This is a genomic window from Lacrimispora sp., from assembly GCF_046972725.1.
Taxonomy (GTDB): domain Bacteria; phylum Bacillota; class Clostridia; order Lachnospirales; family Lachnospiraceae; genus Lacrimispora.
This window is the reverse complement of record NZ_JBKVXF010000002.1, coordinates 747617-805287: the sequence shown is the minus strand read 5'-3', so window position 1 is coordinate 805287 and position 57671 is coordinate 747617. Positions and strand designations below refer to the sequence as shown.

At 45.2% G+C, this 57671-nt stretch carries 58 protein-coding genes (2 of these 58 running past the window's edge); 3 read left to right on the top strand and 55 right to left on the bottom strand.

Features of this window, described 5'->3' with window-relative positions; genetic code table 11:
- The 28 genes from ACLTWA_RS12060 to ACLTWA_RS11925 form a co-directional block, all read right to left on the bottom strand.
- Window positions 1-340: the 5' end (the start) of an adenosylcobinamide-GDP ribazoletransferase gene (locus ACLTWA_RS12060; protein ID WP_412328001.1), read on the bottom strand. Its footprint begins 458 nt before the window's first position; 340 of the gene's 798 nt are visible here — the first part of the coding sequence; its start codon is at window positions 338-340; the stop codon falls past the left edge of the window.
- A gap of 169 nt (window positions 341-509) precedes the next feature.
- A complete protein-coding gene (hydF, locus tag ACLTWA_RS12055) occupies window positions 510-1706 on the bottom strand; it encodes a [FeFe] hydrogenase H-cluster maturation GTPase HydF (protein WP_412328000.1) in 1197 nt (398 codons plus the stop codon).
- 30 nt (window positions 1707-1736) lie between these two features.
- Window positions 1737-3152 carry a [FeFe] hydrogenase H-cluster radical SAM maturase HydG gene (gene hydG / locus ACLTWA_RS12050; RefSeq protein WP_412327998.1) on the bottom strand — a complete coding sequence of 472 codons (1416 nt, stop codon included), beginning with the start codon at window positions 3150-3152 and terminating at the stop codon, window positions 1737-1739.
- A gap of 101 nt (window positions 3153-3253) precedes the next feature.
- Window positions 3254-3505: a TM1266 family iron-only hydrogenase system putative regulator gene (locus tag ACLTWA_RS12045; RefSeq protein ID WP_412327997.1), complete on the bottom strand. Its 252-nt coding sequence runs from the start codon at window positions 3503-3505 to the stop codon at window positions 3254-3256.
- A 172-nt stretch (window positions 3506-3677) separates the two neighbouring features.
- Window positions 3678-4226, bottom strand: a complete 549-nt coding sequence (locus tag ACLTWA_RS12040) for a bifunctional adenosylcobinamide kinase/adenosylcobinamide-phosphate guanylyltransferase (RefSeq protein ID WP_412327996.1) — start codon at window positions 4224-4226, stop codon at window positions 3678-3680.
- The gene (gene cobT, locus ACLTWA_RS12035; RefSeq protein ID WP_412327995.1) at window positions 4226-5305 is read right to left on the bottom strand and encodes a nicotinate-nucleotide--dimethylbenzimidazole phosphoribosyltransferase; all 1080 of its coding nucleotides are present in this window, start codon (window positions 5303-5305) and stop codon (window positions 4226-4228) included. The genes ACLTWA_RS12040 and cobT overlap by 1 nt, the downstream gene beginning before the upstream one ends.
- Window positions 5298-5852: a GNAT family N-acetyltransferase gene (locus ACLTWA_RS12030; protein ID WP_412327994.1), complete on the bottom strand. Its 555-nt coding sequence runs from the start codon at window positions 5850-5852 to the stop codon at window positions 5298-5300. Before ACLTWA_RS12030 ends, cobT begins: the two co-directional genes overlap by 8 nt.
- Window positions 5845-7257 (bottom strand): cobyrinate a,c-diamide synthase, encoded by a 1413-nt coding sequence (locus ACLTWA_RS12025; RefSeq protein ID WP_412327993.1) that lies wholly within the window; start codon window positions 7255-7257, stop codon window positions 5845-5847. The genes ACLTWA_RS12030 and ACLTWA_RS12025 overlap by 8 nt, the downstream gene beginning before the upstream one ends.
- Complete coding sequence (gene cbiT / locus ACLTWA_RS12020; protein WP_412327992.1) at window positions 7250-7822, bottom strand: precorrin-6Y C5,15-methyltransferase (decarboxylating) subunit CbiT; 573 nt, start codon at window positions 7820-7822, stop codon at window positions 7250-7252. Before cbiT ends, ACLTWA_RS12025 begins: the two co-directional genes overlap by 8 nt.
- Window positions 7823-7825: 3 nt before the next feature.
- Window positions 7826-9283 (bottom strand): precorrin-6A reductase, encoded by a 1458-nt coding sequence (cobK, locus tag ACLTWA_RS12015; RefSeq protein WP_412327991.1) that lies wholly within the window; start codon window positions 9281-9283, stop codon window positions 7826-7828.
- Window positions 9276-10010, bottom strand: a complete 735-nt coding sequence (gene cobJ / locus ACLTWA_RS12010; RefSeq protein ID WP_412327989.1) for a precorrin-3B C(17)-methyltransferase — start codon at window positions 10008-10010, stop codon at window positions 9276-9278. Before cobJ ends, cobK begins: the two co-directional genes overlap by 8 nt.
- Window positions 10007-11044 (bottom strand): cobalt-precorrin 5A hydrolase, encoded by a 1038-nt coding sequence (locus ACLTWA_RS12005; protein ID WP_412327988.1) that lies wholly within the window; start codon window positions 11042-11044, stop codon window positions 10007-10009. The genes cobJ and ACLTWA_RS12005 overlap by 4 nt, the downstream gene beginning before the upstream one ends.
- Entirely contained in the window at window positions 11041-11808 is a 768-nt protein-coding gene (cobM, locus tag ACLTWA_RS12000; protein ID WP_412327987.1) for a precorrin-4 C(11)-methyltransferase, read from the bottom strand. The genes ACLTWA_RS12005 and cobM overlap by 4 nt, the downstream gene beginning before the upstream one ends.
- A 2-nt stretch (window positions 11809-11810) precedes the next feature.
- Window positions 11811-12488 carry a precorrin-2 C(20)-methyltransferase gene (gene cobI / locus ACLTWA_RS11995; protein ID WP_412327986.1) on the bottom strand — a complete coding sequence of 226 codons (678 nt, stop codon included), beginning with the start codon at window positions 12486-12488 and terminating at the stop codon, window positions 11811-11813.
- A gap of 3 nt (window positions 12489-12491) precedes the next feature.
- Window positions 12492-13685: a cobalt-precorrin-5B (C(1))-methyltransferase CbiD gene (gene cbiD / locus ACLTWA_RS11990; RefSeq protein WP_412327984.1), complete on the bottom strand. Its 1194-nt coding sequence runs from the start codon at window positions 13683-13685 to the stop codon at window positions 12492-12494.
- A 69-nt stretch (window positions 13686-13754) separates the two neighbouring features.
- The gene (locus ACLTWA_RS11985) at window positions 13755-13994 is read right to left on the bottom strand and encodes a small, acid-soluble spore protein, alpha/beta type (protein WP_412328131.1); all 240 of its coding nucleotides are present in this window, start codon (window positions 13992-13994) and stop codon (window positions 13755-13757) included.
- 200 nt (window positions 13995-14194) lie between these two features.
- Window positions 14195-14383 carry a PspC domain-containing protein gene (locus ACLTWA_RS11980; protein WP_412327983.1) on the bottom strand — a complete coding sequence of 63 codons (189 nt, stop codon included), beginning with the start codon at window positions 14381-14383 and terminating at the stop codon, window positions 14195-14197.
- 23 nt (window positions 14384-14406) lie between these two features.
- Window positions 14407-15303: a hypothetical protein gene (locus ACLTWA_RS11975; protein ID WP_412327982.1), complete on the bottom strand. Its 897-nt coding sequence runs from the start codon at window positions 15301-15303 to the stop codon at window positions 14407-14409.
- A complete protein-coding gene (locus ACLTWA_RS11970) occupies window positions 15300-16022 on the bottom strand; it encodes a DUF1700 domain-containing protein (RefSeq protein WP_412327981.1) in 723 nt (240 codons plus the stop codon). The genes ACLTWA_RS11975 and ACLTWA_RS11970 overlap by 4 nt, the downstream gene beginning before the upstream one ends.
- Entirely contained in the window at window positions 16019-16339 is a 321-nt protein-coding gene (locus ACLTWA_RS11965) for a PadR family transcriptional regulator (protein ID WP_412327979.1), read from the bottom strand. Before ACLTWA_RS11965 ends, ACLTWA_RS11970 begins: the two co-directional genes overlap by 4 nt.
- Window positions 16340-16380: 41 nt before the next feature.
- Entirely contained in the window at window positions 16381-16620 is a 240-nt protein-coding gene (locus ACLTWA_RS11960) for a PspC domain-containing protein (protein WP_412327978.1), read from the bottom strand.
- A 250-nt stretch (window positions 16621-16870) separates the two neighbouring features.
- Window positions 16871-17911 (bottom strand): TRAP transporter substrate-binding protein, encoded by a 1041-nt coding sequence (locus ACLTWA_RS11955; RefSeq protein ID WP_412327976.1) that lies wholly within the window; start codon window positions 17909-17911, stop codon window positions 16871-16873.
- Window positions 17912-17971: 60 nt separating this feature from the next.
- A complete protein-coding gene (locus ACLTWA_RS11950) occupies window positions 17972-19057 on the bottom strand; it encodes an ABC transporter substrate-binding protein (RefSeq protein WP_412327975.1) in 1086 nt (361 codons plus the stop codon).
- Window positions 19058-19092: 35 nt separating this feature from the next.
- Window positions 19093-20142 carry an ABC transporter permease gene (locus tag ACLTWA_RS11945; RefSeq protein ID WP_412327974.1) on the bottom strand — a complete coding sequence of 350 codons (1050 nt, stop codon included), beginning with the start codon at window positions 20140-20142 and terminating at the stop codon, window positions 19093-19095.
- A 2-nt stretch (window positions 20143-20144) separates the two neighbouring features.
- Window positions 20145-21689, bottom strand: a complete 1545-nt coding sequence (locus ACLTWA_RS11940; protein ID WP_412327973.1) for a sugar ABC transporter ATP-binding protein — start codon at window positions 21687-21689, stop codon at window positions 20145-20147.
- A gap of 180 nt (window positions 21690-21869) precedes the next feature.
- Window positions 21870-22670, bottom strand: coding sequence for a response regulator transcription factor (locus ACLTWA_RS11935; RefSeq protein WP_412327972.1), 801 nt, complete (start codon window positions 22668-22670; stop codon window positions 21870-21872).
- Between the two features lie 7 nt (window positions 22671-22677).
- Entirely contained in the window at window positions 22678-24159 is a 1482-nt protein-coding gene (locus ACLTWA_RS11930) for a sensor histidine kinase (protein WP_412327971.1), read from the bottom strand.
- Between the two features lie 149 nt (window positions 24160-24308).
- Window positions 24309-25553 (bottom strand): D-alanyl-D-alanine carboxypeptidase family protein, encoded by a 1245-nt coding sequence (locus tag ACLTWA_RS11925; RefSeq protein ID WP_412327970.1) that lies wholly within the window; start codon window positions 25551-25553, stop codon window positions 24309-24311.
- Window positions 25554-25741: 188 nt separating this feature from the next.
- On the opposite strand from ACLTWA_RS11925, the gene ACLTWA_RS11920 reads away from it, so the two are divergent.
- Window positions 25742-27127 carry a polysaccharide deacetylase gene (locus ACLTWA_RS11920; protein ID WP_412327969.1) on the top strand — a complete coding sequence of 462 codons (1386 nt, stop codon included), beginning with the start codon at window positions 25742-25744 and terminating at the stop codon, window positions 27125-27127.
- Window positions 27128-27257: 130 nt separating this feature from the next.
- Here the strand turns inward: ACLTWA_RS11920 and ACLTWA_RS11915 are convergent, their stop codons facing one another.
- The 5 genes from ACLTWA_RS11915 to ACLTWA_RS11895 form a co-directional block, all read right to left on the bottom strand.
- The gene (locus ACLTWA_RS11915) at window positions 27258-28211 is read right to left on the bottom strand and encodes a GTP-binding protein (protein ID WP_412327968.1); all 954 of its coding nucleotides are present in this window, start codon (window positions 28209-28211) and stop codon (window positions 27258-27260) included.
- Window positions 28212-28228: 17 nt separating this feature from the next.
- Entirely contained in the window at window positions 28229-29383 is a 1155-nt protein-coding gene (locus ACLTWA_RS11910) for a CobW family GTP-binding protein (protein ID WP_412327966.1), read from the bottom strand.
- A 231-nt stretch (window positions 29384-29614) separates the two neighbouring features.
- The gene (locus ACLTWA_RS11905) at window positions 29615-29803 is read right to left on the bottom strand and encodes a FeoB-associated Cys-rich membrane protein (RefSeq protein ID WP_412327964.1); all 189 of its coding nucleotides are present in this window, start codon (window positions 29801-29803) and stop codon (window positions 29615-29617) included.
- Between the two features lie 83 nt (window positions 29804-29886).
- A complete protein-coding gene (locus ACLTWA_RS11900; RefSeq protein WP_412327963.1) occupies window positions 29887-30906 on the bottom strand; it encodes an LCP family protein in 1020 nt (339 codons plus the stop codon).
- 61 nt (window positions 30907-30967) lie between these two features.
- On the bottom strand, window positions 30968-31621 hold the full coding sequence (locus tag ACLTWA_RS11895; RefSeq protein ID WP_412327961.1) for an HAD family hydrolase: 654 nt from the start codon (window positions 31619-31621) through the stop codon (window positions 30968-30970).
- 145 nt (window positions 31622-31766) lie between these two features.
- Here ACLTWA_RS11895 and ACLTWA_RS11890 point away from each other — a divergent pair, with 145 nt between their 5' ends.
- Window positions 31767-32489 carry a DUF305 domain-containing protein gene (locus ACLTWA_RS11890; protein ID WP_412327959.1) on the top strand — a complete coding sequence of 241 codons (723 nt, stop codon included), beginning with the start codon at window positions 31767-31769 and terminating at the stop codon, window positions 32487-32489.
- A gap of 61 nt (window positions 32490-32550) precedes the next feature.
- Here the strand turns inward: ACLTWA_RS11890 and ACLTWA_RS11885 are convergent, their stop codons facing one another.
- The 6 genes from ACLTWA_RS11885 to ACLTWA_RS11860 form a co-directional block, all read right to left on the bottom strand.
- The gene (locus ACLTWA_RS11885) at window positions 32551-34449 is read right to left on the bottom strand and encodes a fructose-specific PTS transporter subunit EIIC (RefSeq protein ID WP_412327957.1); all 1899 of its coding nucleotides are present in this window, start codon (window positions 34447-34449) and stop codon (window positions 32551-32553) included.
- Window positions 34449-35366 carry a 1-phosphofructokinase gene (pfkB, locus tag ACLTWA_RS11880; RefSeq protein ID WP_412327955.1) on the bottom strand — a complete coding sequence of 306 codons (918 nt, stop codon included), beginning with the start codon at window positions 35364-35366 and terminating at the stop codon, window positions 34449-34451. The genes ACLTWA_RS11885 and pfkB overlap by 1 nt, the downstream gene beginning before the upstream one ends.
- A gap of 282 nt (window positions 35367-35648) precedes the next feature.
- Window positions 35649-36503 carry a MurR/RpiR family transcriptional regulator gene (locus ACLTWA_RS11875; RefSeq protein ID WP_412327954.1) on the bottom strand — a complete coding sequence of 285 codons (855 nt, stop codon included), beginning with the start codon at window positions 36501-36503 and terminating at the stop codon, window positions 35649-35651.
- A gap of 68 nt (window positions 36504-36571) precedes the next feature.
- Window positions 36572-37477 (bottom strand): DMT family transporter, encoded by a 906-nt coding sequence (locus ACLTWA_RS11870; RefSeq protein ID WP_412327953.1) that lies wholly within the window; start codon window positions 37475-37477, stop codon window positions 36572-36574.
- A 393-nt stretch (window positions 37478-37870) separates the two neighbouring features.
- Window positions 37871-38770: an SDR family oxidoreductase gene (locus ACLTWA_RS11865; protein ID WP_412327951.1), complete on the bottom strand. Its 900-nt coding sequence runs from the start codon at window positions 38768-38770 to the stop codon at window positions 37871-37873.
- Window positions 38771-39053: 283 nt separating this feature from the next.
- The gene (locus ACLTWA_RS11860) at window positions 39054-40223 is read right to left on the bottom strand and encodes a class I SAM-dependent methyltransferase (protein ID WP_412327950.1); all 1170 of its coding nucleotides are present in this window, start codon (window positions 40221-40223) and stop codon (window positions 39054-39056) included.
- A 135-nt stretch (window positions 40224-40358) separates the two neighbouring features.
- Between ACLTWA_RS11860 and ACLTWA_RS11855 the strand changes: the two genes are divergently transcribed.
- Entirely contained in the window at window positions 40359-41264 is a 906-nt protein-coding gene (locus ACLTWA_RS11855) for a DMT family transporter (protein WP_412327948.1), read from the top strand.
- On the opposite strand, the gene ACLTWA_RS11850 is transcribed toward ACLTWA_RS11855, so the two are convergent.
- The 16 genes from ACLTWA_RS11850 to ACLTWA_RS11775 all read right to left on the bottom strand — a co-directional run.
- On the bottom strand, window positions 41236-41826 hold the full coding sequence (locus ACLTWA_RS11850; RefSeq protein ID WP_412327946.1) for a 4'-phosphopantetheinyl transferase family protein: 591 nt from the start codon (window positions 41824-41826) through the stop codon (window positions 41236-41238). The genes ACLTWA_RS11855 and ACLTWA_RS11850 overlap by 29 nt on opposite strands.
- Window positions 41827-41892: 66 nt before the next feature.
- A complete protein-coding gene (locus tag ACLTWA_RS11845; RefSeq protein WP_412327945.1) occupies window positions 41893-42954 on the bottom strand; it encodes a GNAT family N-acetyltransferase in 1062 nt (353 codons plus the stop codon).
- 168 nt (window positions 42955-43122) lie between these two features.
- A complete protein-coding gene (eno, locus tag ACLTWA_RS11840) occupies window positions 43123-44421 on the bottom strand; it encodes a phosphopyruvate hydratase (protein WP_412328130.1) in 1299 nt (432 codons plus the stop codon).
- 18 nt (window positions 44422-44439) lie between these two features.
- Window positions 44440-46077 (bottom strand): FAD-dependent oxidoreductase, encoded by a 1638-nt coding sequence (locus ACLTWA_RS11835; RefSeq protein WP_412327943.1) that lies wholly within the window; start codon window positions 46075-46077, stop codon window positions 44440-44442.
- A 12-nt stretch (window positions 46078-46089) separates the two neighbouring features.
- Complete coding sequence (gene ahpC / locus ACLTWA_RS11830; RefSeq protein WP_412327941.1) at window positions 46090-46653, bottom strand: alkyl hydroperoxide reductase subunit C; 564 nt, start codon at window positions 46651-46653, stop codon at window positions 46090-46092.
- A gap of 221 nt (window positions 46654-46874) precedes the next feature.
- Window positions 46875-47117: a hypothetical protein gene (locus ACLTWA_RS11825; RefSeq protein ID WP_412327940.1), complete on the bottom strand. Its 243-nt coding sequence runs from the start codon at window positions 47115-47117 to the stop codon at window positions 46875-46877.
- Between the two features lie 8 nt (window positions 47118-47125).
- Entirely contained in the window at window positions 47126-48217 is a 1092-nt protein-coding gene (trpS, locus tag ACLTWA_RS11820) for a tryptophan--tRNA ligase (protein ID WP_412327939.1), read from the bottom strand.
- Between the two features lie 68 nt (window positions 48218-48285).
- Window positions 48286-50721: a homocysteine S-methyltransferase family protein gene (locus ACLTWA_RS11815; RefSeq protein WP_412327938.1), complete on the bottom strand. Its 2436-nt coding sequence runs from the start codon at window positions 50719-50721 to the stop codon at window positions 48286-48288.
- A 27-nt stretch (window positions 50722-50748) separates the two neighbouring features.
- The gene (locus ACLTWA_RS11810) at window positions 50749-51393 is read right to left on the bottom strand and encodes a vitamin B12 dependent-methionine synthase activation domain-containing protein (RefSeq protein ID WP_412327937.1); all 645 of its coding nucleotides are present in this window, start codon (window positions 51391-51393) and stop codon (window positions 50749-50751) included.
- Between the two features lie 124 nt (window positions 51394-51517).
- Window positions 51518-52375 (bottom strand): methylenetetrahydrofolate reductase [NAD(P)H], encoded by an 858-nt coding sequence (gene metF / locus ACLTWA_RS11805; RefSeq protein ID WP_412327935.1) that lies wholly within the window; start codon window positions 52373-52375, stop codon window positions 51518-51520.
- A 72-nt stretch (window positions 52376-52447) separates the two neighbouring features.
- Window positions 52448-53320, bottom strand: coding sequence for a protease modulator HflC (gene hflC, locus ACLTWA_RS11800; protein ID WP_412327933.1), 873 nt, complete (start codon window positions 53318-53320; stop codon window positions 52448-52450).
- Window positions 53317-54306 (bottom strand): FtsH protease activity modulator HflK, encoded by a 990-nt coding sequence (hflK, locus tag ACLTWA_RS11795; protein ID WP_412327932.1) that lies wholly within the window; start codon window positions 54304-54306, stop codon window positions 53317-53319. Before hflK ends, hflC begins: the two co-directional genes overlap by 4 nt.
- 270 nt (window positions 54307-54576) lie before the next feature.
- Window positions 54577-55638, bottom strand: coding sequence for a hypothetical protein (locus ACLTWA_RS11790; RefSeq protein WP_412327931.1), 1062 nt, complete (start codon window positions 55636-55638; stop codon window positions 54577-54579).
- 13 nt (window positions 55639-55651) lie between these two features.
- Window positions 55652-55978 carry a hypothetical protein gene (locus ACLTWA_RS11785; RefSeq protein ID WP_412327929.1) on the bottom strand — a complete coding sequence of 109 codons (327 nt, stop codon included), beginning with the start codon at window positions 55976-55978 and terminating at the stop codon, window positions 55652-55654.
- A 65-nt stretch (window positions 55979-56043) separates the two neighbouring features.
- Window positions 56044-57354, bottom strand: a complete 1311-nt coding sequence (gene ftsZ, locus ACLTWA_RS11780; protein WP_412327928.1) for a cell division protein FtsZ — start codon at window positions 57352-57354, stop codon at window positions 56044-56046.
- Window positions 57355-57472: 118 nt separating this feature from the next.
- On the bottom strand, window positions 57473-57671 hold the end of the coding sequence (locus tag ACLTWA_RS11775; RefSeq protein ID WP_412327926.1) for a cell division protein FtsQ/DivIB. Its footprint extends 530 nt past the window's final position; 199 of the gene's 729 nt are visible here — the last part of the coding sequence; the start codon falls outside the window, past its right edge; it ends in the stop codon at window positions 57473-57475.

Below are 57671 nucleotides of genomic sequence, written 5' to 3'. Positions count from 1 at the left end.
TCTCCAGCTTCTTTTTTGTGTCCATATGGGAAGCTCTTGCATCGATCACATCCAAAAGTCCATCCATATGAATTCCTCCCGTAATAAGAACAGGAAGCACCACCGGAAAAAGCTGCCCAAAAAACGGAAACCCCAAAGCATCACTGAGCAAACGGACAGCCATCTGCAATAAGCCAATCACGGCTCCGATCAGGGGAAAAAAGCAAAGGGCATACTTCATCCGTTCCTTTGTCCATTCCACCTGCGGCATGGGGATGCGGGAATACATGGAGAATGCAATTACAAAGCTTCCCGGCAAATTTCTTTTTCCTGTTGATCCATCATGGTTTGAATCTTTCATTATCTCCTCCCGGAACTTTCCCTGACATACGAAAGTACTTTTAAAATATCATACCACATTTGTCAGAAAATGTCATTTCCATTCCAAAAACAAAGACCCGCATCCTGATTACGGATGCCGGCCTTGTTTTTCTGCATAACAGGAAGACATTCCTGCTTAAATGGTAAGGTTATGGTATCATACTGCTTAAATCCGGAAGCACCATAAGGCTTCTTTTTAAAATCCCCTTCATAAAGGCAATGGCAGTCCCATAATTCGTAAATGGGATTCCTGCATCTGCCGCACATTTTCTGCGGTATTCCATCTCTCTTTCATTGAGCATACAGCCGCCGCAGTGGATAATCAGACGGTAAGAGGAAAGTTCATCCGGAAATTCCCTTCCGGAGGTGGTTTCCACCACAAGATCTTTCTTTGTATACTCCTTCAGCCATCTGGGAAGCTTCACCGTTCCAATATCGTCACATTGCCTGTGATGGGTACAGCCTTCGGAAATCAAAATCTTATCTCCGTCTTCCAGTTTGGAGATGGCAGCTACCCCTTTGACAGCATCCTCTAAAAATCCTTTGTATCTGGCCATAAGTATGGAAAAGGAGGTAAGAAGAATGTCCTCGGGAGTATCTTTGTTCACTTGTTCAAACGCCTGGCTGTCCGTAATGACTAGTGCAGGTTTCGTACCAAGCCGTGCCAGAGTATCCTTTAATTCCGTATCCCGGACGGAGATCGCTACCGCACCGGCTTCAAGGATGTCACGAATGGTCTGCTGCTGGGGCAGTATGAGCCGTCCCTTTGGAGCGGCCTTATCAATGGGAATGACAAGCACGACCAGATCCAGGGGCTTTAATAAATCTCCTGCGATTCTCAGCTTTGTGTCACCGGTATTTACAAGTTTTCCGATCCGTTCCTTTAGTTCATGAATGAATAATCCTTCTTCCGCACTGACCGAAAGTCCATCCGGATAATCCTGCCTGCCGGTCAAATCACATTTGTTATAAGCGACTACATAAGGAATCTTCTTTTCTTTAAAGAGACGGATCAGTTCTTCATCTGCTTCTGTTTTTCCGGCAGTTCCGTCAACAACCAGGACCGCACAGTCCGCCCTGTTTAAAATCTGCTTTGTCTTTCTTACTCTCATTTCCCCTAAAGTGCCTTCATCGTCAAAGCCGGGGGTGTCAATGATCACGACAGGACCCATGGGAAGCAATTCCATGGACTTGTAGACCGGATCAGTGGTAGTTCCTTTTACATCTGATACAACGGAAAGCTCCTGGCCTGTCACTGCATTGACCACACTGGATTTTCCTGCATTTCGCCGGCCGAAAAAGCCGATGTGTACCCGTTCGGAGGATGGTGTTTCATTAAGTCCCATGCATATTACCTCATTTCATCAGTATAAGTGTCAGAATCGGAAATCCCGGATTCCTTCTTCGATCTTCTTTAAATGATCTTCACAGATCAGACGCACTTTTTCCTTCGGAATTCGGTCCAGTTCTGCTTCAATCAGGGCTTCTCCGACTTTAGCCGTCTCCTCAGAAGCATAATCCATCAAATATTCTTTCAGCGTCATAAGCGCATTTGGCTGACAGCAGTTATGGATCTGACCGCTCTTTAAAAGGCTCATGAAACGGTCTCCGGTCCTTCCTTCCCTGTAGCATGCCGTACAAAATGACGGGATATAACCAAGGTCCATGAGCCAGCGTACCACTTCATCAAGAGAGCGCTGATCGGATACGTCAAACTGCTCGGTATCTGTAGGACGTTCTTCTTCCTGATAGCCGCCTACGCTTGTCCTTGATGCACCGCTGACCTGGGATACTCCAAGACGAATTACCTTTTCTCTTACCTTCTGGCTCTCCCGGGTGGACACAATCATGCCGGTATAGGGAACCGAAACCCGGATCAGGGCACATAGTTTTGCAAATATCTCATCATCGATTCCGTTGGCAAATGCAGAAGGATCGATGTCATCAGCAGCCTTAATGCGGGGAACGCTGATGGTATGAGGACCTACACCATGAACTGCTTCCAGATGCTCCGCATGCATCAAAAGGCCTGCAAATTCATACCGATAACGCTCCAGGCCGAACAATACGCCCAGACCCACATCATCAACGCCGCCTTCCATGGCACGGTCCATGGCCTCGGTATGGTATGCGTAATCATGTTTGGGTCCGGTTGGATGAAGCTTCTCGTAGCTTTCCTTATGATACGTCTCCTGAAACAGTATGTAGGTTCCGATTCCGGCTTCTTTCAGTTTTCTGTAGTTTTCAACTGTAGTTGCCGCAATATTTACGTTTACTCTTCGGATCTCTCCGTTTTTATGCTTAATGGAATATATGGTATTGATGCATTCCAAAATGTATTCAATGGGATTATTGACAGGGTCTTCTCCTGCTTCAATCGCCAGACGCTTATGTCCCATATCCTGGAGGGCAATGACCTCTCTTTTGACTTCCTCCTGGGTAAGCTTCTTTCTTGCAATGTGCTTGTTCTTCATATGGTAAGGACAGTACGTACAGCCATTGACACAGTAATTGGACAGATAAAGGGGCGCAAACATAACGATTCTGTTACCGTAAAAATCTTTCTTGATCTGTTCTGCCAGATCATAAATCTGCTGAATCTTTTCGGGATTATCACAGGCAAGGAGCACGGAAGCCTCCCTGTGGGTCAGGCCCTTTAAAGTTCTTGCCTTTTCAATGAGCTGGTCAATGAGCTTTTCATCATTTTTGTTCTTTTCCGCATATTCCAGTGTTTCAAGAATTTCCTCGTGTGAAATAAATTCTTCCGCCTTCAGCGACTTTGGATCATACATAGTATTACTTCCTTTCTTTTGGGTCAGCAGCTGCTTCTCCGTCAGTGGTATATTATTTCATAAGACCTGCGCCTTTTGAAACATCTGTTTGATACATCACCTCATACATTGACTCCCTGGTATGCTGTCTTGGAACTGATTCCTTTCAGTTTCCCAATTTTTCCTGTCAGTGCAGAAATCGTAGTCTGGGGCGCATCTACCGCAATGCTTATGATGCACACACCTTTCTTTGGGTATGGAATTCCCATTCGTCCGATGATCGCGTGACGGTAATCATGAAGAATGTCATTGAGCAGCTCTACCGACTCCTCTTTCTCCACCACAATACCGATGACTGCAATTCTCGTCTCCATGCCTGTTCCTCCATTTCCTCTGTTATAACTGTGATCGTATGCAAAAGAAAAACCGCACCAAAAAAGGTACGGCAAATAAACTCATTCTTCAAATGCCGAACCTTCTGCCTCAAACATGGTTTTTGGTGTCAGGATACTGCTGGTTTAAGAATAGCACATTTGAGGATTTTTTTCAATTAATTCCTTTGATGAATATTGGGATTCCCGCAATTACTTCAACCACTTCATCCGCCAGGGAGGCAAGCTGCAGGTTGATCTGCCCAAGGACTTGCCGGTACTGATTGGTCTGACGGCTGTAGCTGTCTCCGTCAGAGAAAACCTCATTGGTGACGATTGTAACATTTTCTGCCTGATCCTTAAGCCTAATGACTCCAGCCATCACCTCATTCACGGTCTGTTCTGGAGAAAGAAGGTTCTCTCCCTTCTCCCCAAGGCCAAAAAGTTCATTGGACACCAGATTGGACATGCATTCCAAAAGAATCTCACATACTGCTCCATGCCCTTTGAAATCCAGATGTTTTAAATCCCGGTAACACTCCACCGTGTCAAATCTTTTACCCGCTCTCATCTGCTTATGCCGCAGAATCCGCTTTTCACATTCTTCATCCCAGGGTTTCATGGTTGCAATATAGAGCCGTTTTCCTTCTTTGCGGCTCATGATCCGGCCTTCCGCATATTCTGATTTTCCGCTCCCGCTTCCGCCGATTACCAGTGTAACCATTATCCGCCTCCCATCGGTTTATACTTTTCAATCTTTATATCCTCGAAGGAACTCATCTTCTGATAGATATCGGCTGCCATATCAAGAAGAGGAACCGCCGCTACGGCACCGCTTCCTTCTCCAAGGCAAAGGCCGGCCTGTATCAGAGGGGAAAGCCCCAGTTCATCAAGAAGCAGCCGTCCAGCCGGCTCTGCAGAGACATGGGACGCCAGCATAAATTGCCTGCAGCCCGGATAAATCCGTTCTGCGGTCAAAGCGGCAGCGGCAGAAATAAAGCCATCCACCAGTATGGGAATCCGGTAGACCGCACCGCCTAAGAAGATTCCCGTAAGTCCTGCTATGTCGAAGCCGCCTACCTTAGAAAGGATATCCACCCCATCCCGGCACAAGGGTTCATAGGTTTTCACAGCTTCCTTAATGACCTTTAATTTTCGTTTTAACCCTTCGTCGCTTAATCCAGCTCCCCTTCCTGTCAGAAGCTCCGGAGCCTTTTTCAGGAGCATGGAAGTAACGGCACTGCTGGTAGTCGTATTGCCGATTCCCATTTCTCCGGTGGCAATAAGGCTATACCCCTCTGATGCAAGCCGCTCCACAATTAAAATTCCTGTTTCTATTCCACAGATGGCCTCTTCTCTTGTCATGGCAGGTTCTCTGTAGAAATTTCTTGTTCCGTAAGCGATCTTTTTTCTAAGAAGAGGATAGCGGTCACCGGAGCTTAACTCTCTGGCAACACCGATATCCACCGGAAATACGTCCACTCCGGCTCTCTCAGCCATCATGCAGACGCTGCTGTTTCCATGGGTCATATTTTCAGTTACAACAGCTGTCACTTCCATTCCAGTCTGTGTGACTCCTTCTTCCACCACCCCGTTATCACCGCACATAATGACAAGGGCCCGTTTTCCAATCTCCACATTTGATGTCTTGTATATCCCTGCCATCTTTACTATGTCTTCTTCCAATGCTCCCAGACTGTTTAAGGGCTTTGCAACATTGCTCCAGCATACACGGGACATTTCCATCGCGTGCTCATCCAATGGGCGAATCTGCAGGAAGTATTTTTCCAGTTCTTTAATCATGGGGGTAATCCTTTCCGGAAAGGGACTTTTCATAAAGTTTAAACAAGGGAAGGCCGTATTCACCTAATCCCAGATCTGCATCCCCAACATACTCATAGCCCATCCGTTCATAAAGGCGGATGGCGGGTTCATTCTTTTCATAAACATCCAGACGAATCACCTTTTTTCCTTCTTCAATCGCCTTTTCTTCTGAAAATTCCAATAAACGTCTGCCAATGCCATACTTTGTATAATCCGGATGAACCATAAAAGTATGGATCACAGCCACTTCTTTTGGGTCTGCTTCAATCCTCCACGGAACGGAATCATATGCCTCTTCCTGTTTTTCATTGACAATGACTGAGCCTGCAATTGTCTTATTTATAAGGGCGGCATAAAGAGTCCCTTCTTTTATCCCCAGTTGGGCATCGGCACGGGTTGGATATACGCCCTTTTTCCAGCCCGGATAATTAACATGGCTTTCTGCATATTCTGCCACATGGTCATACAAAGCAGATATTTCATCAATATCCAAATCAGTTCCAGGTACTATTTTGAAATCATTCATCCCTCTGCTTCCTCCTTTTTTCCATTTGACACCTTTTACAAGCTTCTGTAAATCTTTCCGGCAATAAAGGATTGGAAGGATAATAAAAATGAGGAAATCCTGCAAACAGATTGTTCTCCCCGTGGACACATTCCCAGCTCTTTTGCCGTCCGGGCTTTACCGCCGCTAAGCAGTCACCGTTATTTTCACTGTCCCAATAATGAAATTCATGGCCTTTTATGGATTCTCCTTTTTTTAGTAAGAAATTATCTTCTTTGGAAAATGCCTCTATGTAGCCAAACCTTGACAGACGATTTGTGGGAAATGTCTTTCCTTTTATCACTCCAGCCATGGGATAAATCATGTGACCGTCTGTCTCCAATTCTTCATGAAGGTACATAAATCCTCCGCACTCTGCCAGGATGGGAACGGAATTTTGATGAGCATTCTGAATATCCAAAAGCATGGAGGTGTTTTCAGAAAGTTCCCTCCCGTACAGTTCCGGATACCCTCCGCCGAAAATCAGTCCGGACACTCCTTTTGGCAGTTTTTTATCATGCAGGGGAGAAAAAGGAACCAGCCTTGCGCCCATTTTCTCCAGAAGCTTTAGATTCTCCTGATAGTAAAAGCAAAAGGCTTCATCCTTTGCAATACCAATAAATACCTGTTCCTCTCCGTTTTCAGCTGTCATGTGCTGAAATTGGGATTGGTTGGCATTGACCCTTTCCAGGGGAGTTGACTGTTTTGCAAGAGCAAGAAGTCCGTCAATATCAATGGTTTTTTCCATGGTCTGAGCCAATCGGGAAAGCTGTTCCTTCAGCCCCTCTAACTCCCCCGGAAGCACCAGTCCCAGGTGGCGGCTGTCAAGCCGGCCTTCTTCGCATTCCGGTAAGTATCCGTAAACCCGTACCCCCAGTGCTTCCATCTCCGGTTCCAGACGCTTTGCCATGACTTCAGAGGTGCGGTTTAGTATCACTCCGGCTATGCGGCTGTGCTCCTTAAACTCCAAAAATCCTTTTACCACTGCCGCAAGGGAAAGACTGGCTCCTTTGCAATCCAGAATCAGGATTACGGGAGCATCAACGGCACCGGCCACATCATAGGAACTTGCCTCAGTGGTATTTCCTCCCACTCCGTCATAATATCCCATGACGCCCTCTATAATGGAAACCTCCGCTTCCCCGGCCAGTTCCATAAACTGGTCCTTTACCCTTTCTTTTCCCAGAAAGTAAGTATCCAGATTCCCTCCGTCAATGCCAAGAACGTGTTTGTGGAACATGGGATCAATAAAATCAGGACCGCATTTAAAGGAGCGGCAGGTGATTTTCCGGGTCACCAATGCGGTCAGCAGTCCGCAGGTGATCATGGTCTTCCCGCTTCCGCTTCTAGGAGCCGCCAGCAAAAGCCTGTGATAAGAATTACTCAAGATACTTTCCTCCTTTTCCCCCAAAGGAAATGACATACACCGGATTTTGTCCCATCATCAGATGGTAACTGCCGGCTGCCTTTCCTTTCGAGATCTGGACCTGAACGATCTCAGCAGGAATGGAATGTTTTTTCAGCCAGTGCAGGACTTCTGATATGGATTCCAGCGCAAGCACATTAATGACCACCCGGACAGCCGGATTTTTCTCTAAAACCAGATCCAGCACTTCTTCCATGGCTCCGGAGGTTCCTCCAAGAAACACATGGGTAGGTGCCTCCAATTGTGCAAGGGCCTCTGGGGCTGTTCCTTCCACCACGATCAGACGATCTGCAGAAAATTTTTCTTTATTGGCCTGAATTAATTCTATGGCTTCCGGCTTTTTTTCTATGGCATATACCCGGCCGGAAGGGACCATAAAGGACGCTTCCACAGAGACAGAACCGGTTCCCGCTCCCACATCATATAAAACGGAGCCGGGACTTAGTTCCAGCTTTGAAATGGAAACTGCACGCACCTCACTTTTGGTCATGGGCACCGTTCCTCTGATAAACCATTCATCTCTCATACACTACCTCTCAATCAGTACAGCCGATAAAACATCAAAGACCTGATCTTTCAAAGCCCCCGGAGTCCCAGTGGTGATCCGCTCATCCCAATAGGACAGCCGTTCCCCTACAGATAATCTTGCAGCCTCGAATCCGGATTCCATCAAACGGCTGCATAGATAACTCACCGTATGAGTCCCATCAAGCAATGCAAAGACCCTATGATATTGCTTAAGCTCCTCTGCTATGTCTCCTTCTCTTCCATGAAGACTTACCAGATGAACATCCTCCCAGCCAGTCTTCAATCTGGAACATAAATAGGATACGGAAGAAATTCCGGGAAGCACTTCGGTTTCATACATTTGTCCGTAGGGTTCTTTTAAAAAGGACCCGATCATCTTTTTGGCTCCGCTGTAAAAACCCGTGTCGCCGGAATACAAAATTCCTATGTGTTTATACTCCTTGTGTTCCTCCAGCCAGGGAAGGATATCTCTGCTTAGATACCAGGGAAGCTTCTTTTTATCGGTAAGCATATCTCCAGCATTTTGAAGCATACGCTCTGCGCCAAAGACTACATCACAGGATTTTAAGGCCTGAAGCGCCTGTCCTGTCATCTGTCCGGGGCCTCCCATTCCTGTTCCGATGAGGGTGACTTTCCGCTTTTGTGACTGTTCAGAGACAGAACGGTTATTCTCAGGTTCCATAATATCCGGTTTGTATTCCTCCAGAACCTTTTTTGCCTCTTCCGGTGTCATTCCCGTCTCATGGGCCGGACGTCCGACCACCACCGCTGTGATCCCGCATTCCGCAGCCGCACTCATCTTTTCTAAGAACCCTCCGGCATTGCCGGATTCTTTTGTTACCAGGTATCGGACTTCAAACTGCCGGATCATCGCTTCATTCATTTCCGCAGAAAACGGTCCCTGCATGCCGATGAGATGCTTTCCTTTGATTCCGGTTTCCTCACAGGCAGAGATTACGGATACCGAAGGCAGTACCCTGGCATAGACCCGCTCTTCAAAAGAATCCAGAGCAGTGAATTTGCTCAGTTCCTTGCTTCCCGTTGTCACAAGGATATTTCCTGATTTTCCGTACAGATACTGAACCGCTTCCTCCACCGATTCCACCCATACGGTATGTCCGTCCTCACTTACGGCTTCTTTATTTGTCAAAGACTCCCTTACCACCCGGATGCGTCTGACCCCTGTATGTTCACAGGCGTCTGCAATGTTCTTGCTGACCAAAGCAGCGTATGGATGGGTCGCATCAAAAACAAGAGTGATGTCATGATTCCGGATAAATTCCTTCATTTGTCCCTCATCCATGGGGGTCTCATGGATAAAAAGATAGGGGCTTTCCGGAAGGACCATCTTTCCGTATCCGGTAGCAACGCTGACCCACACAGGCTTTTTCTTATCGTGACAGTACTGCGCCAGAAGGCGTCCCTCTGTGGTCCCTCCAAAAATCAGAATCCTACTCATGTCTGTATCCTCTCGGTGTCACCATTCTTCCGCCGATTGTTCTGGTCATGGAGTTTCCGATATAAACCGTGGTGAACATATCTACAGAAGTATTCTTTAAAGTTTCCAGGGTCATGACCGCCATATCTTCCTCAGCCCGTCCAACATTTCTCGCAAGACCGCATACCGTTTCAGGAGCTTTGTATTCCAGCATTATTTCGCAGGCCCTTTTTAGATAATCGGCTCTTTTTTTGCTGGATGGATTGTAAAGACAGATCACCATGTCCGCTTTTGCAGACATGCTCAGTCTTTCTTCGATTAATTCCATGGGAGTGAGCAGATCACTTAAGCTGATAACTGCAAAATCATGGCCAAGGGGCGCTCCAAGAAGCGCTCCTCCGCTCAGCGCGGCAGTAACACCTGGAATGATCTCAATATCCACGTCTATATCTGCCAGTTCAAGAATCAGGCCGCTCATACCGTATACTCCAGAATCACCACTGCATACCATGGAAACCGTCTTTCCCTTTCCGGCCTCCAAAAGCGCCATCTGACACCGTTCCTGTTCTTTTCTCATAGGTGTCGTAAGCATCTCCTTATCCGGGAAATGCTCTCTTATCAAATCTATGTACACGGTATACCCTACAATAAGTTCACTGTCTTTGAGCGCATTGATGGCTCTTATAGTCATGTCTTCGTAAGAACCGGGACCGATTCCTACCACATATAGTTTACCTGTTTTATTCATACCATTACCTTCCAATCCCGGACAGCCACAGCCACTGTGACACCGTTTATTGCCTGCTTTTTTACCAGAAGCGTACCGCCGCCTAATTCTTTTACGCAGACAGTGGCTGCCCGTTCGCATACGTTATCAACACCTGTAATCTGCTTTACAAAAGAGGAAGCAGAAAATTCACCTTTTGCTGCACAAAGGACATCCGCCGGATAGGTCACAAAGGGGATCCCATTAATGGCTGCAAATTTACAGATTCCTGCTTCTTCTTTCTTTATATCAATGCTGGCGCATACCGCCAGACTTTCTTTGCTTATGTTCCATTGGTCTAATACCTGGTCTACGGCAGCTGAAATTGTGGGTTCATCAACTCCCTTTCTGCAGCCAATCCCTAAAACCACGATACGCGGAACCAGCCTTAAACTGTGTTTTCTTTCTTCCTCCGGTTTATCCTTGATCGTGATATAGAGGTCAGCCGTACCAGGCTGGTTTATTAACAGTTCTTCCGGCAAGTTTCCTTCTATAGGATAATCACTGTAAAATCCCACTGTCCCTCCATGCAAAACAGCAGAAGAGATGTCTTTGATCTTATGGATTTGGGTGATAAAGAGTCCGTGTTCTTTGGCAAAAAGATCTACTGCAAATTTCCCGTGGTTATCGGTAGCCGTGGTAATGACTGGCTGGGCCCCTGTAATTTTTGCGGCACGGTTTGCCAGCTCATTAGCCCCTCCTAAATGGCCGGATAACAGGGAGATAGAAAAACGTCCCATATCATCAAGAACCACCACCGCCGGATCCTTTTCTTTTCCCTTCAAAAAGGGAGCGATTGCACGGACCGCAATCCCTGCTGCTCCGATAAAAAAGATGCCTTCCTTCTTATAAAACTGTTCTTTTGTCCATTCTCTCAAGGAAGTCTGTACCGGAAAAAGGCCCTTATTATCAGGCCCAAATCCTTCACATTCATCCCCGGCTTTCGTCAGCCCGGCCATAAGCGTTCGGCAAAGTCCGGCTCCGGCTTCCGTAAAACAGATTATGGAGATCTTCATGACAGTTCACCAGTTCCTTTTCGGTACTCTGTGGTAAAATCCGGATCATAAAGCCTGGACCGTTCGTACGCATTCTGCGACACGGCATTGCCCACGATGATCAATGCCGTCTTTTTGATGTTATAACGCTCAGCACTTTCATTTAAAGTTTCCACCGTACAGACAACCGTCTTTTCTTCTTCCCAGGTCGCTTTATAAACAATTGCTGCCGGAGTTTCAGGAACATAACCGCCTTTGATCAATTCTTCTGACAGAGACTTTAACATGCCGGTGCTTAAGAAAATCACCATAGTCGCCCCATGGGAAGCAAAGGATGCGATGGATTCTTTCTCCGGCACCGGCGTTCTGCCTGCCATACGGGTTATGACAACACTCTGGCTTACATCAGGAAGGGTATATTCCATCTTAAGTGCAGATGCCGCTCCGCAAAAAGAGCTGACTCCCGGGCAAACCTCATAGGAAATCCCTCTTTCATCAAGCTGGTCCATCTGCTCCCTGATGGCACCGTAAAGACAGGGATCACCGGTATGAAGCCTGACTGTCATCTTTTGATTTGCTTCTGCCTTTTCTATTACAGAAATCACTTCTTCCAAGGTCATACGGGCACTGTCATAGACCAGACAGCCGTCCTTTTTATAATCCAGCAGCAGCGGATTGACCAGTGAACCGGCATAGATAATGACATCCGCCTTTGATAACAGTTCTTTACCTCTCATTGTAATTAAGTCCGGTGCTCCCGGACCGGCTCCTACGATATGTACCATTTCTACCTCACAATCAATAATGAATAATAGCCCGCAGTATCCGGAATCTCTTCTAAAGAATGGTAAATCCTCTCCTCGGGCATTCCGCAGTTTTCTACCATCACCGCCTGCAGCCCAAAGTTCCGGATCTCTTCCTTTACCGCCTTCATCTGACGGCCTGCCTTCATCAGTACTTTTACACCGGACAGCTTTAATGCATCGGATATCTGATAAGATGCAGGAATGATATGCAGTTCCTCCGCTCCGGTTACCAAAGGAATATTAAGTCTGGCTGCTACCGCACAAAAGGATGGGATTCCGCTTTCCAATCTGGTCTCATAGCCTTCCTTTTCCACCCGTTCTGCCAAATAGGCAAAGGTGGAATAAATGCTCACATCTCCAAGGGTGATAAAGCCCACGTCTTCCCCTCCTGCCAAATATTCCATTACGGTCTTTGCCGCTTCGTCATGGCTTTTATTTAAGACCTCCTGGTCTTTTACCATGGGCATATGTAAATAAAGACATTTTTTTTCTTCTATCTCAGGCACTGCCTGAACGGCAATCTGATATGCCGTACATAACGCTTTCTCTTTATGAGGAATGGCAATCACGTTCAATTCCCTGATTCTCCTGACTGCTTTTAACGTCATAAACTCCGGATCACCGGGTCCGACTCCGATTCCATACATGATCCCTGCCATGTCTTATCCTCCTGTAATTTCCCTGTGGGTGGCTCCCTTTGCAAAAAGACGGATCAGCTCCTCTGCTCCTTCGCTCATTCCAAGTATCCCATTTGCAGTGGAAAAAGTAACCACTTCCACACGTTTTCCGCCGCTCCATTGAGCCGTATAGTTCTGAATCCGATGGACCGCCTCTTCCATGACAGGCTCCAATATGCCCTGTTCCTTTAATATTCCGGCAGCTTCCTCCATGGTATTGGCATTTAAAATGGTAAGCTTTAACTCTTCCCGGTCTTTTCTCACTGCAGTAACACAATCCCATAGAATCTCCATGCGCCGGTCTCCGTATTTGGAATGCGTGTTATAAACACCGCCTGCAACCTTAATTAGCTTCCCGATATGCCCTGCAAACAGAATCTTGTCAAAGCCTTCTGCTCCGGCCATACCAAAAGCGTCTCCGATAAAATTGCTGCAGGTGACTCCTTCCTTCATGGAAAGGGAAAGTGTCTCTTTAATAAATGCTTCCCCATAATTGCCGGGGGTTAAAATAACCCGTTTATCCCCCGCTACCGCCTTCATATGAAGTTCCAGGCGTATGGTGGCAGTAAGTGCCTCTTCGCTCATTGGTTTCACGATTCCCGTCGTTCCAAGAACCGACAGTCCCCCTTCAATTCCAAGCTTTGAATTAAAGGTTTTTTCTGCCAGCTTTTTTCCCTCAGGCATGGAGATGGAGATTCTTAAGGGGCCTTCATACCCGGCTTCTCTCCGCGCCTCTTCGACACTCTGAAATATCATAATCCTTGGCACCGGGTTAATGGCCGGCATTCCTACCGGACAGGACAGCCCCGGCCTAGTCACCCAGCCAATTCCTTCCCCGGCAGTTAAGAACAGGGGGCTGCTCCCGCCCTCTCCGTCATAGCGGTAACAAGTCTTTAATGCTTCTGCCTCATCGCCGTCAAAATACTGGACAGCGGCAAAAACCAGGGCCTTGTCCGTTACATCAGGGTCATCTCCTGCGTCTTTTTGTACGGCACATGAGGCTTCCTGTTTTTTTATGACAACATGAAAAAGGGGCAGATCGGCTTCCGTCCCTTTTGGTGTCACAAGCTTCATATGTTTTAAATGATTTCCGGCAAGGAGCATGGCTGTTGCTGCCTTAGCCGCAGCCGCAGCACATGTCCCCGTGGTAAATCCGCTTCTTAATTGGTATTTTTCCATAATTTATCCTCTACGATGTACATTATAAAAGATTTTGGCTTATGGCGCAAGGACATTCCTGCTTTTTGCCTAGACCTCTTCTTTTTCCAACGCTTCTTTTTTCAGTTCTCTTTTTCTTTTTGTAATCAGGCCGCCGATCCGGCCGCTCTCTTTTGCAGTAAGGCTCCGCCAGCCGCCGCTTATCACTTTATCACCAAGTCCCAGCTCTGTAGCTATCTCAAATTTAAGTACTTCCTCCGGTTTCATATTGCGTGGGTCGAAGGGTTCATTCTTTTTTCCTTTTGGCATCTTTTCCATCTCCTTTCTCAAACTGGGGTGTATTTGAAGACCGCTTGTTTTAAGAAGCGGGTCACAGGTTACAGATAACCGCAATGAATTTTCATACACGCCCTGGTGAAAGTATAACCGCTGAAAATAGAATTAAACGTCAAAAGGGGTATGGAATTTCAAAAAGCAGGGTATCATGAATTTCAATTCCATGACACCCTGCTTTTCTTTCAATACTCTGTTTATCTTCTTGGAATGATTACCGCTGCGATGATATATGCTAAAATCCCAGGGCCTGAACAGGTAAGAAGCACCCACAGAAGACGGATGATCGTTGCATCTACATTAAAGTATTCTGCAATTCCGCCGCATACCCCGCAAAGCATTTTGTCTGTTTCGGAACGGTATAACCGTTTCTGATTGTTATCCATTTGTATTTCTCCTTTCTGCTATGTTATTCCTGATGAATAAACCCTACTTCAATGGCTCCCACTTCACAGTCCAGGTCCATGGTTTTGCCTGATCCGTTATCGATCTTTTTTCCGTTTCCGAACACAGCAATATCTTCATCTCCCACTTCAATGGCTCCCAGTTTACAGCGCACCTCATAATCATAATCTTCCTTTTTTCCGTCAATCTGCAGTTCGATGGCCCCCGCCTGGCATTTGGCTGTAATATCGCCTGAGGCAGCCCCTGAAAATTCTACGGCTCCGGCTTCCGCTTCTGCATTAAGCTCTCCTGTATTTCCCCGGTTGATTTTTATAAGTCCGGCCTTTGCTTCCAGCTTCATCTCATCGGCCAAAAGAGCATCGGCAACCAGGATAACGTCTGAATCCTGTCTTCCAACCAGCTTTTTTGAACGTTTCAAACGGATATCCACACTGGAAAACCGGTAATCCTTAGGAACATGAATGGTAAGAAGAAGATCTGTATCGCTTTCCGTATCTCCCGGATAACTGTATAGCTTTAATTCTCCATCATCTTCCTCAATATTATAAAAGGAGCCGTCCTTGTTGCAAAACACGGTAATTTCTTCTCCGGGTAAATCATCTTCCCGAATAACCACTTTTCCGGCTGTGATAAAGCCACTCAGTTCTTTAATTCCTGAAGCAGCAAAAACCTGTTCTCCCTGATCTAAAAAATCACCGGGGTCATAGTCATACAAAAACATGTTTTTACTCCAGAGTTCATTCAAAGTGACATGACTGAGTTCCTCTTTCCAACGGGCCACCTCTTTTGGCAGAACATCATAGAAACTCCCTCCCAATGATGCCGAAACTGCCGTTATGCCTCCGCCTATAAAAATACAGGCCACTCCGGCTATGATGCAGCCTTTTATAAATTTACTCATAAACGGCTCCTCCTTCCATACAACAACTTCTGAATGAAATTTACACTGCTCTGGAACAGGTAAGGAAGAAACTTACCATAGAATGCTCCGCTGACAGCCAGACCAAGACTTCCAAGTCCAAGAACCATGACCCCTGTCCCGATGACGAGAGTTCCTGCCAAAGGGTGAATGGGCATGGAAACAAATCCAGCCACAATGAGAGCGGCTCCTGCCACCAGAAAAGCGAACGTAACTGCACCGACCACGATGACTGCAGCAGCAAAGAGCCCGAAAAGCCCTCCAATCAATCCTATGATTCCGCCTCCGATGCCTAACAGCAAAGGCGATGCTGCAACGATAAGAATGATCCAGATAATCAGCTTCGCGGTTCGGTTGGTATCCTGCGTTTCTCTCTCTTTTTTTGCTCTTTTGCCGTATTCCTCTGTTGTCTCAGGAAGATCATAACGCTTTGCCATCTGGTAATTTGGGTCTTTAAACCTCTCATCCTGATAGCCTTTTTCCGTAAATTCTCCCCCGTCTTCCAGATTACCGGAAATCTCCGTACGAATGATGGCTGCAATGCGTTCCGGACTGCCGAAATCTTTAATTACCTGTTCCTCATTCTCCCATCCTGCCTCTTCCAGATAATCCCTGTAATATCCGATGGCATCTGACTTTTCCTCGTCTGGAATATCCGACAGTAAATACTCCAGCCTTCTCATAAACTCTTCCCTGCTCATATATGTGCCTCCTCAAAAATCCGGGATATCTTCTGGGAATACGCTTCCCACTCACCTCTATAAAGATTCAACTGAACCCTTCCCTTTTCCGTAATTTTATAATATCTTCGGTTTCTTCCGTCAAATGCCAGATCATACACTTCCAGACATTCTTCCTTCTGCAGTCTTCGCAAGACCGGATACAGGGTCGATTCCGATATTTCTATAACATTTCTCACATCCTGGGTAATTTTGTAACCATAGGTGCCTTCCTGATCCATCGACACTACCGCCAGGACAATGGCGTCCAATAACGCTGCTCCTGTGTTAAAAACCATGTGTCCCTCCTATCTCTGCTGCCGGAACTGATTAAATGTGCTCAAATCTCCGGTGCCTTGGGTATGATTACCGCTGCAATAATATAAAGAACCAGACTTCCTCCTACCAGGGAAAATCCCATAAGGGATTCAAATAAGTACCGCCATGTCTGAAATACCATGAGAAATATCCATATTAACCTTATAATTACCGGATCCACGGAAAAGTACTCTCCGATCCCTCCACAAACACCGCATAAGACCTTGTTCTTTGACGAACGATACAAACGTTTTGGTTCCACTGTTTCCGCCTTCCTTTCCTCTTCTTTAATTAATAACGATATATAATATTATTTTACTTTTTATATTATATTCTATATAGTATATATTATATGTGGTATAATATTGTTTGTCAACACTTATTATATTAATTCTTAAGGCTGCTTAAAATCCCTACATATGATTGTTCAGAAACTCAAAGAGAAACCGGATTCAGGCATTTTCCCTGAATCCGGTTTCTTTTTGCAAAAGCCCTCGTCTTTCCTTCATTCCTCACTGCTGCTGGGCAATCCGGTTGACTACATCAATATAATCCCTGCAATAGGTCTGGTATACACTCATAACTGCCGCACGAAACCTTACCTGTTCCGAAGGGCTTAACTCTGTTACCACACAGCCTGCCTTTTTCAGCCGCTCCATAACACTTTCTTCCCTGATCTTCCACAGCTTCCTTTCATAAAGAGCCGATTCTTCTCCGCAGGCCCGTATGATTTTTCTGTCTTCCCCGCTTAACCGGTCCCAGGTAGACTGGGAGGCCAGCTGCATCTCCGGGATTCTGCTGTGGGCATCTAAGGTGATGTATTTTGCCACCTCATAATGGTTCATAGTCTCGTAGGAAGGCCAGTTATTTTCCGCTCCGTCAATGGAACTGGTTTCCAGTGCCGCATACACTTCTGAATAAGCCATCGGCACCGCCTTTGCACCAAGCGCCTCCACCATAGCTGCCATCATATCAGACTTGGCCACCCGGATGCGCATCTTTCTTAAATCTTCCATCCGTTCCACCGGGCGGGAGGAGTTGTAAAAATTCCTGGCACCTGCGTCAAACCAGGACAAGGCAACCATTCCGCTGCCGTTTAACTCTTCCTTAAATTCCTCTCCGATCTTACCGTCTAAAACCTTCCACATATGGGTCTCGTCCCGATAGACATAGGGGAGCTGAAGCACATTGAACTTTGGCCTGATATCCGTCAGCATCATGACCGACACTCTGGCAAAATCCACGCCTCCATATTGAAGCTGCTCTGCGATCTGATTTTCGTCTCCCATTTTTTCTCCGGAAAATACATTGATTTTGATTCTTCCATCGGTCCGTTCAAAAACCAGTTCTGCAAATTTTACGGCCCCCTGTGTGGTGGGATAATCATCGGGCTGGTTATCCGCATAAGTAAAAACAAATTCCGGTGCCGTCTTTCTTCCTGAAAACAGTGCCGGTTCCTCCCTATGCATGGCGTACCAGGAACCGGCAAGTCCCCCTGCTGCAGCCATTAAGAAAAAGGCACAGACTCCTGCTTTTACGGTCCGTTTGTCCATTCATTCACCCCCAAAACGCCTCCCCTGGGCACAGAGGAAGCGTTTGAACTATAGTTTTTATTACGGATTGATGATAGCCTGAACTTCCGGATCATCCACATTGGTTTTATCTACCAGAATTACACCTGTATCTATGGTCTTTTCTTTTACGGTACCGCCATCAGACATCTCAAGGGCTGTCCTGACACCGTCATATCCCATATAGAACTGACGCTGTACAACAGATGCGACATCGTACTGACCGCTGCGGATCATGGTTTCGATCTCAGCGGAGAAATCGAATCCTACCATGGAAATATCGGTGCGGTTGGATTCCGTAATACCGGTTACGAAACCAACGGTGGAACCGTTATTAGGGCCAAATACTGCTTTTAAGTTTGGATAGGTCGTAATAAAATCCTGGCAGAATCCTACTGCCTTACTGATATCACCGTCATTTACCTTGATATCGTTATTTAAAACCTTCCAGCTCTGCGGTGCATTGGCATCCCAGTACTCGTTAAAGCCTTTTACACGGTCATTGATGGTCTGTGAACCAGTGGAACCAACCTGAATGGCAATCTGAGCCTCTTCGGTCTCTGCAATTCCTCTGTCCTTCAATCTGCGGATCAGTTCCTCTGCAGCTGTTTTTCCCGCTTCCACATTGTTGGTAAGAAGAGCGGCGCCGTAATTGTCACTTTTAATTACCGTATCCACAAGCACTACAGGAATACCGGAATTATTAGCCTCTGTAATGGGTGCATCAAGAGATACACTGTCAAGAGGTGCAATTACGATTCCATCTGCCTGCGCAGATACTGCGTTCTGCAAAAGGGTAAGCTGGCCTTCAATGTCAGATTCCAAAGCGGTTCCTACTACAACCACGTTGCAGCCCAATTCCCGTCCAGCCTGCTCTGCTCCTGCCTGAAGAACGCTCCAGTACTGGTTTCCCAGCACCTTAACGATTACATAAATCGTTTTTTCTCCATCTTTCTTCTCTGCCTTTGCATCTGTTTTTGCAGCTTCAGACTTTTCCGGCGCTGTTTCCTTGCCGGTGCTCTCTGCCGCAGCGGTTGCTGCCGCACCGCCTGACGATTGGCTGGAACAGCCAGCCAGACCGGTAACTACCATGGCTGCTGCCAGCAAAACTGCTGTTACTTTTCTCATGGTTCTTTCCTCCTGAATATTAAATGACATAATTTTTATTTTACCAAGCCGAAAAAACGCTTGATTGCCCCTAAATCACCGCTCTTTTTTGCGGTCTGAGATGCAACTGCAATCAACAGGATTACACCTACAATTACCTGCTGCCAGAAAGAATTGACCCCATTTAAGTTCAATCCGTTCCGGATTACACCCATCATCAACGCTCCGATTACCGTATTTAAGATGGTCCCTTCTCCGCCTAAGATAGAGATTCCGCCCAATACGGAAGCTGCAATCGCTTCCATTTCATAACCGTTTCCTGCCGTCGGCTGTGCGCTGGAAAGACGGGAAGCTACCAAAATCCCACAGATTGCTGCCGATAAGCCAGAGATACAATAAGCAAACATACGGGTTTTTACCGCATTGATTCCGGAAAGCTTTGCTGCCTCCAGGTTAGAACCACAGGCATAGATCTGACGTCCGATACGCATTTTTGCAAGTACAACTCCAAGAATCAGTGCATATACCAGAGTAATGATTACACTGTATGGAAGCCCGTTTCCTCCGATTCTCCCTCCGCCGAGTACATAAAACTGTTTCTGGACCTCCTGAGAAGGAATATTGGTTGTATAAAGCGGTGCACCGTTTACCAAAACGTTAGCCATCCCCCGGTAGACCCATTGGGTCGCCAGAGTTGCGACGAAAGGCACCACCCCAAGAATCTCAATAAAAAATCCGTTCATAACACCGGTAAGTATTCCCATGATCAGGCACAGTACGATACAGACCATAAGCGGAAGCCCCTGCATCAGAAGCGCCACCATTATAATACCTGACAGTGCCATGGAAGCACCAGCCGATAAGTCATTCCCCCCGCATACAAGGCAAAATGTCAGTCCGCAGCCAATGATGGTATAAGTTACGATCTGCTGCAAAAGATTCTGTAAATTGGCCGGAGCAAGAAATTTCGCCGGCTGAAGAACCGAAAACAGCACAAACAGTCCGATCAGGATTCCCAATGAATAAATTGCACGCCGGGTAGCTGCATCCAGCCTGCCAAACGAGGCTCCTTTCTTTTCCTGTCCCTTTGCTTTTAAGTTTGCCATCCTTACTCTCCCTTTCTATTTCCTACACCCGATAACGTGGGCGCCGGCTTTCCTTCCAGTTTGTTATAACCTGCCGCCAGATATAAAATCTCTTCCTGTGTGGCAGTTTTCGCGTCCAGTTCCCCATTGATCTCTCCCTGATGAATAACCAGAATCCGGTCACTCATACCCAAAATCTCCGGCAATTCAGAGGAAATCATGATGATTGATACTCCTTGATCACTGAGCTGGTTAAACAGCTCATATACTTCATACTTGGCACCTACATCGATGCCTCTGGTAGGTTCATCAACGATCAGCACCTTTACGTCATTGCACAGCCATTTTGCCAGAACCACCTTCTGCTGGTTTCCTCCCGATAAATTCCTGCAGAGCTGATGGACACTTGGTGTTTTCGTCCGCATGCGCTTTACATACTTTTCCGCATTTTCAAGTCCTGCCTTATCATTGATAAATCCAAAACGGGTAATGCTTGGAAGATGGGCCATATTGGTGTTATATTTTATATCCAGCCCCAGAGCCAGGCCATCCCTTTTCCGGTCCTCTGTTGCATATCCTATTCCATGTCTGATGGCCTGAATCACCGAATTGACCTTAATGGGTTTCCCTTCCATGTACAGTTCCATGGAATCCGGCTGATCCGCACCGAAGATGCACCGCATAAGCTCTGTCCTGCCTGCTCCCACAAGACCGGAAATCCCAAGAATTTCTCCCTTTCTCACATACAGGTAATCCGCATTGACCTTTGTCCCTCTCCGTACATTCCTGGCTTCCAATACGATATCTCCAATGGTCCGTTTATGTTTGGGATACTTATCTTCCAGAGAACGGCCGACGATCATATTCACCAGTTCATCCATGGTGATCTCATTCAGCCTTCTGGTGCCTATGTACTGGCCATCACGTATAATCGTCACTCGCTGGCAGATCTGATTTAACTCGGCCATACGGTGGGAAATATAAACCATTCCCACGCCCTTTTCCTTTAACCGCCTGATGATTCCAAAAAGCTGCTCGATTTCTTTTTCCGTCAGCGTAGCCGTCGGTTCGTCTAGAACCAGTATTTTTGAATGAAAACTGATTGCTTTGGCAATTTCCACCATCTGCTGCTGAGCAATGCTTAAACTTCCCACCTGTACATAAGTATTGATATCAATTCCCAGATCATCTAAGATTTTCTTAGCTTCCTCATGCATCTTGCTGTCATCAATAAAAATCCCTTTTTTATGAGCCCTGCCAATAAAGATATTATCTGCAACGCTTAAATGCCCGCACATATTCAGCTCCTGCATAATAATACTGACTCCAAGCTCATGTGCTTTGGCAACTGAGTCAATCACCACTTTGTTTCCTTCAATAAAAATCTCTCCTTCATCTGCCTGATACACTCCCGAGAGAATCTTCATCAATGTAGATTTTCCGGCTCCGTTCTCTCCTACAAGTCCTAAAACCTCTCCTTTATAGACCGACAGTTTTACTTTATCGAGAGCCTTGACCCCGGGAAAGCTTTTGCTGATTCCTTCCATTCGAAACAATTCCTGTTCCATCCCTCATCCTCCTCTCTGCTTGTTACACAACGCCTCTGTGTTTGAGTTAATTATACCGGTATGCAACTCCGGATTCTATCGTAACATTTTATCATCCCTAGTAAAATTTTATCTTTTTTAGTGAATGGCCACAAAAAAAACGTCTGTCGTGCTACAATAACAGACGTTTTTACAATCAATTCAAGATTGAAGTTCTTTAAGTCTGGTCATTCTGTACTCAGAGGGATTCACCCCTTCCAGACGCTTGAAGACCTTTGTAAAGTAATTGGAATCCGTGTAACCGACTCTGGCTCCTACCTCCTTTACGATTACATTCGGCTGTTCTAAAAACTTTTTTGCCTCATTGACTCTGTATTCCATCAGATAGGAAGTAAAGCTTTGTCCAAACTGCTGCTTGAATATCTTACAGAAATAAGGTTCAGAGTATCCGATGGCGCGGGCAATTTCATTCATGGAAATTTCCTGCATAAAATGAGACCGGATATATTCCTCCACCATGGATGTCATCACAGACAGCCGGCTGCCGCTGTAGTCCGGTTCTTCCTCCCCGGCAGGTATGTATCTGTCCGCCTGGATTTCTTTAGGCGCAACGGGCGGCTGACTCCGTTCACCGGTAATCCGCAGGGCTTCTTCCACAACGTTTAGAATCTCCTTCTGGGAGTAAGGTTTCAGTAAATACTCCATGGCCTTGATGGAAATGGCTTTCCTTGCATAGTCAAACCGGTCGTAAGCAGTTAAAAATATCAGACAGCAATGCATATCTTCCTTTCGCATGATTTCTGCCGCCTGAATTCCATTAAGCCCCGGCATACCTATATCTAAAATCACCACCTGGATTTTTTCGCGCCGGAAAATATCTACCGCTTCCTTTCCATTCTGTGCCTCAAAAACATGGCAGCTTTCTCCGAATTTCTTTTGTACCATCTTTTTAAGCACGATGCGTTCAATCATTTCATCTTCCACAATCATCAACCGATACATTCCCGTATTACACCTTCTTCCGGCCAAATTCGATTTCTACCACTGTCCCTGCGTTTTCTATGCTGTCAATGGTTACCCTGCCATATTCGTAATAAGCAGAAATTCTCCTGTATATATTTCCAAGACCGATCCCAAGTCCTGTCCCTTTTGTTTCCATGGCATTGCGTATGCTTTCCAGCTTTACCGGATCCATTCCCTTTCCCGTATCAGATACCGATATCCACAAAAACTCCCCTGGTTTTTTAATGCTCACATGGATGCTGCCTCCATTTTCCTTTTCTGATATGCCGTGAATGACTGCATTCTCCACCAGCGGCTGCAGCATAAAAACAGGTATTTCCTCCTGATATAAGTCCTTGTCACAGGTGATTTCGCAATGAAAACGGTCTCCAAAGCGCATCTGCTGAATGTACATATAATCGCGTACCACCTTAAGCTCCTGCTCAAGGGGTTCAAAGGTGTTGGAGGTACGAAGGCTGTAACGAAGAAGGTTCCCAACAGCTACCAGCATTTCCTCTGTCACCGGCGCTTCCTCCATCTGAGCCATCCGTGTCATCATATTCAGAGTATTGAACAAAAAATGCGGATTCAGCTGACTTTTGATCAGCTGCAGCTGTGCCATGGAAAAACGCTTTTCCAGATCCGCCCGTTCCAGTTCGTGACGGTACAGTTTTTCTTCCATCTGTCTTTTCTCTTCTGCCGCCAGCACATAATTCTCCGTGGAGCGTTTCATTTTGTTAAAGGCTTTTACCAGCTGTCCGATCTCGTCCGTCCCATCCCAGCGCACATCAGGAGCAGAAAAATCATTTTTTTCAATTCTTCCGGAAACCGTTGCCAGCTGCACCATGGTCTTTACAATGCTGCCTGTAATAAAGCGAAGAAGAATCACCAGGACCAGAAAAGCCGTAAGGCTGATTGCAACCAGAAGATAGGGCATCCGCTTCAGTGCAGAGATCTGAATTTCATAGTAAGCGTTACCATCCATTAAAACGATCTTCGTCAGCCGGGTGGCATAAATGTCCAGATATTTCTGCATGCTGTAGGTCTTATATAGCTCCTTTATATAATCCTTCTCTTTGGAACTCATGGATATGACTTTTTCCCGCTGCTTTTCATAGGTTTCATATCCATTGATAATGTTCCAGGTGACTCCAAACCGCTCCTCTCCAATCTGATTATAATCATAAGGAAGTCCGTTTAAATGTCCTCTGGTCTCCCGGCAGGCAAACTGGTATGCCGTCCGGTTTTCTGCTGTATCGCCAGCCATAAGGCGGGCAAACATTTCACTTTCTTTTTGCATGGACTCCTGGAATTTATAGCACGACAGATTGTCATCCATAATGTTCCTTGCTCTATCAATAAATACATATACCACTCTTAAGTTGATAAAGATAGACGCACCCATGATCATTCCCACACTTCCGATAATCACATACAGCTTCTTTTTCAAGGTCATTCCATACCAAAGAGCCAACAGCCCATTCCCCACCTGCTATCCTCCCATTTATCGTTCCTGTATTTTGTGCAATATTTATATTTAATCTTATACTTTCTCGAACTTTTTGTCAATATTTTTGCATAAGGAAAGAAGCGCCATACCAGAACCATCGTTCTGACGGGGCGCTTCCTGTTATCAACTTAAAGATTAAAGGCTCTCAAAAGCCGTTTCAGATAATCAAGGAATTTTGCTTCCCTTACGGCCCCGGCTGTATAAACCGGAACCTCACCGATCTTCTTACCACTCAGAGTATACACAAGATTACCGGCAGGCTGACCCTCTTCCACCGGTGCCGGAAGGGAAGGAACCAGATCCAGTGTTTTTTCGATGGCAGTAAAATCTTCCCCCTTAAGACTTAAATAAGAGAAGGAGCCTCCGTATTTTAAGGGAACCACTTCCTCTACACCGTTATCCACCACCATATCCGGAAGCGGAAGCATTTCTTTATCCTCATAGAGCTTGCAATTGGCGTATCCATAATTTAAAAGGGTCTGGGCATCGGCAAATCTGGCTTTGTAGTCCGGCGCCGCCATAATGGAGGCAATCAGACGGACCCCATCCTTTTCTGCTGTGGCTGACAGGCAGTATTTTGCAATGGAAGTGGATCCGGTCTTTAATCCGGTTACCTTGAAATTGGTAGCCATTTTTAAAAGTTTATTGGTATTGGAAAGGCCAAATTCCTTTGTCCCCTGTTTTGTTACATGGGTGATGTTCTCCATCCAGATGGTGGAGTAATTATGAATCTGAGGATACTTATTAATCAGCTCTCTTGACATAATGGCAATGTCTCTGGCTGTGGTTACATGGGTCGGTGATTCCGTCAGACCGCAGCAGTCTTCAAAATTGGTGTTGGTCATTCCCAGAGCCGCCGCCCGCTCATTCATCATTTTTACAAATTCATCTTCTGTACCTGCTATGTACTCTGCCATGGCCACAGATGCGTCATTTCCTGATGCAACAACAATACACTTGATCAGGGTCTCCACCGTCTGTATCTCTCCCTCTTCCAAAAAGACCTGAGAGCCGCCCATGGACTTTGCATGTGCGCTGGTCACAACCTCATCAGTAAGCTTGATTTTACCGGAATCCAGCGCATCAAAAATAAGTATCAGTGTCATGATCTTTGTAATACTGGCCGGACTTTTCTTTTCATCCGCATTTTTCTCAAAGATGACCTGCCCGGTAGATGCCTCCATCAAAACAGCACTTGGCGCCTGGATACCCGGGCCGGACTCTGCAGACTCTGCATTTGCTTCCCTGGCCTGTTCTGCCTGTACAATCATGTCCGAGGCTACTGCTATATCCGGCTCCTGCCCTGCTGCCGGAACGCATAAACTGAAAAACAGCAGGAAACAGCTTAAAACAAATGCCGTAACTTTCCTCATGCGATATACCATCCCCTGAAAATTCCTTTGTACCATTGTATGGGAGCATTTCACATCCATATGCCATTTTTTCCAAAAAAATTTGCCCGCTTTCCATTTCATCTTCAAATAAAGTATGTTATACTTGTACAGGAAATGCTGCAATCATTTGGTAGCAACCTAATATAACAAGATTAAGGGGCTAAACTATGAAACTAAACAATTTCCGTGAACGGCACTTTGCCAGAGGCCGAAACCGCACACTTCACCTGATAATCATTGCATTCTTTATTATGTTAATTCTCGCAATACTGGTTTTATGCAGCATTGCGGTCAATAAAAGGTTTGGAAACAAAGTCATACCTGCCGATTCCTCTGTAGCAGGTCCTTCCTCAGAAAATCAGGATGCACCCAGGGAGCCTTCCGAAGAGGATCCTGTACTCGCTTTACTTTCTAAAGCGGAAGCACTTGCCTCCCAATACGATTATGACGGAGCCATCAGTCTTTTAAAATCCGATGCAAGTGTTGCTGCAAGAGATGAGATCACATCAGCCATTGCCGGCTATGAAACAGCAAAAGCCGCTCTGGTGCGCATCAATCCCCAGGATGTGACCCATGTTTTTTTCCATTCTCTGATTATGGATAATTCCAAAGCCTTTGACGGAGATAAGAAACAGGCCGGCTACAACCAGATGATGACAACAAAGTCTGAATTTTTAAAGATCATGCAGTCCATGTATGACCGTGGATATGTTTTGGTAAAGCTTCATGACCTGGCCTACGAGACCACAGATGAAAACGGCAATCCTAAATTTACATACGGGGATATTATGCTTCCTGAAGGAAAAAAAGCCTTCGTTCTTTCCCAGGATGACGTATGCTATTACGAGTACATGAAAGGGGACGGCTTTGCCTCCCGCATCATCATAGGAGAGGACGGCTATCCCACCTGCGAGATGGAGATGGATGACGGCAGTGTTGCAGTCGGAGATTACGACCTGGTTCCCATTCTTGAATCTTTCATTAAAACTCATCCCGGTTTTTCTTATAAGGGTGCAAGAGGAATCCTGGCCCTCACCGGCTATAACGGCATCTTTGGATACCGGACCGATGAAGCATACAAAGACACCAATCCAAACTATGAAGAGGACCGCAGGCAGGCAGCCGCAGTTGCCCAGGCATTAAAAGATCACGGCTGGGAACTGGCTTCCCACAGCTGGGGGCACCGGAATATGGGTGCTATCTCCATGGAACATTTTAAAACCGATTGTGACAAGTGGGCGCGAAACGTAGGAACTTTAATCGGTCCCACAGATATCATTCTTTTCCCCTTTGGAAGCGATATCGGAAGCTGGACGCCTTATACCGATGACAACGAACGCTTTACTTATTTAAAATCTCTGGGCTTCCGCTATTTCTGTAATGTGGATGCCAGTAAGACTACCTGGATGCAGATGGGCACCGACTACTTCCGGCAGGCCAGAAGGAATCTTGACGGATACCGGATGTATTATTATCCCGACAGCTTAAAAGACCTTATGAATGTCCCCGACGTCTTTGACCCGGAAAGACCAACGCCGGTTCCTCCGATGTAGTTTTTCAGCCAGATTAAGGACCTGCAACAACAGTCTGTACAATTAACCTAGAAAGAACAAAAATACGTCTTGATTCAAGCCTTTGCAGCCTGAATCAAGACGTATTTTTATATCCATGATTTCTGTTTAATTAGAATTGGACAAACCCTTTGACAGGCTGGGCAGGTTCCACGGAATCTGCATAGAGCACCGGGCCTTCTCCTTCATAATCCTTCCAGAATTCATATGCAATTCTGGCTTTGACCTTTACCCACTGTTTCGTCTCAAGATCTTTCGCTTCCCGGGATTTCGTAACAAACCCTAAAAAAGTCATATCATCTTCACAGCAGGTCATTGCCATTCGGCCGGGCACAAAGTAATTCTTAGGGAAATCCGGAGTCTTTAAGACCATTGCCGTAAACTCTACGGTCTTACCTTCGTAACGGTCCTTTCTTTCCATACAGTCAATATACCAGATCCCATAGGCCTGGGGAGAAATCTTCACCACCTCTTCATTAAGATCGTAAGGCAGATCTTCCTCTGCAATCTCATTGACTTCTCCCTCAGAATCCTCAAATACGATTTCTCCCCTTGGACACATGGCCTTGAGTGTACGGCGGTAGCCGGACAAATCCTCAATACCATCGCAGCGGTTGCAGATAATCATCTCTGAATTGCGGACCATGGAATAAAGCAGCGGCTTCATATTGGCAGAATACAGATCAAAGGTTGTCATATCAATCAGCGTGATCTGCTGATAGATCTTCCAGTCATCCGGCAGTTTTAAGTCATCCAGATTCCACATACCGTTCCATTCGATCAAAACCCGTTCCGGATTATGAAGAAGCTCCAGCTCCACCAGCCTGTCCGGAGTCATCTCCTCCATGCTGTCAATTAATACGGTTTCCGTATGGTTGCGTTTAAGAAGCTCTGAATCATATTCGTTTTCGCCCTCTTCACAGACGATCAGCAGCGTCTTCCCTTCTGCTTTAAAATAGTCCTGCTCCATGGTAAACTGGAGAAACTGGGTCTTTCCGGACTCCAAAAATCCATTGATCAGGAATACCGGCAAAAAATCGTCTTCCATTGTATCGGTGTTACTCATTATTTCCTCCATTCTGCTTATCGTTTAAAGGCTTTTACCAGTTCCTCTTCCTTTAAATCAGCTCCGATCACGCAGACCTTCCCCGTATATTCCGGTGATCCGCTGCGGATCTCATACTGTTCCGGCACCAGATCAAAGTAAAGCCATTCCCCTTTTTCTTCTCCAGGAACCATGCCTTTGGCACGTAATACATCTCCAAAGCTGTCTCCATATGCCAGCTCATCAAGGATATTATCCAGGTCTTCCCTTTTCATTGGATTCACATGTTCAAGACCCCAGCTGGTAAATACTTCCTCCGCATGATGATCATGGTCATGATCCCCGCCGCAGCTGCAGCTTCCGTCATGGTGATGGTGATGCTCGTGGTGGCCGTCTTCCCCATGGTCGTGATGGTGATGCTCATGGTGGCCGTCTTCCTCATGGTCGTGATGATGGTGATGGTCGTGGTCATGATGATGATGACCGCCGCAGCCGCATTCTTCCTCTTCGTGATCATGGTGATGGTGGCAGCCACAGCCTTCTTCATGATCGTGGTGATGGGCCTTCACCTCTTTTAAAAGATCTTCGACCATTGTATCGGGTTTCTCAATGATCTCCAAAAGCTGCTTTCCGCTCAGCTGCTCACAAGGAGTTGTTATAACAGAAGCATTTGGATTCAATTCCCTTATAATTTCAACAGCCAGGTCTACTTTATCCGCCGGAGCAATATCTGTACGGCTTAAGACTACGGTTCCCGCATTCTCGATCTGGTTGTTAAAAAACTCACCAAAATTCTTGCGGTACATCTTACACTTCTGGGCATCTACGATGGTAACTGCACTGTTTAAAACCACCTCCAGCTCTGAAGCCACATCAACAACAGCCTTCATAACATCAGATAATTTTCCTACCCCTGATGGTTCAATAATCACCCGGTCCGGATGATATTTTGTAAGAACTTCCTCCAGAGACTTTCCAAAATCGCCTACAAGAGAACAGCAGATACAACCGGAATTCATCTCCCGTATCTCAATACCGGCATCTTTTAAAAAACCGCCGTCAATACCGATTTCGCCAAATTCATTCTCAATCAGGACAACCTGCTCACCGGCAATGGCTTCCTGTAATAACTTCTTAATAAAAGTTGTCTTTCCGGCTCCAAGGAAGCCGGAGATAATATCAATCTTCGTCATACCAACACATACCTCATTTCTTTCCAGAGATTAACAAGAAACTACAACTACTTATTGTGTCACAAACTGAAGCATAAGTCAAGCAAAGCCCCTATAGTTTCCTTACACATAATACCCAAAAATTATCAGCTTAATAAATACCCGGAAAATATCCAGGCAAAAACAGGATTCCGCCTTTTGATACAGCAAAATATCCGAAGCTTCATACGTCTCCGGATATTCATGTTTTCCCTATTCCTTTTTATTTTCTGACTGCTCCGGTACGTTTTTAAAATAACAATTATCACAGCCGCAGCCGCAATGACCGCACCCGCAGTTTCCTTTTCTTTTCCTTATCTTCCTTCCGGCTAAAACCACCAGAATGATAAGAATGAGTGTAATGATAATCGTCGCCCCATTGGCAGAAAGCCACAATAGCATGGAATTGCCTCCTTAATGTCAAGTATTATTTCTCATTGATAGGATATTCCGCAATCCGCTCATTGTAGTTAAAAAATATATTTTTATTTCCCTGACTTTATTTTAATCTGTCTGCCTATCTCCCGTACCGCCTCAGACGGCTGGTAATCTTCTTCATCGAATAAGAACTGATGAAGACGCTTAACATTTGCTTCCATATCAACAGGAACCACACAGTCCTTTTTTCCAATCATAACATCTTTTAATTTAGAGGGAAATCCTTCCGTCCCGGTCAAATGAAACCGTTTTACATTCTTAATAAGAGGAAACATGTCTTTCATTCCAATGCTGGTGGATATCTGAGGCAGCACTGCAGTGACCAGTCTGTTTAATGTTCCCAAATCAGCCTCTTTTGCCTTTTTAAGCACCAGATCGGCAACTTCTCTCTGCCGTTCTGTCCGCTTGAAATCCGTATCCATCTTTCTAAGCCTTGCATAGGCAACAGCCTGAACTCCATCCAGATGATTTAATCCTTCTTTTTTCAAATGATGGGAACCTATTCCCGTGGATTCTACCGTCTCCGTAATAAAGCCATTGATCACCCGGAATTCTTCCCGGCTGATATCCACATCAATTCCACCCAGAATATTTATGGCGTCTGCAACCGCTTTCCAGCTAAAGGCCGCGTAATCATCAATACTTAAGTCCAGATTCTCTGTCAGAGCCTCAACCGCCTGCGCCGGACCTCCAAGGAAATATGCATCATTGATCTTACCATATCGCCCCTTTTGATTCAGCTTTAAATAAGTATCGCGGTAAACGGATACGATCCTGATCTCTCCGGTCCCCAGATTTATATTAAAGACCATCTGCATATCAGATCTGGTATCCTTTTCAAGAGTGCCTTCTCTGGAATCCACCCCAAAAACTGCTACCGTCCAATAGCCTTCCATCTTCTCCTGGGTTTCTATGCTTATATTGGTGTTCTGGACCGGTGGTGTCGGCACTTCCGGCAGCCGCTCAGGCATATGGGAAATGTTCCAGGCATATCCTACCATCGTTCCAATTAACGCGGCCCAAATGGCTGCAATCATAATAAATCCCCATTTTAAGTAATTAGCCATGGTTCCTCCGATATCATCTGCTCATTCTTATCTCTCCTTAATTTTCCTCTAATTTAAAATTTTATTCAAAAACATGTTTTATCTTTTCCGGATGGTCAATCACGTACTTAGGATTAAATGTTTCCAGTTCTTCCCGGTCTCTGAATCCCCAGGTTACAGCAACCGTATCCATTCCTGCATTGATTCCGGTTCGCATATCCGTGTTAGTATCTCCGAAGTAAAGGCATTGGGAAGGCGAAACATGAAAATAACCGGCCGTGTATAGCGCACCGGACGGGTCTGGTTTACAGGCGATCAAATCTCCTTCTCCTGTGATCAGATCAAAGAATCCCTTACCAAAACTGGTTTCCACACACTCTACGGCCCGTTCATGGCCTTTGTTGGTCAGCACTGCAATCCTTATTCCCTTGTCTTTTAAGAAACATAAGAACTCCGGTATTCCCTCATAAGGTCTTACTTTATAGAGGCAGTTTTTCTCAAATACCTTTTCATATACGGCCAGGGCTTCTTCATAATGAACCAGATTTTCATCTCCGGAAAACAAAAGTGCCCTCTCTACCAGCTTTTTAAAACCATCTCCTACAAACTGTTTGGTATGAGCCTCATCCACAGTTTTATAACCAAAATGTTCCATCGTCAGACTAATGCTGTGCGATATGGACTCAATGGTATTTAATATAGTTCCATCTAAATCAAAAATACAACATTTATACATGATTTTCTCCCCTCTGTTTGCACACATTCTGTTTTACATTATAAAACAAACAGCCAGAAACATCCAGTATACCCCTTTTTTGCATAACACCCACAATTATGACCATAATAAAAATGTCCGGTTGTTGCGGATACGGGAGAATATTATGAACGATAAAAGAAGATATTGGGTTATATTAATCATCATTGGAGTTGCCATACTCCTGATTGCTTCATTAACCACAGCCAACTGGTATCATAACCAGAAGACCATAAAAGAACAGACCTCTGCAGAACGTATGCCCGATTCCCTGTCTGTGGAATCAAACAGAAACTTAGACAATGTTTCAGCAGAAGATAATGTAAACCGGTTTTTAGCAAAACAAAGGGAGATCATGAAGGAACTGCTACAGACTTTAAAGAAAATGGAACGAACCGGCAATGGTTCTCTTGACTATTTGATGGGAATGATTTCTTTGAATGAATCTGCAGCAACAATATCCGAATCCTATCTCTCTCATGGCGGAAGCGACCGGCAATTCACGGCCATTTCTAAAAATATAATCTCAGGCCATGAAGATGAGATTGCCAAAATAAACGGGCTTATCAATCAGTACCGTTTGGACGAACATAAAGATGAAGATAAGGAAAGTGCTTATCTGGAAGATTTCACCTGCCTGCTAAGTAAGTATGAGAAAATGGATAAACCAGCATCTGACAGCCTGGAGCATGCTTACGCAGCCGCCATGATCCGCCATCATCAGATGGCAGTGGATATGGCCAGATCCATACTGGAATATACGGATTACAGTGAAATCAAATCCATGGCTCATAACACCATAAACACCCGGGAACAACTGATCAGTGACTTAAAAAAGCTGGCTCCCTGACCTTCCTTTTTCTCTTAAGCAGATAAGCGCCGCAGCCAGAATGCTGCGGCACTTGTACTGTTTATTTTGCTTCCAGGTCCTTTTTCAGTACTGCCAGTACCGCGCAGCCTGCAACCGAACCGATAACGACCGCCGCCAGATATCCAAACGGGTTTCCGATCGTAGGCAGAACAAAGATTCCTCCATGAGGTGCTCTTAAGGTACAGTTGAATGCCATGGACAGGCCTCCGGCTATGGCAGAGCCAGCCATGCAGGATGGAATGACACGGATAGGGTCAGAGGCTGCAAAAGGAATTGCTCCTTCTGAAATAAAAGAAAGTCCCATAATATAATTGACCAGACCGGATTGATGTTCCCTTTCTGTAAATTTCTTTTTAAAGAACGTGGTACAGAGGGCAATCGCAAGGGGAGGAACCATACCGCCGGCCATAACTGCTGCCATAATGTCAAAATTCCCTTCCGCAAGCTGTGCGGTGCCGAATACATAAGCTGCTTTGTTCACAGGCCCGCCCATATCCACAGACATCATTCCACCGACCACTGCGCCCAGAACGATCTTGCTGGTGCCGCCCATGTTGTTTAATAAACTGGTCAGTCCGTCATTGATCGCGCCCACAAAAGGGTTGATAAAGGTAGTCACAGCCGCTGTCAGAAGAATACCGATCAACGGATATAAAAGCACAGGCTTGATTCCCTCTAAGGATTTTGGAAGCCTGCGGAAGGATTTTTTAAGCATCAGCACAATATATCCACCGATAAAACCGGCTAAAAGTGCTCCGAGAAAGCCGGAGTTCACACTTCCTCCGGCAGGGTTTGCAAAGGTTGCTCCCATTTTTGCAACAAGCCCGCCTACAAAGCCTACCGCAAGACCGGGCCTGTCAGCAATGCTCATGGCAATGTACCCTGCCAAAACCGGAAGCATCATACCGAAAGCCTGTTCCCCTATGGTCTTTAGATAAGCCGCAAGAGGAGTGTTCTTACCAAAATTAGAGGGGTCAATGGAATAGTCATCAAATAAAAATGCCAGTGCAATCAGGATTCCTCCGCCGATTACAAAAGGAAGCATATGGGATACCCCATTCATCAGATGCTTATAGATGGAATGTCCCATTCCATCCCGGTCACCGCTTTCTGCTGAAACAGTTCCTGAATGATGGTAGACCGGAGTTTCACTGCTGAGTGCTCTTTGAATCAGCTCCTCTCCCTTTTGGATTCCTTCTGAGACCGTGGCCATAACCACCCGCTTTCCGTCAAATCTGGCCATATCCACATTTTTATCTGCTGCGATGATGATTCCGTCCGCAGCTTCAATTTCTTCTTTTGTCAGAACATTACCGGTTCCTTCGGCCCCATTGGTCTCTGCTTTCAACGGAATTCCCATTCGCTTTCCGTTCTGTTCCAGGTTCTCAGCTGCCATAAAGGTGTGAGCTATTCCCGTGGGGCATGCAGTTACTGCCAGCACCCGGTATCTCTTAGATTCTGATGGCACTTTCTTTTTATACTTCTGGGACTCTTTATCATCAATCAGCTGCAAAAACTCTTCTTCCGACTCTGCATGTATCAGATCCTCTTTAAAATCCGGATCCATAAGAAGAGTGGAAAGTCTCGACAGCGCTTCCAGATGAAGATCAGCGCCTCCTTCCGGTGCTGCAATCATAAAGATCAGATTGGCATCCGATCCGTCAAACGCCCCATAATCCACTCCGTCAGGCACGACGATAACTGCCAGCCCTGCTTCCTTTACCGCTGCGGTCTTTGCATGAGGAATGGCAATTCCCTCACCCACTGCGGTGCTGGAATGGGCCTCCCTTTTTAATATTTCTTCTTTGTAGACGGTCCTGTCCTTTAACCTGCCGCCCCGGTCCATCAAAGACACCAGCTTATCGATTGCCGCTTCCTTATCCGGAACCTTTACCCCCAGTTCAATGCTTTCCCTTTTCAGTAACTCTGTAATCTTCATCAAAACCCCTCCTTTGATAGTTCTTCATACAGTTTCATGATCTCATCCTTACCGGCAAGCCCCTCTGAGAATGCGCTGGCACTGCCAGCTGCACTTCCAAGTCTTAAAGCATGCTCATAACTGCCGTTTTCCAGATAGCCTGCAAGGAAACCTGCCACCATGGAATCCCCTGCTCCCACAGAATTTTTCACCGTACCTTTCGGGACTCCCATCCGGTAAACGCTACCCTCTTCGGTAATCAGGACTGCTCCATCCCCTGCCATGGAAACCAGCACGTTCATTGCCCCCTTTTTTTGAAGGCGTTTCCCGTATTCAATGATTTCCTCTACACGGTTAAGGGTCACTTGAAACAGCTCTCCCAATTCATGATTATTGGGTTTTATTAAGAACGGATGGTAAGGAAGCACACGAATAAGCAGATCTTTTGTGGCATCCACCACGATGCGGATTCCTTTCCCGCTTAAACGGGCCATAATCCGCTCATAGATATCATCGCTGATGGATTTTGGAATGCTGCCGGATAAAACCAGCACATCCCCTTTTTTAAGACTGTCCAGTCTGTCATAAAGGCTTTCTATATCTTCTCTTGTGATCTCCGGTCCCATTCCATTTAACTCTGTCTCTTCCTGTGATTTAAGCTTTATATTGATTCTTGACATCCCTTTTTCCACCTGGATGAAATCCGACCGAAAGCCCAAATCCTTTACTCTCCGTAAAATCTCCTGGCCTGTGAATCCTGCCACAAAGCCAAGAGCAGTGCTTCCAAAACCTAAAGCGGCAAGGACTGCTGATACGTTCAGTCCCTTTCCCCCACAGTAGATATCCTCCCGGCTGGCTCTGTTGACAGTGCCAAGGGTGAAGTGATCAACTTTTACCACATAATCCAAAGCCGGATTAAAAGTTACTGTGTAAATCAAATGTCACTCCTCCTTTAATCTGTAAAATTTTATTTCATCTCCCATTAATAATATAATACGATTGTTTTGTTTCGTCAACATCTTTCACTAAGAAATACTATTTCTTGTACTTTTTCAGCATTTTCCACAACTTTCTACAATCAAATATTAAAAATGCGTTTTTATCTTGTGCTTATTGCACGATTCTTATCTCATTTACACGAAGAAAGAAAGTTATACAAAAAATAAGAAGGGAACCCACGAAAATCCATGCGTTCCCTCCTTATAACCTTTATATATTTTTTACTTTTTATCGTCAGAGATCGCAATCTCATGACGTCTGATATGATCATGGGAATCTTTCTTACTGACGGATAAGAAAAGATATAAGATCTCGATGACCATGGTAGCTGAAACCCTGGAAAAGCAAAACTCACCCAAAAGAAGTTTTTCCCTGGTCGCCGTAGTAATATGGTAATCACAGGCTTGTCCAAGAGGCGAGGTCGGGTTATTGGTAATGGCTATCGTAGGGGTATGATTCTCCTTTGCGACAGCAACAAGCGTCATCAGCCGCTTGGAAAAACCGGAATTGGAAATAACGATAATCGCGTCCTGTTCTTTCAAATTACAGGTATAAGCCATCTGAGTCTCCCAGATCGGCCCGGCTACCGCCGCAATCCCCAGCTGATTGAATTTAAAAGAACCGTCAAGAGCAACCGGAATCGTATTGCCAACGGCTACCAGCTGCACGGTCCTCGCCCCTTCAATCACATGGAGGATCCGGTCAAGCTCCTTGACATCCATCATCGAAATCGTCTGTGTAAGTTCCGCAACCTTATTGGCCAATATATTTTGAAGGGATTGAGGCAGGTTCTCTCTGTTGATTTCATTGGACACTTCAATAGAATTTCCCCGTTCCTCAGCAATCTCCCTGGCCAGATTGATCTTCAAGTGGTGAAAGCCGTTAAACCCGCATCTTCTGCAGAATCTGGATACCGTGGCATCGCTGGTTCCGCTTGCAAGAGCCAGTTCTGCTACCGTCATATCAATCATCTCACTTTTATGAGCCAGAATATAGTCTGCAATTTTTTTTTCCGCTTCAAAGAAGGAGTCGTAAGAGGAACAAAGCACTCCGGACACACTGATATTTTCCTGCATAAACAACCTGCCTCTCATGTAATATTATTTTATAATTATATCACGATGCGAAATATAATGTAAAGTGGTTATCTTTGCTTGTCCTTCGTGAGAAGAAAAATCGTTGAGACAATGCAGACAAAGCCAAGCAGATCCATAAGGCCAAAACTCACATGCAGCAGCAGGACTGAAAAGACAGTTGCTGATACAGGCTCCACCGCCGCAAATAAGCTTCCCTTTTTCGGTCCCACCCGTTTCACACCTTCCATATAACATACAAAAGCTATGATGGTTCCCACCAGAATGATAAATGCCATTCCCCCGATTATGGTTCCATCTACAGATACGTTCATGGTCCAAGGCCTGAAAAACAGACAAAGTAAGATTCCTCCGATCATCATTCCCCATCCGGTCACGAGCATGGAACCATATTTATTCAGCAGACGCCCCGGCTGGACAGTATAAATTGCCAGGGTAACAGCCGAAACCAGTCCCCAAAAGAGGGCCTGATGGGAGATTACAAGACTTTTTAGATTTCCATGAGTGGCCAGCAATACCGTTCCAAGCACAGCCAGTATCACAGCAAACAGTTCCACTTTCTCCGGAGCCTTTCCCGTACGGAAAGAAACATACAGCATCACAAGCACCGGACCAATATATTCCAGTACGGTAGCTGTCCCTGCGTTTGAATAACTGATGGCTGCAAAATATGTATACTGGCACATGGACATACCAAAGATGCCAAAAATAATAATATCCACCAAATCTTTACGTTCCCGAATTATCTGAAAAACCCTTTTTCCATCCTTCCATGCGCACACACCGAGAAGGAGGATTCCTGCAAGGACCAGCCGTATAGGGATTAACCAATCAGCAGTAAGTCCCTTTGCCTGCATCAGATACTGTCCGCAAGTACCTGAAAGCCCCCATAATATCCCTCCGGATAAGGTCATGATGCACCCCTTTTTTTGGCTGTGTGCCGTATTTGTATCCATCTCTGTTATTTCTCCTTCCACGTTCCAGTGCACACTCCCATATAGGAAAGCCGTGTTCCGTATCTTTTAATAGCTCTTTTATCCCATTGAAAAAACTTGCTGTACAAAAGTCTTTTGCAGCCTCTGATTTATCCTATGGAATCATATCACTAATTAAACAAAACAGCAACCATGGAATCGTAAGTAATTTCTGTTTATTTGGCTTCATTTCACTTACACCATTTTATATTATTAATCTATGGACAATTAACTAATTTCAGATGATTGGTCCCCCCATAAAGACCGAAACTTATGGAATGAGTTGAAAACCAGAACAATCCTGCAAATAGAGCCTGCGATTATACACAGGCCCTTCTCTAATAGTTTATTTGTGAAATTTGCAGACACTCTTTTCTATGACTGCATGGATAGCCCTCCATCTACATGAAGAACCTGACCGGTCACATAGGATGAGTCGCCGCAGGCCAGATACACAAAGGTCGGTGCAAGCTCAACCGGCTGTCCTGCTCTTTTCATGGGAGTGTTAGACCCAAAGGTCGGTATGTGATCGGCCGGCCAGCTGGAAGGCTGAAGGGGGGTCCAGATGGGGCCAGGTGCAACTGCATTTACACGGATTCCCTTTGACACCAGGGACCTTGCCATGGCGCGGGTGAAGCTAACAACGGCACCTTTCGTAGCAGAATAATCAATCAACTGATCATTTCCCAGATAGGCAGTAACAGAGGTCGTATTAATTATAGTACTCCCGCATTTCATATAAGGCAGTGCAGATCTGGTCATCATAAAAACGCCATAAACGTTCACCTCAAAAGTCAGCTTCACCTGGTCCATTGTAATATCCTCAATACTGTTTTGAGGAAACTGAACACCGGCATTATTAACCAGAACGTCAATATCTCCCAAAACAGAAACCGTCTCGCATACAGCATTCTGACAAAACATCTCGTCTCTCACATCACCGGAGATCAAAAGACATTTTCTTCCAAGATCTTCTATATAGGACTTTGTAATCCTGGCATCCTCATGCTCATTATAATACACAATGCATACGTCAGCCCCTTCTTTTGCAAATGCCAGAGAAACTGCTCTTCCAATTCCACTGTCGCCGCCAGTTACTAGCGCTACTTTATCCATTAATTTTCCGGTACCAATATAATTCGGATCGTCAAATATGGGCTGTGGAACCATAAGAGTTTCTAATCCCGGCTGTACTGGCTGATGCTGCGGAGGAAATTGGATGGGAATCTGCTGACATACTTCTTCATAACCTAAATATGGATATATTTCGGACAACTTAATCTCCAATCAAAAGGAATTATTTTATTAATTATATATTAGTAAAATGATTCCTTTGTTACAGACCTATCCAAAAACCATGCAAAAAACCATCCCTGTCATGCGGTAACAGCGATGGTTCTTTGTAGGAGTTGTTATCCTTCTGCTAAGAAGGATGTTATCAGAGGTTTGGTCTGATGTATAGAATATTCACACGAAGTTAGTGTCGACTAACTAAGTACAGTTTATCACATCAATGTTAATTCTGCAAGTTCTTTTATCGATAATGTTTCTCATACGATCAATACCATCTGGTCATAGGGAGCTGGTTATTAACCCCTTTTGATACCAGAATCTGATGAAGGTCTATAATGCCGTTATGAAAAGTGGCCGCACATGCATTTAAATAAAGATCCCACATTCTGGTAAACTCAATGCCCATACTTTCCTCGATCTCAGAACGGTGTTCATTGAAATTCTCATCCCAGTGGCGAAGTGTCTTATAATAATGCCGTCGAAGGCTTTCCACATCCAAAGTGTAAAAGCCATGTTCACTTAACGTATGGATCATTTCACGAAGGCTTGGAACCACTCCTCCTGGAAAAATGTATTTTTTAATCCATGGATCGCCTGGATGCTCTTTTAAGGCACTGATAAAATGAAGCAAAAATAACCCGCCTGGATTTAATACTGCTTCTGCATTCTTTACAAACAGATCGTAATGCTCTCTTCCCACGTGCTCCAGCATTCCTACACTTACTACCCGGTCAAAGGTCCTTCCACAGCTCTCCAGATCCCTGTAATCCATCAGTTCTGCAGATACGATGCCTGTAAGACCTTCCTCTGCAATCCGCTCATCAAATTTCTTCTTCTGTTCTTTGCTCAGAGTAATGCCTACTCCCCGCACCCCATATTCTTTTGCCGCACGGATCAATAAGTATCCCCAGCCGCATCCAATATCCAAAAGGGTCATGTCCTTTTTTAAATCCAGCTTTTTTAAAATCCGTTCCACCTTATTGCACTGCGCCTCATAAAGGGTATCTTCTTCCGTCTTAAAATAACCGCAGGAATAACTCATTGTATCATCAAGCCACAGGCTGTAAAACTCATTGCCGATATCGTAATGGGATGTAACCTCTTTTTCCTGGTTCTTTTTGGACTGTGAAGAAAAAATCAGCTTTTTCAGCTTTGAATGGTCTGTTGAAAATTTCCCCATTTGGCCCAGGAAGTTGTCCAGTGCCTGAAACAAATCCCCTTCAATCTCCAGATTCCCTTTCATATAGGCTTCTCCCAGAGCTAATGAAGTGCTTGTCAGCAACTCCTTGGCCCCGATATCTTCTTTTAAATTAACAATAAAGGTGGGATTTCCATTTCCTATGTGATAAGTCTTTCCGTGGAGCTTCACATCAAATGGGTGCTCATCGAATCTCTGAAGAAAACTGATCAAAAAATTATCTGTCATGTTATTCATGGCTTCTCCTCCTATCTAATCTATATCTTTATTAGATTCTCGCCATAAGTTTACCACTTTATAAGACATTTTTCAAATTATGTGATAAAATCAGTACAGTCTTTATATAGAAAGAAATTTACAGGAGTACACTTCATGAACAGAGAAAATTATTTATACGGACACTTATCTGCAGGATTTTCCATTTTTGTATGGGGAACCACCTTTATTTCCACCAAAGTTCTTCTTGAATCCTTTACCCCCCTTGAAATCCTGTTTTTCCGTTTCATCATCGGTTATGCCGCACTATGGATTGCTTATCCTCACATAATGAAGGTCAAAGGCCTGAAAGAGGAAATGCTTTTCGCTCTGGCAGGATTATGTGGAGTTACACTTTATTTTCTGATGGAAAATTTTGCTCTTACCTATACCCTGACCTCTAACGTCAGCATTATCATTGCAGTGGCGCCTTTTTTTACCGCCCTGTTTGACTGGTTCCTTTTTAAAGGGAAAAAACCAGGACTCCGCTTTCTGGCCGGATTTACAACTGCAATCATCGGGATCGGTCTCATCAGTCTTCAAGGCAGCTCCGGCATGGAATTAAATCCCAAAGGCGATTTTCTTGCCCTGACTGCAGCAATCACCTGGGCTGCTTATTCCGTAATCACAAAAAAATTAGGAGAGTACGGCCATGGAACCGTAGAAACAACAAGACGTATCTTTTTCTACGGCCTGCTGTTCATGATCCCTGTATTGGCGGTCCTCCCCTTCCGTCTCGGGCTTACCAGATTATTAAATATTACAAACTTACTGAATATTCTGTTCTTAGGACTGGGGGCTTCTGCGCTTTGCTTTGCTACCTGGAACTTTGCCGTAAAAGTCCTTGGATCCGTAAAAACCAGCGTATACATATATGCCGTTCCTGTCATTACGGTCATAACCTCTATGCTGATATTAAAGGAACGCCTGACGGCACAGTCCTTTGCAGGAATCCTGCTTACATTAGCAGGACTTATTATTTCCGAAAGCAGATTTAAGAAACCGGATGTAAAGAAACATTGACTTTCTCATAGCCCCTCTGGCAGACGGAAAGAACATATCCCCCCTCTAACAGCTGTTGGAAAAAGGAGACTCCGGAAACAGAACAACCGGGAGCTTCTTTTTCCGAAAGTGTGAAGGTAATGTCTGACATCGGCATAATAATCCCGGTACCAACTGCTTTTCCATAGCTTTCCTTTAAGGTCCAGATACGGAAAAAATATTCGGCACGCTCTTTTTCAGACAGTTCCAGCATACGCGCTCTCTCTTGCCCTGACATCACTTTTCTTACTACGTTATCCTTATAGTCACCAATACCTTCCACATCGACGCCTAACTCCCTGTCTGCAAATCCACAGACAACCATTCCGCCGGTATGGCTGATATTATAATGTATATGGGAAAACTCCTTAAGATAAGGCTTTCCATAGGGTCCGGTCCCAAACTCTATCCGCTCTGGTGGTTCATCTAATCCATACTGCTCCTTCAAACCAAGAAAAAGAAGCTTTCTTCCAAGCTCATGCTCCCATTGATACTTTTTCATCCCTTCCGGTTGGACAATCCTTGCAAGATATATCTCTATCATACTGAATCCTTCCTTATTCTATATTCCAATCCAGCTCCATTCCCGGCTTTCCACCGGATTTCGATTTTATATCCATCTTTTCCGGAAAATACAGTCTATGACTCCATTTTCCGTATGCGCAGAAATAAGTTTCAATAAGCATTCTTTTTGGTTCTCACGAAACAGACGAATTCCTTTTCCAAGAAGAACCGGCATTACCGTAAGATGGTATTCATCAATGAGATTTCTTTCCATCAGCTGCCCGGCAAGAGAAGCCCCTCCGCAGATCCAGATTCCTTTCCCTTCCTCCCTTTTCAAACGGCTGAGGAGAACTTCAAGAGACTCCCGGGTAAAACTGATTCCCGGCTTGTCCTCTATGTCTTTATGGGTCAGCACATAGGTTTTCTTGTCAGCATAGGGCCATTTTCCAGGAGAAAGCTCTGTTACTACCTGGTCATAGGTATTGTATCCCATTAAAATAGTGTCCACCTGCTTTGCAAAGTCCCCATACCCATAGTCGCCGGTATATCCGCCATCATGACCGCCAAGCCAGTTCACATTGCCATTCGCATCAGCAATATAACCATCCAGACTGATACCCATATACAATATGACCTTTCTTTCCAGTACAAATTCCAACTGGCAGTCGTAAGGCTCTCTCGCAACATGCTCCTTATCATATTCCTTTGCTTCCACACAGCCCATGGCTCTGTAAAATGCCTGGGTTTCCACAGAAGAATGGGAGGAGATATAAAGCTTTTGCGCTCCTTTGAGCCTTGCCCATTCCGATGCCATCTGAAACAAACGGCGACCGGTCTTCTTTCCCCGCAGATCATAGGACACATGAAGACTGGAAAGATCCAGGTAATTCCGTTGTTTCCCAAGAGGAACTCCTTCCACAGATGCAAATCCTTTTAATACCCCGTGAAGAAATGCTCCGAAAACAACGCCTCCGGTGTTAATGGTAATTTTCAGGCAGCGGATCAGCACCTCATAATCCTCATCCCTCCACTGTTCGGTAAACGGATTCTTTACTGCCGCCCACGTCCCATCCACCTTTCTGAGACATTCTTTTACTTCCTGATATCGATTAAATTCAAAAAAGAGTTCTTTTGTTAATTCCTTTTCCTTAATTTCCCTGTATTCCATAAACCTTCTCCTGATTAAACTGTTTCTTCAAGCATACCATTTTTCTGCACTTTCATCAATTACTTTTCTATGCATAGGAAAGAGCCTGACTCGAGTTTGTAGAACCTCCCTATAAAATAAAAAAAGCCTGCCAGATTGCTAAGAATCTGACAGACCATAGTTAGTGGATTAAGAACGGCGGATATGGAATGCATCAAATCCCGGATATACCGCACCTTCCCCCAGTTCTTCTTCAATACGGAGAAGCTGGTTATATTTTGCAACTCGTTCACTTCTGCTTGGTGCTCCCGTCTTGATCTGACAGGTATTAAGAGCAACTGCAAGGTCTGCAATGGTAGTGTCCTCAGTCTCACCGGAGCGATGGGAAGCAATGGCAGTATAACCTGCACTGTGAGCCATCTTAATAGCCTCCAGAGTTTCAGACACCGAACCGATCTGATTCAGCTTAATCAGAATGGAGTTGCCGCAGCCTTCATCAATTCCCTTTTTCAGACGCTCTGTATTGGTTACAAAAAGATCGTCTCCTACCAGCTGAATTCTGTCACCAAGTTCCTTGGTAAGCAGCTTCCAGCCTTCCCAGTCTTCCTCGTCAAGAGCATCCTCAATGGAATAGATGGGATACTTGTCACATAATTCCTTCCAGTGACCGATCAGTTCCTCAGAGGTAAAGTGTTTGCCGGCTTTTGGAAGAATGTATTCTCCCTTTTTCTCTCCCTTCCATTCGCTGGAAGCCGCATCCATTGCAAGTACAAAATCACGTCCTGGCTCATAGCCCGCTTTTCTGACCGCTTCAAGAATCAGCTCAATGGCAGCATCATCGCTTTCCAGGTCAGGAGCAAAGCCGCCTTCATCACCGACAGAAGTAGCAAGTCCTTTTGATTTTAAGATGGAAGCAAGACAATGGAAGACTTCGGTACACCAGCGGAGCCCTTCTTTAAAGTCAGCGGCTCCCACCGGCATGATCATAAATTCCTGAACATCAACGGTATTGGCCGCATGTGCACCACCGTTTAAGATATTCATCATAGGAACAGGAAGACGATTGCCGGTAATACCGCCTAAGAAACGGTATAACGGAATTCCCATGCTCATAGCTGCTGCTCTTGCACAGGCAATGGATACCGCCAAGATCGCATTCGCACCCAGCCTTGATTTATCCTTTGTTCCATCTTCATTGATCATTGCACGGTCAATGGCATATATGTCGGAAGCATCCATTCCCACAAGTGCAAAATGAATGACCGTGTTGATGTTATGAACAGCAGTTAAAACACCTTTTCCTCCAAAACGGGACTTATCCCCATCCCGCAGCTCCAACGCTTCAAATTCTCCAGTAGAAGCACCACTGGGTGCAGCTCCCCTGGCAATAGTTCCGTCAGCCAGATGTACCTCAGCCTCTACGGTAGGATTTCCTCTGGAATCAATTATTTCCCTTCCTATTACTTTCTCAATCTCCAGATAATTCATCATGTTTTCTCCTTTTCATTAAATGGTTTCCAGTATGTTCAGAAGGTCCTCTACGGATTTCTTCCCAAACTCAACTCTTTTCTGATTTATAATCATACAAGGAACGCTCATGATCTGATACCGTTCTTTTAACTCCGGATATAATGCCAGATCATAAGTCCATGCCTTTACCATTTTATTCTCTGCCGCAATGCGTCCGGCAGACATAACCGTAGTTGGACACATGGTACAGGATAAAGATACCGCCACCTTAATATCAATGGGCTTCTTAATGTTCTCTATCCTCTCTTCTTCCTCTTTTGTAATTGCCTGTCCCGGACCTGCCGCATTGTACAGTCCTATGACAAAGGAATTAAATTCGTGGCCTCCCGGAATTCCATAAAACCTGATTCCGGATTCCGTACCATCTGCTCTGAGCACGCAAAGCGCCGGAAGTGTTTCACTGGGAGCGGTCTGGTCTGATTCCCGGCTGACCAGGCATTCCACATGGTCTGAGATACCGGAAAGTTCATTTAGAAAACCTTCCATCTGAGACGCTAAGGGACTTTTATCCAAAAGAGCCTTCACCGTTATTTTACTGCTGAATTTGCCGAACAGTTCTTTTAACTGGGCTCTCATCTCCGGTGTAATAAATGCTTCACTTTCTCCGTCCGCTTCCATAGAGGCTTCTGTTTTTGACTCTTTTTTTGAAACAGTTTCTCTCTTTGCAATTCCAAGCTTCTCCCACATCTGTGCAACATACTTTTCCAATGAGGTAGCCGCTACCGCACCGTCAGATACTGCCGTTACCACCTGACGGAGATTTTTTACACATACATCTCCAGCCGCATAAACTCCCGAAACATCTGTCATCTGATTCTGGTCCGTTATTAAGTATCCCTTGTCATTCAACGAAACCTTTCCCTTCACCCAGTCCGTATCCGGTACATAACCGGCAAAAACAAAGATACCGAAGGTACTTCCGGGTTCGGCTTCATACTGCCATTCTTTACCGGACTTGTTATCCCGGAATCTGGCAGTCCGGAGAACAGAATCTCCCGCAGCTTCCAGAATTTCTGTATGAAAATGGATTTCGACCTTCTCATGTTCTCTGGCTTTGTCCGCCACAGAAGCGGCACAGGTAAAATCATCTTCCCGTACAATGATGGTCACTTTCTTCGCATATTTTGTCAGAAAAACAGCTTCTTCTGCTGCTGCATAGCCGCCTCCTATGACAAATACATCCATACCGGTAAAGAATTCTCCGTCACAGGTGGCACAGTAAGCCACCCCCCGCCCCTTATATTCCTGTTCTCCTTTAAATCCAAGAGACCTGGGATTAGCTCCAAGAGCCAGAACGATTCCAAGGGTCTTTAAGTCACCCTTGTCAGTTTTTATCACACGGATATCATGGGATAGATCCATGTCAATGGCACGGGCCATCTTAAATTCTGCGCCAAAGCTTTCTGCCTGCTTTCGCATCTTCTCAGTAAGAGCAGAGCCATCAATGGTTTCAATTCCGGGATAATTGACGATTTCAGAAGTAATAGTGATCTGGCCGCCCATTTTTTCCTTTTCCAGCACCAAAACCTTAAATTTGGCTCTGGCCGCATAGATGGCGGCGGACAGGCCCGCCGGGCCTGCGCCAACAACAATTACATCATACAATTCATCCATATAATTCCACCTTTACAGTAGTCCCACTAAATCAAGGCTGGGCTTCAAAGTCTTTTCGCCTGGTTTCCACTTTGCCGGACAAACCTCATCTCCATGTTCGGAAACGAACTGTGAGGCCTGCACCCGGCGGAACAGCTCATCCGCATTCCGTCCTACATTGCCCGCAATCACTTCATAGGCTACGATCTTTCCTTCGGGATTTACAATGAAAGTTCCTCTTTCCGCCATACCGGAAGACTCGATCATCACATCGAAATCTCTGGCAAGAGCTCCGGTGGGATCTGCTAACATCGGATATTTAATCTTTTTTATGGTTTTAGAAGCATCATGCCATGCTTTGTGTACAAAATGGGTATCACAGGATACACTGTAAATCTCACAGCCTATCTTCTTGAACTCTTCATACTTTTCTGCCAGATCTTCCAACTCGGTAGGACAAACAAAGGTAAAATCAGCCGGGTAGAAAAAAAACACCGCCCATTTCCCAAGAACATCCTCTTTTGTTACCTCTTTAAATTCTCCATTTATAAAACTCTGAACCTTAAAATCACTGATTTCTTTTCCAATAAATGACATACCATCTATCTCCTTTCGTGATCGCTATACTAAATTAATATGGCTTGTTTCTAAGTATTTTATGAGTTAGTCCCTACTAATTCATGTATTTATCTTAGCACACTTGATCAAAAATTTCAATAATGATATTGATAATAATTATTACTTTATTGAGAAAACGCCGAAGTAGTGCAAAGGAACTCTTTTCCTTTGAATCTTCTCCGGCGTTCCTTTTTCCGGTATTAAAGAATCCAGAAATTCATTCTGTCTTCTCCGTATTCCAGTTGAAAGCGAAACCTTGAAAAATATTCGTCCAAAATCTTATAAAGAGCTTTATGCTCCTCTTCTCCATTATCACTGGCTAAAGATTCAATGAAGCAGGATTGCCTTCCGCAAGCATCCCGCAGATGAATCCGGAAGGCCAGTCCCTTTTCTTTTATGATCTGATTGCATTCCAGGATCTCTGCGATGGATACGATCTTCATAGATGCCTCTATTCCTGACTTTGATATTTTTTAGACTGTTCCTCGATCAGTTCCATATCATCAAAATAATTGATCTTCATCGCAGCTTTTACCCCCCGTAAGGTGTTGGCTGCCGCTGCCGCTGCCTTTTCTGAACCCTCTTTGAGAATCTGGAATACGTATGGAATATTCGCCTCATATTCTTTTCTTCTCTGACGGATTGGTTCTAATTCAGCCTGAAGAACGCTGTTTAAAAACCGCTTCACTTTAACATCACCTAAACCGCCCCGTCTGTAGTGGTCTTTCAGCTCATCCAGATTTTTATAATCCGGCAGATACTTTACAAAATCCTCATCCTTACAGAATGCATCAAGGTAAGTGAATACCGTATTGCCCTCCACTTCTCCCGGATCGGAAACCTGAATGTGGTTAGGGTCCGTGTACATGCTCATGATCTTCTTTTTCACTTCATCTTCCGAATCGGATAAATAAATGCAGTTGCCCAGAGATTTGCTCATCTTTGCTTTGCCGTCCGTACCGGGAAGTCTTAAACACGCCTTATTGTCAGGAAGTAAAATCTCCGGCTCCACCAGTGCCTCACCGTAAACAGAATTGAACTTGCGGACAATCTCTCTGGTCTGTTCCAGCATAGGCTCCTGATCTTCACCTACCGGCACTGTGGTTGCCTGAAACGCGGTAATGTCGGCAGCCTGGCTGATGGGATAGGTAAAAAAACCTACCGGAATACTGGTTTCAAAATTCCTCATGGCGATTTCAGACTTTACCGTAGGATTCCTCTGAAGTCTTGAAACCGTTACCAGATTCATATAATAAAAGGAAAGTTCCGTCAATTCCGCAATCTGGGACTGGATGAACAAGGTACACTTCTTCGGGTCCAGACCGCAGGCAAGATAATCCAGCGCAACCTCAATAATATTCTGACGGACTTTCTCAGGGTTGTCCGCATTGTCTGTCAATGCCTGGGCATCCGCAATCATAATAAAAATCTCGTCAAATTCGCCGGAATTCTGCAGCTCCACCCTTCGTTTAAGGGAACCTACGTAATGGCCGATGTGCAGCTTTCCAGTTGGCCGGTCTCCTGTTAAAATAATCTTTCCCATGTTTGTACCTCCAGATGTATTATCAAGTTTAATTGTACCATTCATTCTGTATTTGTCAATGAGGCACCTTATTTTCCTTCAAATACTTCTTCTGCATAATTGACGGAAGCCATGGCATCACGGCAGTACTGGTCCGCTCCTATGGTCTTTGCATAATCGGCGGTAAGAACGGCTCCTCCAACCATTACTTTGGTATCCGGTGAAACCTTGTGAAGCTGTTTAATGGTCTCTTCCATACTGGGAACGGTAGTGGTCATAAGAGCGCTTAAGCCCACCAGCTTTATCCTTTTCTCAAGAACTGTCTGAACGATCAATTCCGGAGCCACATCTTTTCCTAGATCGATCACATCGTAGCTGTAATTTTCAAGCAGCACCTTTACGATATTTTTCCCGATATCATGAATGTCCCCTTTGACGGTTGCAAGAACAATGGCGCCTTTCTTATCCTCAACCGTACCATTCTTTGCCATCTGCTCCTTAATGACTTCAAATGCGGCTTTGGCTGCTTCCGCACTCATTAAAAGCTGGGGAAGAAATATGATCCCTTTTTCAAACCCCTTTCCCACCCGGTCAAGAGCCGGAATCATTTCTTCGTTGATAATCGTCAAAGGTTCCTTATCTCTTAAAAGTTCTGTAACCGCCGAAAATGCACGGTCCTTCAGTCCTTTTGCAATGCTCTCAGATAAGGACATATCTTTACCGGAAGCATTCCCTCCGCCGGCGCTCCCAGGCTTAACCGTATCGCCAAGAGTTGCCACCTGACCGCTGTAGACACCAATATACCTGCTGCACTGAGGATCCAGGTCCGAAAGCGTCAGAAAGCTTAAATAAGAGCGCATCATGGCCTCTGAATTGGGGTTTATGATGGCAGCACTCAGTCCGTTCTGCAGCGCCATGGTGAAAAATGTGGCATTCACAATTTCCCTCTGGGGAAGTCCAAAGGAAATGTTGGATACGCCAAGAATGGTCTTTCCGCCCAGATCATCACGTACCCTCCGCAAGGTTTCCAGCGTCGTCAAGGCTCCCTTGCTGTCAGAACTTACGGTCATGCACAAGGCATCTATGACAATGTCTTTTTTATCAATCCCATATTCCGCAGCCTTTTTGTATATTTTCCGGGATACGGCAATCCTGCCGTCTGCCGTCTCAGGAATTCCGTCTTCATCAAGAGCAAGAGCAACCACAACCCCGCCGTAACGCTTTACAAGAGGAAATATGGCCTCCATCATTTCTTCTTTTCCGTTGACAGAATTAATGAGAGGCTTTCCATTGTAAATCCTCATGGCCCGCTCCATGGCTTCGATATTTGAAGTGTCGATCTGAAGCGGTAAGTCGATGATGCTTTGAAGCTCTTTCACCACCTCCACCATCATGGAAGGTTCATCAATTCCCGGAAGTCCTACGTTTACATCCAGAACATGTGCTCCGTTATCCTGCTGGGAGACACCTTCCCGAAGAATATATTCCAGATTATGATCCCGGAGTGCCTGTTTGAATTTTGATTTGCCCGTAGGATTGATTCTCTCTCCGATAATTATCGGCTCACGGTCCATCACTACTGCCTGGGCATAGGAAGATATCACCGTCCGGTTCTTTTTCTCCGGCAGTCTGGCAGGAAAATCCTTACACAATGCCACCGTTTTTCCGATATGCTCCGGTGTGGTTCCGCAGCAGCCGCCGACCACGCAGGCCCCCATCTGAACGATCTCAGCCATTACCTGTGCGAATTCATCAGCATCAATATCATAAACCGTCTTTCCGCCTTCGCTTCTTGGAAGACCTGCATTTGGATTGACGATCACAGGAATAGAAACCACCTCCATGATATCGGATAAAATCCCTTTCATCTGTACCGGTCCCAGGCCGCAGTTGATACCAAGAGCATCCACTCTTAAGCCTTCCAGTAAGGCAACCGTTGACTCAACATTGCCTCCGGTCAGAAGCTTTCCTTTTTCATCAAAGATCATGGTAACGAACACAGGAAGACTGGAATTCTCCTTTGCCGCCAGTACAGCCGCCTTTGTCTCATAGCTGTCACTCATGGTCTCGATAAGAACCAGATCAGCCCCTTCCCGCTCTCCGATCCTCACTACCTGGGCAAACATCTCATAGGCATCTTCAAAGTCCAGGTCACCAAGAGGTTTTAAAAGCTTACCGGTGGGGCCTAGATCCAGGGCAATATATCCCCGTTCCTTCCCCGTTGGATAGCTGGCAGTTTCCACGGCACGTTTTGCATTCTTCACAGCGGCTGCGACTACTTCGTCTAAGTCAAATTCAGCCCCTTTATAAAACTTCAGCCCGTTGGCTCCAAAGGTGTTGGTCTTTATAATATCTGCACCGGCTTCCAGGTAATCGCGGTGAAGCTTTGTGATAATATCCGGATATTTTATGTTCCAGGTCTCCGGCAGTTCTCCCGGTTTTAGACCATTGGCCTGTAAAAGACTTCCGGTCCCTCCGTCAAAAAATACGATTCTTTTCCTGATCTCTTCTAAAATCCCTGTCATACTTTCCTCCATCTTTATCTGTAGCTTTTAACTTCTCCGGTATGCGCAGTCTGTTTTCCCACAGGATTCACACCCTTTTACCTCACAACGGTAAGGCTTTCTGCTCACACCCATCACCGCTGTCACCGATTTTGACGGTGCCATCAAAAGGCTGTCCGTCAGCATGATGCCCAACCGTTTTGCCGTTTCCAAAGCAGCGGTAATATCCCGCTGGCATTCCAGAGAAAAATCTCCATATCCGGGGCTGAACCTGGGTCTTAGATAAAGACCGGCAGCTTCGTATTCCTCTTTTAACTTTTTGTTTTCTTCATCACAGAATTCTTCAATCATGGCCGCTGCCGCTGCCTGCATGGTAACCGCTTTGCTCATCTGAAGCTTTGTATATTTATGCAATAGTACGTCCACTCCGGTTCCCAAAGTCGCAGCAAATAAGATCACCTGATCGCAGTCCGCCAGATTTTTGCTTAAATTCCGGCTTCTGGTCTGAAAGACCGTAAAATCAATTCCATGATCCGGAAGCAGTTTTAATGGGTATGACCGGCTGATGCATTTGGGAGAAGCCGAATCAAAAAGTTCACGGATACACTCTTCAATCAAAGCATTTACGGTATCATCGCCTTCCTGTATTCCATATCCCAAATACCGCCGAACCTCTTTACGGCTGATTTCCATGGTATTCCCTTCCTCTCCTGCTAGTTAAAAAGGATTCTGACTTGTCAGAATCTGGCGCTGATGCCCTATAAAATAAACAAGGGTCCGGCCCTGCAAAAGGCGCCGAACCCTGAATTCAAACGTATTACAATATCTCAGATAAATTTTCCTTAATCTTTAATGCTACATCAGGTTTATTCATGGAATATACATGAATGGCATTCACTCCGTTTGCAATCAGGTCAATGATCTGCTCCGTGGCATAAGCGATTCCCGCCTGCTTCATTGCCGCAGGATTATCTCCGAACCGGTCTACAATCGCCTTAAAACGGGAGGGCAGATAGGTTCCGGATAACTGGCAGCTGCGAATGATCTGCCTGACATTGGTTACAGGCATAATACCGGCAACCACAGGTACAGTTATTCCCTTTTCCCTGATGCGGTATAAGTAATTGTATAATATATTATTATCGAAAAACATCTGAGTGGTTACAAAATCACAGCCTGCCTCCACCTTTTGCTTTAAGTAATCCATATCTATGGTCTTGCTGGCGGATTCCACGTGGCCTTCCGGATAACAGGCGGCACCGATGCAAAAGTCCCCCGCTTCCTTTATCTCCCGGATCAATTCTGATGCATAGCTGTATTCTTTGGAAATCAGTCCATCCTGCGGAATGTCACCGCGAAGAGCAAGCACATTCTCAATCCCTGCTTCTTTTAAGTCATGAAGAACTTCCCGAACCTTTTCTTTTGTAGAAGATACACAGGTCAAATGAGCCAGAGCTGTCACGTGGTACTCATGATGAAGGGCTGAAGCGATGTCAACCGTATATTTACTGGTGCCTCCCCCTGCTCCATAAGTGACACTCATGAACGCCGGATTGAGCTTTGCGATCTCTGCCGCAGCCTGTTCCACAGATTCGTACTTATCCTCTGTCTTTGGGGGAAATACTTCAAAAGACAACGTCGGCTTTCCCTGGCTCAGAATATCTTTTATTTTCATGCTGTCTATCTCCTGTCTTTCGTTTCTTTTATCTAGTAACACTTTACCATAAAAAATCTGTTCCTGCAACAATTAACGGCCTGTAAATATCTGCGCCAGTGGGGAATTACCAGGCAGGATCAAGGTATTGTTCTTCCCTTTCAATGAGGTTCTTGCCGCCTCAAGGGAACGGACAAAGGCATAAAATTCGGTTTTCTGAGCATCATTGTAAGCATCCGCCAGAATCCTCATGTACTCTGCTTCCCCTTCTGCCGTTATGGATGCTGCCTGGGCCTGGGCATCCGAAATGCTAATGGCAATTTCCCTGTCTGTTGTATTTTGTATTTTCTTAGCCTCTGCCTGACCTTCCGCCGTATAAGTAGCCGCAATTTTATCACGTTCAGATATCATCCGCTCATAGACAGCTGCCTTATTATCCACCGGCAGATCAAGACGTTTGGTTTCCACAGCCAGAAGCCTGATCCCATACTGGATCATATTATCCCCTACATTATTCATGATTGCCTGAGAAAGTTCTTCATCCCGGCTGCTGATTACGTCATTCTGGCTCATGCTGCTTATAACATTCTTTACGGAGTTATATACCACAGTATCAATTCTCCCTTCTGCATTGGTAATGGAAGAGTTTAAGGACTGGGCAAACTTCAAAGGATCTTCGATCCGCCACAACACATAGCTGTCGCTCAACATGGTCTTCTTATCCATGGTGATTACATCCGATGCTGCCAGATCGTAAATCAATATCTGCTTGGGAAGAGTATCCGCCGACTGAATAAAAGGAATCTTCATGGATAATCCAGAGGTTCCAATCACCCGTTCCACACGTCCGAACTGGCGGATCAATTTATATTCATTCTCATTTGTAATTACAACCGAACCGGATAATACGATAACCGCTGCCAAAACTGCAAGTGCCAAAATCGTCTTTTTTATTCTTTTTTTCATTCCGCTTTCTCCTTTTCTCCAGTGGCACCGGTACCGGCACTGCCTCCCGTAAAGCTGTCAAGAGGTAAAATCGTGCTGGTTTTGTCCGTTCCGTCTATGATCACCTTCATATCCGGCAGTACCTTTTCCATGGTTTCATAAAACATTCTTTTTTTGGTTACTTCCGGATTCTTCTGGTATTCAATATACATGGCATTGAATTTTGCAACTTCCGCACTGGCTTCGTTGATTCTCTTTGCCTTTGTAGATTCTGCCTCCTGTAGGATCTTATCGGTCTGTGCCGTTGCCTCAGGAAGTTTTTCGTTCCGGTACTTGTTGGCATTGTTGATGGCAGTTTCTTTTCCCTGCTTTGCAGTTTCCACTGCTTTAAAGGCTTCCATGACCTCTTGTGTCGGCGGCTCTGAGTCCTGAATGGTAACGTTTACGACCGTCAGCCCAATGTCGTGTTTTTCAAGCTTTTCCATGATCATCTGCTTGATCTTTGACTGGATTTCATTCTTTCCATTGGTCAGTACCGAATCCACATCATAGCTTCCGATCACCGTACGGATGCAGCTCTTTGTAATGCTCTGCAATACCTTTAAAGGATCTTCTGATTCATATACGGTCCGGACCGGATCTGCCACCTTGTACTCCACGAAAAAATCTACGTTTACAAAATTATAATCCTTTGTGATCATCAGAGAGTCTTCTTCCTTACTTTGATTATCATTGGGATCATATCCAATTGCAAAGCCCTGAATGGTGGTATTGACCTTTTTCACACTCTGCACAAACGGGACTTTAAAATGCAGCCCTGGTTCTGTCACTGCTCTTGCTTTTCCCATGGTGGTCACTACGGCCTGTTCCTGCTCCTGAATATTATATATCGATCCAAAACCGATAACCGGGATCGCCACTATAAGAACGGCTGCAATTCCTGATTTCTTCAAAATTCTTTTCATCTTTTTCCAAACCTCATTTTTTTGGGGATCAATTGTTTCCATAATACGTCTCCTTTCCATAATTACCATCGATTCCATACTCTCATAAAGGCAGAGGGACTTTCCTATAAAAGAAAAAGACCTTTACCGACACCTCTTACGGTATCAATAAAAGTCTTGCACATTTCATAAGGATGCGGATAAATCGCTTTACCGTCTTGACGCAATCTTATCCAGCTGATCGCTGGAGGCTACTCCCCTTTACGATTGGCATGATTATATCAGATCTTAGACCTTGTGTCAATTAAAAACAGCGGTTTTTACTGGAAACGGTCACACTTCTCCGTTTTCTGCTGTCTGAATATCATTATAGGAAACAGCAACCCGAACCATATCTTCATCTCTGTAAGCAGTAACACGGAAAATACCTTCCACAATATTTACCGTATCTTCCTGGTCAAGCCCAGTACGAATTCCTTCCATGAGAGACGGAATACTGCTGTCCTCCATGGGGATAGAGACTGCCGTCTCCGTAAGCTTAAGAAAGTATTCCAGATAAGCCAGACACGCTTCCTCACTATTCAAAGAAGACATGTAATCATGCATCTCACCGGTTGCCGTATCATAATTCAGTTCCACATACTGGTAAGCATATTCTTTATCTTCCGTATTTAACTGGCTGTTAATTTCATCTTCCAGGTAATAGCCGGTTATGGTCTCATAATAGGATAACCAGCCGTCTTCCGTCTCTAACTCATAGTTATTCGTATAAATATCTTCCGGCTTTAACTGATATCCATAATTATTGTCAGACAGATATTGTCCCATAGCGTCTGCAATCGCTTTTCCATCTGCAGGAAAATGGGCATATCCGCTACAGGGAATTCCGGCCGCAATGACTTCCCCTTCCTCCAGCTGAGTAAAGCCCGAATCCTCAAAGGGGGCTGCTGTTTCATAGCTGGAATAACTGTCCAGAATCCGGTCTGCCTTTTTTATCACATCCGGAAGTGCTCCAACAACCAAAAAAAATAAAGTAGCAATTCCTGCCAATGAAATCCGAAATTTCTTTCCCGGCTTTTTTTGCTCCTGTCCTTTTGAGGCGGCTGGTATGTAAGGCTGTGACTGCTGCCGGGGACTGCCAGGGACTGCAGGCGTAACCGTACGGCTGGAATCAGACGAGCGGTTCGGAGCGGCTGTGCGGCCCCGCATGGCCGTGCGGTTTGGCACGGACATACGGGGCGGTACAGATTCGTTTTTTTCATGATCTGGCCGTCTTTCATTTAAATAATAATCCATCTCCCAAAAAACAGGCCGGCGTACCATCTTCCTGCAATTGGAACAGTAGTTCCCTCCATTGACCGGAAGATCACAAATCGGACAAATCTTTCTCTTCATGGCGGTTCTCCTTCTATCCAAGTACCAGGTGGGCTACGGCAATCTCATCATCCTCCCGGAACCCCTGGGCACAAACCTGTATATTGTATACATATGCTTCTTCAAGTCCGGTGATTGCAACGATCTCTGCAATAGCTTTCCCTTCCTGGGCCAGCGCAAGTACCTGGCGAACGTCATCTATGGTTTTTTTCAATAATTCATTGGCAGGGTCCGGAGACAGCATCTCCTCTTGTTCAAGATCTGATTCCGTTATAAAGTCTTCCAGAAACAGCTTCTTTTCTGCATCGCCACCATTGTAATAGTCCTCAGAAATCTCCCAATCCTTTTGTTTTTCAGACATACTGCCACTCCTTTCCAAAACAGGCAGGTTCACGGGAACCTGCCTGATATGTAACATCATTTGATTTATCTTTTATTTCTTAAAAAATCCGGTATGTTAATCTGAACCTCTTTATTCACGGTCGGGCGGTAAGGCTGTCCGCCTTGCTGCGGAACTCCCTGATGGTTATTCTGTCCATTATAATTGGGCTTCTGATAATTGGAGCCTGCATAGTTCTGATTGTTGTAATTCTGATTATTGTTATATGCAGGAGCAGTATAATTTCCGTTATTGTAGTTCTGATTGAGATTCTGATTATATCCAGGAGTTGCTGCAGTGGCTGCGGCTTCCTGATTTACCGGCTGATTCTGCGGCGCTGCTGCTTTCGGCTGTTTAAAGTTTGGATTGGAGAAATTAGTCATAACCTTGGATACCGGTGTCTCTGACTGCATGTCAAGTCCGGTAGCAATAACAGTGATACTCGCTTCATCCTGAGCGTTCTCGTCATACATGGCACCAAAGATAATGTTCGCGTCATCTCCTGCCATCTCCTGAACATAGCTTGCTGCTTCATTGGCTTCAATAAGGCTGATATCACCGGAAATATTAATGATTACGTGGGAAGCTCCCTCGATGGTCGTTTCAAGCAAAGGACTGGATACTGCCTGTTTCACAGCTTCCAACGCCTTCTCATCGCCCTTCGCATGGCCGATACCGATATGAGCAATGCCCTTGTCTGTCATAACTGTCTGAACATCTGCAAAATCCAGGTTAATAAGCCCAGGTACGTTTATTAAGTCCGTAATTCCCTGAACAGCCTGCTGAAGAACTTCATCTGCTTTTTTAAGGGCATCCGGCATAGTTGTCCGTCTGTCTACAATCTCTAAAAGACGGTCATTGGGAATTACAATTAAAGTATCAACGCTTTCTTTTAAGCGTTCAATCCCGGCAATTGCGTTGGACATACGGGTTCTTGCTTCAAAGCGGAAAGGCTTTGTGACAACGCCGACCGTCAGTATTCCCATATCCTTGGCAATCTTTGCAACAACAGGAGCTGCTCCTGTTCCTGTTCCACCGCCCATACCGCAGGTAACGAATACCATATCAGCACCCTTCATCGCCTGAGCCAGCTCGTCCGCATTTTCCTCCGCTGCCTTTTCACCCATCTCAGGCTTTGCACCAGCACCAAGACCCTTTGTCAGCTTTTCTCCGATCTGCATCGCAGTTGGAGCCTTGCAAAACTGCAATGCCTGCTTGTCCGTGTTAATTCCAAGAAATTCTACACCAGCTATATTCTCATCAATCATGCGGTTCACCGCATTGTTTCCGGCACCGCCTACTCCGATAACCAGAATCCTTGCGGCATTGTCCGCCTCATTTATCTTAATCTCTAACAAGATTATATCCTCCTTTAACCATAAACAGCTTACTGTATAAACCTATCTAATATCATATTTGATTTTTATAAAAATATCAACTATTTTTTCAACAAAATTGCTTGCAAATTATGTAAATTCATTTATCCTTTACAAAGCGATAAGAAGTGACAGTTTTCGCCTCATCGTATGTATCCAGATATAAAGTTCCTTTGAGCCCTGACAACACAGGCATCTGGTCCTTAAGCTCAGAGATCTTTCCATTCATCTGATCATTGCTTCCGAGATATACTCTGATGCTTTCCATCACCAGGGTGGCATTCCCTCTGGAATCATAC

Excerpts from the sequence above, each read along its gene's own strand:
- hydF (WP_412328000.1), bottom strand. The coding sequence starts at position 1,706 with ATGGGACTTAATGAAACACCATCCTCCGAACGGGTACACATCGGCTTT.
- hydG (WP_412327998.1), bottom strand. The coding sequence starts at position 3,152 with ATGTATGATCCAAAGTCGCTGAAGGCGGAAGAATTTATTTCACACGAG.
- ACLTWA_RS12045 (WP_412327997.1), bottom strand. The coding sequence starts at position 3,505 with ATGGAGACGAGAATTGCAGTCATCGGTATTGTGGTGGAGAAAGAGGAG.
- ACLTWA_RS12040 (WP_412327996.1), bottom strand. The coding sequence starts at position 4,226 with ATGGTTACACTGGTAATCGGCGGAAGCGGGAGCGGAAAATCAGAATAT.
- cobT (WP_412327995.1), bottom strand. The coding sequence starts at position 5,305 with ATGATTAAAGAACTGGAAAAATACTTCCTGCAGATTCGCCCATTGGAT.
- ACLTWA_RS12030 (WP_412327994.1), bottom strand. The coding sequence starts at position 5,852 with ATGAATGATTTCAAAATAGTACCTGGAACTGATTTGGATATTGATGAA.
- cbiT (WP_412327992.1), bottom strand. The coding sequence starts at position 7,822 with ATGAGAGATGAATGGTTTATCAGAGGAACGGTGCCCATGACCAAAAGT.
- cobK (WP_412327991.1), bottom strand. The coding sequence starts at position 9,283 with ATGAGTAGGATTCTGATTTTTGGAGGGACCACAGAGGGACGCCTTCTG.
- cobJ (WP_412327989.1), bottom strand. The coding sequence starts at position 10,010 with ATGAATAAAACAGGTAAACTATATGTGGTAGGAATCGGTCCCGGTTCT.
- ACLTWA_RS12005 (WP_412327988.1), bottom strand. The coding sequence starts at position 11,044 with ATGAAGATCTCCATAATCTGTTTTACGGAAGCCGGAGCCGGACTTTGC.
- cobM (WP_412327987.1), bottom strand. The coding sequence starts at position 11,808 with ATGGTACATATCGTAGGAGCCGGTCCGGGAGCACCGGACTTAATTACA.
- cobI (WP_412327986.1), bottom strand. The coding sequence starts at position 12,488 with ATGGCAGGGATCATGTATGGAATCGGAGTCGGACCCGGTGATCCGGAG.
- cbiD (WP_412327984.1), bottom strand. The coding sequence starts at position 13,685 with ATGGAAAAATACCAATTAAGAAGCGGATTTACCACGGGGACATGTGCT.
- ACLTWA_RS11980 (WP_412327983.1), bottom strand. The coding sequence starts at position 14,383 with ATGGATAACAATCAGAAACGGTTATACCGTTCCGAAACAGACAAAATG.
- ACLTWA_RS11975 (WP_412327982.1), bottom strand. The coding sequence starts at position 15,303 with ATGAGTAAATTTATAAAAGGCTGCATCATAGCCGGAGTGGCCTGTATT.
- ACLTWA_RS11970 (WP_412327981.1), bottom strand. The coding sequence starts at position 16,022 with ATGAGCAGGGAAGAGTTTATGAGAAGGCTGGAGTATTTACTGTCGGAT.
- ACLTWA_RS11965 (WP_412327979.1), bottom strand. The coding sequence starts at position 16,339 with ATGGTTTTTAACACAGGAGCAGCGTTATTGGACGCCATTGTCCTGGCG.
- ACLTWA_RS11955 (WP_412327976.1), bottom strand. The coding sequence starts at position 17,911 with ATGGACAAACGGACCGTAAAAGCAGGAGTCTGTGCCTTTTTCTTAATG.
- ACLTWA_RS11950 (WP_412327975.1), bottom strand. The coding sequence starts at position 19,057 with ATGAGAAAAGTAACAGCAGTTTTGCTGGCAGCAGCCATGGTAGTTACC.
- ACLTWA_RS11945 (WP_412327974.1), bottom strand. The coding sequence starts at position 20,142 with ATGGCAAACTTAAAAGCAAAGGGACAGGAAAAGAAAGGAGCCTCGTTT.
- ACLTWA_RS11940 (WP_412327973.1), bottom strand. The coding sequence starts at position 21,689 with ATGGAACAGGAATTGTTTCGAATGGAAGGAATCAGCAAAAGCTTTCCC.
- ACLTWA_RS11935 (WP_412327972.1), bottom strand. The coding sequence starts at position 22,670 with ATGTATCGGTTGATGATTGTGGAAGATGAAATGATTGAACGCATCGTG.
- ACLTWA_RS11925 (WP_412327970.1), bottom strand. The coding sequence starts at position 25,553 with ATGAGGAAAGTTACGGCATTTGTTTTAAGCTGTTTCCTGCTGTTTTTC.
- ACLTWA_RS11920 (WP_412327969.1), top strand. The coding sequence starts at position 25,742 with ATGAAACTAAACAATTTCCGTGAACGGCACTTTGCCAGAGGCCGAAAC.
- ACLTWA_RS11915 (WP_412327968.1), bottom strand. The coding sequence starts at position 28,211 with ATGAGTAACACCGATACAATGGAAGACGATTTTTTGCCGGTATTCCTG.
- ACLTWA_RS11910 (WP_412327966.1), bottom strand. The coding sequence starts at position 29,383 with ATGACGAAGATTGATATTATCTCCGGCTTCCTTGGAGCCGGAAAGACA.
- ACLTWA_RS11905 (WP_412327964.1), bottom strand. The coding sequence starts at position 29,803 with ATGCTATTGTGGCTTTCTGCCAATGGGGCGACGATTATCATTACACTC.
- ACLTWA_RS11900 (WP_412327963.1), bottom strand. The coding sequence starts at position 30,906 with ATGGCTAATTACTTAAAATGGGGATTTATTATGATTGCAGCCATTTGG.
- ACLTWA_RS11895 (WP_412327961.1), bottom strand. The coding sequence starts at position 31,621 with ATGTATAAATGTTGTATTTTTGATTTAGATGGAACTATATTAAATACC.
- ACLTWA_RS11890 (WP_412327959.1), top strand. The coding sequence starts at position 31,767 with ATGAACGATAAAAGAAGATATTGGGTTATATTAATCATCATTGGAGTT.
- ACLTWA_RS11885 (WP_412327957.1), bottom strand. The coding sequence starts at position 34,449 with ATGAAGATTACAGAGTTACTGAAAAGGGAAAGCATTGAACTGGGGGTA.
- ACLTWA_RS11875 (WP_412327954.1), bottom strand. The coding sequence starts at position 36,503 with ATGCAGGAAAATATCAGTGTGTCCGGAGTGCTTTGTTCCTCTTACGAC.
- ACLTWA_RS11870 (WP_412327953.1), bottom strand. The coding sequence starts at position 37,477 with ATGGATACAAATACGGCACACAGCCAAAAAAAGGGGTGCATCATGACC.
- ACLTWA_RS11860 (WP_412327950.1), bottom strand. The coding sequence starts at position 40,223 with ATGAATAACATGACAGATAATTTTTTGATCAGTTTTCTTCAGAGATTC.
- ACLTWA_RS11855 (WP_412327948.1), top strand. The coding sequence starts at position 40,359 with ATGAACAGAGAAAATTATTTATACGGACACTTATCTGCAGGATTTTCC.
- ACLTWA_RS11850 (WP_412327946.1), bottom strand. The coding sequence starts at position 41,826 with ATGATAGAGATATATCTTGCAAGGATTGTCCAACCGGAAGGGATGAAA.
- ACLTWA_RS11845 (WP_412327945.1), bottom strand. The coding sequence starts at position 42,954 with ATGGAATACAGGGAAATTAAGGAAAAGGAATTAACAAAAGAACTCTTT.
- eno (WP_412328130.1), bottom strand. The coding sequence starts at position 44,421 with ATGAATTATCTGGAGATTGAGAAAGTAATAGGAAGGGAAATAATTGAT.
- ACLTWA_RS11835 (WP_412327943.1), bottom strand. The coding sequence starts at position 46,077 with ATGGATGAATTGTATGATGTAATTGTTGTTGGCGCAGGCCCGGCGGGC.
- ahpC (WP_412327941.1), bottom strand. The coding sequence starts at position 46,653 with ATGTCATTTATTGGAAAAGAAATCAGTGATTTTAAGGTTCAGAGTTTT.
- ACLTWA_RS11825 (WP_412327940.1), bottom strand. The coding sequence starts at position 47,117 with ATGAAGATCGTATCCATCGCAGAGATCCTGGAATGCAATCAGATCATA.
- trpS (WP_412327939.1), bottom strand. The coding sequence starts at position 48,217 with ATGGGAAAGATTATTTTAACAGGAGACCGGCCAACTGGAAAGCTGCAC.
- ACLTWA_RS11815 (WP_412327938.1), bottom strand. The coding sequence starts at position 50,721 with ATGACAGGGATTTTAGAAGAGATCAGGAAAAGAATCGTATTTTTTGAC.
- ACLTWA_RS11810 (WP_412327937.1), bottom strand. The coding sequence starts at position 51,393 with ATGGAAATCAGCCGTAAAGAGGTTCGGCGGTATTTGGGATATGGAATA.
- metF (WP_412327935.1), bottom strand. The coding sequence starts at position 52,375 with ATGAAAATAAAAGATATTCTGAGCCAGGGAAAGCCGACGTTGTCTTTT.
- hflC (WP_412327933.1), bottom strand. The coding sequence starts at position 53,320 with ATGAAAAAAAGAATAAAAAAGACGATTTTGGCACTTGCAGTTTTGGCA.
- hflK (WP_412327932.1), bottom strand. The coding sequence starts at position 54,306 with ATGGAAACAATTGATCCCCAAAAAAATGAGGTTTGGAAAAAGATGAAA.
- ACLTWA_RS11790 (WP_412327931.1), bottom strand. The coding sequence starts at position 55,638 with ATGAAGAGAAAGATTTGTCCGATTTGTGATCTTCCGGTCAATGGAGGG.
- ACLTWA_RS11785 (WP_412327929.1), bottom strand. The coding sequence starts at position 55,978 with ATGTCTGAAAAACAAAAGGATTGGGAGATTTCTGAGGACTATTACAAT.